A 57,671-nucleotide genomic window follows, 5' to 3' on the forward strand; every position below is an offset into this window, starting at 1 on the left:
ATGTGATGCGATGTAGGTAGATAAAGATTGTAATTGATGCGGTAGTCACCCCCCTCCCTTGATGGGAGGGGCTGGGGTAGGGTGATGTATAACTGCATAACGCATTCGGTGATCTGTTCACCCCCCTCCCCCCACCCATTCTCCCCCGTCGAGGGGGAGGGAGTACTGCATGGAGAAATTAAACTGCAAACGGGAGGTGTCACTATGGCAGCACCGTTATCGCATAATACCAAAAGAAAGCTTACTCCGGGCAGGTTCTATCCCCTGGGCGCCACCCTTCAGGAATATGGCGTCAATTTCGCGCTTTTTTCACAGGACGCGCAGGAGGTCTTCCTGCTCCTCTTCGACAGGCCTGACGGTGACCCCACCGACGTTGTCAGGATCGAAAACAGGGACCGCTTTATCTGGCACGTTTTTGTCCACGACATTAAAGAGGGCCAGCTCTACGGATACAAGGTAAGGGGAGAATTCAATCCCGCCTGGGGGTTACGCTTTAACGAGAGCAAACTCCTCCTTGATCCCTACGCGAAAGCCGTCAGCGGCAAATGCCGCAACGACGACAATCTTCTCCTCGCCTATAATATCAACGCCCGGGAGAAAGATCTTTCCATGGACACGCGGGACAGCACACGGGTCATGCCGAAGGGCGTTGTCGTTGGCGATGTCTTTGACTGGCAGGGTGACAGGCCACCGGACCTGGTGTTGAACGACCTGGTCATATACGAGGTCCACGCCAAGGGCTTCACGGCCCACGCGAGCTCCGGGGTGAAGAATCCCGGCACCTACCTTGGTTTCATCGAAAAAATTCCATACCTGAAGGAGCTCGGCGTCAACGCGGTGGAGCTCCTGCCCGTTCACGAGTATTACGTGGAGGACTTCCTCATAAAGAAGGGCCTTACCAATTACTGGGGATACAACACCATCGGTTTCTTCGCGCCGGAGTCCTCCTACGGGACAGGCGTGTCCTCTGGCTGCCAGGTGCGCGAATTCAAGACCATGGTGCGGGAGCTGCACCGGGCCGGCATCGAGGTGATCCTTGACGTGGTCTACAACCATACGGCCGAGGGAAACGAGCTGGGGCCCACCATCAGCTTCAAGGGCATCGATAACAGGAATTACTATATCCTGACCGGGGTGCACGGCGCCCCCGGCCGGTATTACATGAACTACACCGGGTGCGGCAACAGCATGAACCTGTCCAGCACGCCGGTCATACGCTTCGTCCTCGACTCGCTGCGCTACTGGGTGGAGGTGATGCACGTGGACGGGTTCCGCTTCGACCTGGCGTCGGTGCTGGGGCGCGAGGAGGGGTACTTCCGGGCCGGCGCGTCCTTCTTCGACGCGGTTTCCCAGGACCCGGTGCTGAACAGGATCAAGCTCATCGCGGAACCGTGGGATATCGGCACCTACCAGGTGGGGAACTTCCCCGTGGATTGGTCCGAATGGAACGGGAGGTACCGGGACACGGTGCGGAAGTTCGTCAAGGGCGACGCCGGGCAGCTCCGCGAGCTGGGATGGCGCATCACCGGGTCGGCCGACATGTACGCGGACGACGGCAGGACCGCGTACAACTCGGTGAACTTCATCACCTGCCATGACGGCTTCACCCTGTGCGACCTGGTCTCCTATGACGGCAAGCACAACGAGGCAAACCTGGAGAACAACAGCGACGGGTCCAACGACAACAATTCCTGGAACTGCGGCTGGGAGGGCGAGACGGATAATCCCGATATCATGGCCCTGCGCAGGCGGCAGGTGAAGAACTTTTTCTGCCACCTTCTTTTCTCTCAGGGGACGCCGATGGTGCTGGGCGGGGACGAGTTCATGCGCACCCAGAAGGGAAGCAACAACGCCTACTGCCAGGACAACGACATCAGCTGGTACGACTGGACCCTGGCGTCGAAGAATGGCGATATCCTCGGGTTCGTGAAAAAGGCCATAGCCTTCCGCCACCGCTACCCGATCCTCCGGAGCCGCAAGTACCTCTCAGGTACCGATTCCGATTCGGATGGCATGCCCGATATCTCCTGGTTCGGCCTTGGCCTGGACCGGCCCGGCTGGGACTATTCGGAAGCCCGCGTGATCTGCTACATGCTGGACGGCGGCGAGGTGAAATCAGACCTCGGCGACTACCTGCTGTTCTTCATGCTGAACGCCGACCACAATTCCCACGACGTCATGGTACCGAAGGTCTCAGGCATGAAATGGAGGAGGGTGGTGGATACCAGCCTGAAAGCCGGTGATGATTTTCTCGAGCCGGGATCAGAGGCTCCCATCGATCCTCAGGACCATTACATCGTCAATGGCCGGAGCACGGTGGTTCTTCTGGCGCGGTAACCACCTACTCGATCTTTCCGCAATTCTCCAAACACTCGTCGGTGCACCTGTCGTCGCACGGCTCGACGTGGATGACGACCTTGGCGTCGGGATAGTGCTCCTTGACCCTGGCCACGATGCGGTCTCCGATCTCGTGGGACTCCTGCACGCTCATTTCAGGCGTCACCACCAGGTGGAATTCGTAGAATCGCTGCGAACCCGATTTCCTGGTCCTGAGCTTGTGATAGCTCAGGACGCGGGGGTGCTGCTCCGTGACGTAGCGGTCGATCAGGGCCTCGTCCTCCATGGAGAGGCGCGCGTCAAGGAGGTCGCGCACAGATTCGCGGGTGAGGTCATAGGCGGCCTTGACGATGAGGAAGGCCACGAGGATGGCCGCAATGGGGTCGATCCAATGGAGGTCGACGTGTGGAAACAGGAGCCTTCCCGCCCAGTAAATGAGAAGTCCCGCCATGACCCCGAAGGAGGTCCACACGTCGGTGCGAAGGTGCCAGGCGTCGGCCTTGAGGGCGATGGAATCGGTCTCGTTGCCGACTTTGAATAGCATGTGGGAGACGAAAAAGTTCGCCGCCACCGATATCGTCATTACCAGGACACCCCATCCGGCCTGTTCCAGTTGCTGGGGATGCTTCAGCTTTTCGACCGCCTCGTAGATGATCCATCCTGCGGCGAAAAAGATCAGCAGGGCCTCGATGGTGCCCGAAATGTTCTCTATCTTGCCGTGGCCGAAGGCATGGCGGTGGTCCTCCGGCTTGCCCGATGTGCGAACGGCAAAAAAAGCAATGATGGCGGCAACAAGGTCAACGGCGGAGTGAATGGCCTCTGAAATGACGGATACGGAATTGATGAGGAGGCCGATGGTGAGTTTCATCACCACCAGCGAGCTGTTGGATGCGACGGAAAGAATGGCGACTCGTGATTTCTTTTTATTGTTATCCATATAATATAATGCCTCATCCGGGAATGCCGGGATTGATCAAACTAACAGTAGTTCAACGAGTTCGTAATATGTAATAAAAAATATTTCTTTTTCGATATCGAAATTTGCAAGCTTTTTTTAATTGAAAAATTCAAGTGGTGTTATATGAATTGTTTTATAAAGATATAAAAGATAGATCTGCATAAAAATGTTTTATATATCTATCTTCCACTGCTGTCATAAACAAACACATGGTGTACCTTATATGAGCGAACAGTTCGACGCTATAATTGTAGGCGCCGGTCCCGGCGGCTGCAGCACCGCATCCTTTCTTTCAAAAGCGGGATTAAACGTCCTCCTCATTGAAAAGGCCAGATACCCCCGCGATAAGACCTGCGGCGACGGACTCTCCGCCACCGCTGTTACCGTCCTGGATGCAATCGGGGTCCTTGATAAAATCGAAGCCATCAAACCATGGAGATGCGACGGTGTCGTTATCACGTCCTCGGATGATGTGGCCATGCGGGGTCATACCAGGCCTGTGCCTGGCAGGTATAACTACGGTTACGTGATTCCGAGGAAAATACTGGACGACATCCTTTACCAGCATGTCAAGGGGCTTCCCGGCGTTACCGTCAGGGAGGAGTGCGCCTTCAGGGATTTCATAGAAGAAGGCGGGCGCATCCGGGGAATACGGGCCCGGTGCGGCAATGATGAAATCGAGGCCCGCGGAACATTCATCGTCGGCGCCGACGGGGTGCATTCCATCGTGGCGAGAAAGCTCGGTAGCCACGAGAACCCGGCCATGACAAAAGCCTTTGCCGTGCGGGCCTATTTCGACAATGTCGACGGCCTTGAACACAGCATATCGTTGCATTACGAGAAGGCCATTCTCCCCGGATATGGATGGATCTTTCCCACCGGGGAGCGGAGCGCCAATGTGGGCGTGGGCCTCATGTGCAGCGATAAATCGGTAAAGAACATCAAAAGCCTTTTTGAGATATTCGTCAACCGGAACAGCTTCGCCAGGGAAAGGCTGAAGAACGCGGTCATGGTCGAAGGATCCTACAAGGGGGCACATCTTTCGACCGGCGCCCTGGGCGTTCGGCGCTCTTTCGGAAATGTTCTCCTGGTGGGGGACGCGGCCGGGTTCGTCGACGCCCTGACCGGCGAGGGCATATACTATGCCCTCAAGAGCGGCGAGCATGCCGCCCGGGCGATAATCCACGGCCTTTCCGGCAAGGACCGGCTGGACGGCGCCTGCAGGATGTATGATGATCTCTGGCGGAAGGAATTCCGGCGGGACATCATCTTCGGCAATATCTTCCAGAGGGTCATGACGAAAAAGACGATGATAAACTTTATCGTAAACCGGGCCAGCAGGAACCAGGACAAGGCCGATATCCTCAGCGGCGTGATCCAGCACGCCCTTCCCAAGAGCCGGCTGTTCCGCATCCTCTGATCATTCAAAATCTAAAAATTAATAATGACAAGCAAGTAGGCTGGTTCTATTGTTGTTTCTCACCATCGAACAAAGCAATAAACGGGTGGAATTCGACTAAATCGTGTAATTTGATATGGAACGTTTCTTTCATCCCCGGTCAATTGTCCTCTTCGGCGCGAGCTCCAACCCGAGCAAAGGCGGCAACCAGGTGTTGCAGAACTTCAAGCAATACATGGAAAAGCAACAATACGGGGACCTGTTCATCGTCCATCCCCGCGAGGAGACCGTTGACGGAGTCCCCTGTTACCGGAGCCTTGACAAGGTGCCTCCCAATGCCAACGGTACCGGGCGGATAGACCTCGCGGTCATTGTCCTGCCCGTGCAGGAGGTGATGCCGGCGGTCCGCGCCTGCGTCGCCCGCGATATCCGCGGCATTTTGATAGAATCGGGAAATCTCTCCAATGACGAAAAGGAGGCGGCGGCTTTCGCGAAGGAAATGCTGTCGCTGATCCGGGGTAAAGACATCCGCGTCGTGGGGCCCAACTCGATCGGCTTCAACGTCCCGGATCTGCGCTACTGCACGCCCATCAAGCACTACAGCGAGTTCCTGGAAACGCGGGAGCGCAACGTGTCCATCGTCGGCCAGTCGGGGCTTTTCGTCACCGGCTTCGTGGAGTGGTTTTTCGACACCACCGGCCATGGTCAGCCCTTCGGGGTGTCGAACATCGCCGCTATCGGCAACAAGCTGGACGTGAACGAGTGCGACCTCCTCGAGTATTACCTACATGATTCGAGGACACACGCCATCGGGATGTACCTGGAGGACATCCGCGACGGCAGCCGCTTCATATCCCTTTTAAAAGAGAACCGCGAGCGGCACCGCAAGCCCGTGGTGCTGCTGAAGGCGGGAAAGAGCGAGAAGGGGAAGCAGGCGGTGTCATCCCACACCGGGTCCCTGGCGGGAAGCTACACCGCGGTGGAGGCCGTGGCCAGGCAGTTCGGCATGATCCTGGTGGAAACCTACGACGAGCTCTTTGAGATGCTTTCCATCGTCTGCCAGTATCCTGTGATGCAATCGAACAGGGTAGGCGTGATATCCGTATCAGGTTCCGGGTGCGTGCTGTCGTCGGATTTCGCAGAGAAATTCGCCATGGAGCTGCCGGAGCTGGATGAGGCTACCCTTGCCAGGCTCAGGCCCCTGTTCCCGGACTGGGCGCCCATCCACAATCCCATCGACACCTGGGCGTCGGTCGAGAAGGTGGGGCCCCGGGAAAGCTTTAACAGAATCCTGGAGATATTCCTGGAATCCGGCCTGTACGATTCCATCGTCCTGATGACCATCAGCTCCCCCTTCACGAACTTAGACTGGCAATACCTGAGCGAGATGCAGCGGCGTTATCGGGATATTCCGCTGGTGGTTCACTTTTTTGGCGGGCAGTCCATCATCGAGCACACGGCCCTGGCCAAGGAGTACCGGATACCGGTCATAGGGAGCTTTGACCGCATTTTCAAGCTTCTCGATCTGGCCTGGGATTTTTCCAGGAGGATTTCCCGCAGGGCGGCCGCAGGGACTGCGCCGTAGTTGCCTTATGGTCGGCTCATTTCAGGGCAGGAGGCCGCCCTTCAGGAATTGCCCGAAAATATCCCTCCATGTATCCCAGTCGTGGCCCCCTTTAATCATGACGACATTTCGGCCGGGTAGAATGTCGGCTACGATGCGGTTTGAACGCTCGAAGCGATCCGATTCGCCGAAACCGCTATTTAAAACTTGACAGGGTGCTAAACGTAATGCATCAAATAGATACATTTTGGAAAAAGGAGGCCCGTCGACATGAAACCAATATCCATAACTGTAATTATTCTCGCCATGGCAATCATGACATTTCAGGGATGCAAGGGAGCCTACGAGGGAGCCCTGGCGGACGCCGCACGGGTCGGTGACGTTAAAGAAGTAGAAAAGTATATAGCCAAAGGGGCCGATGTGAACGCGCAGTGGTTCGGCAGGACACCGATCCAGGTGGCCTCGGAGGAGGGGAAAACCGAGGTTATCGATCTTCTTCTGGCCAAAGGGGCCGATATCAACGCCAAATCCAAATTTGATAAAACGGCGCTGGACTTCGCAGAAAAGAAAGGGGACAAGAAAATTATTGATCTCCTGAAGAGCAAAGGTGCCAAGCGGGCGTCGGAGCTGAAATAGCCGGCGCCGATTCAATGGCGCCGTCACGGTCATGACAAAGCGGCAGGATAAAAAATATCTCGACCGTCTCAGGGAAACCTCCCCTGGGAAATTCGCCCCGCTGGAGGATGTTTTCAATCTGATCCACCGGGGCACCAGCATCTTCATTGGCTCGTCCTGCGGGGAGCCGCAGTTTCTCATTAAATCCCTTGTCGAGCACGTGGAGTCGAAGACGCACCGAATTTACGGCTCCCGGGTGATCCATGTGTGGACCCTGGGAGTGGCCCCCTATGCGCAGAAGAAATTCGAGGAAAACTTCAGGCACAATTCCTTCTTTATTAGCGATAGCTCCCGCGAGGTGGTCAATCGCGGCCTTGGCGACTACACACCGGTCCATCTCTCGGAGATACCGAAGCTCTTCAGGCAGCGCAAGCTGCAGGTGGACGTGGCCCTGGTGCAGGTTTCCCTTCCCGATGAGAACGGCGACATGAGCCTCGGTGTCAGCGTCGATATCGTCCGGGAAGCGGTGGACCACTCGGCCATAGTGGTGGCCCAGGTCAATTCCTTCATGCCCTACGTGTCCGGCGATTCCCTGGTCGGCGCGGATGACATCGATTACCTGGTGCCCCACGACGAGCCGCTCCTTGAATACCGGCTGGACCCGCCGGATGAAACAGCCCGGGAGATCGGGCGGTACGTGGCGCGCATCATCAGGGACGGGGACACCCTGCAGGTCGGCTACGGCGCGATACCCAACGCCATACTTTCAAGCCTCAAGGGCAAGAAGGACCTGGGGATCCACACGGAGCTCCTCACCGACGGCGTCGTGGACCTCATGCGCAGCGGCACGGTGACCAACGCCAACAAGAGCCTTGACCGGGGAAAAACGGTCGCTTCCTTCTGCATGGGGACCGCCGATACCTACGGCTTCATCGACAACAATCCGGACGTTGAATTCAGGCCCATCGATTACACCAACAGCCCCTTTATCATAAGCAGGCACGACGCCATGACCGCCATCAACACCTCGCTCCAGATCGACCTGACCGGCCAGTCCACGGCCGAGTCCCTGGGGACCACCCTCTATAGCGGCGTCGGCGGCCAGGCCGATTTCATGCGCGGCGCCGCCCTGTCCGAGAGGGGGAAGACCATCCTCACCATGCGCTCCACCTCCAATGACGGGACCAGGTCGCGCATCGTCCCGATCCTGGACAGCGGGGCCAGCACGACCCTGGCGCGGGCCGATGTCCAGTACGTTGTGACGGAGCACGGTATTGCCTATTTGTACGGGAAGAATATCCGCGACCGCGCCCTCTCCCTTATAACCATCGCCCATCCGAAATTCAGGGAGTGGCTCCTGGCGGAGGCGAAAAAGCTGAACCTGGTGCAGGGTGACCATGAGTGGATCGACGGCGCCCTGGGCGAGTATCCGGCCCACCTGGAGACCTACCGGAAAACCGGGGACGGACTCCTGTTCCTCCTGCGTCCCGTCAAGGTCAGCGACGTGGAAAACCTGAGGCTCTTCTTTTACTCGCTCTCGGACCAGAGCATGTACACCAGGTTCTTTTCCACCATCGAGTTCGTGCCGCAGAAAACGATACGCAGGTTCACCGTCATCGACTATTCCAGGGAGATGACGATCCTGGCCGTGATCGAGGAAGAGGGAATGGAAACGGTCATCGGCATAGGTCAGTACGTGGTGGAAAAGGGAAAGCTCGCGGCCGAGATCTCGCTCCTGGTGAGGGATGACTACCAGAACCGCGGCATCGGCAGCATCCTGATGGATTATGTGTTCGCAGCCGCCCAGCGCGAGGGGATACTGGAGATGTCGGCCACGGTGATGAGGGAGAACGCGAAAATGCTCCACCTGTTCTACAAGACCGGGCTGCCTGTCACCGCCGTTGAGAGTACCGATGCGGTGCGCCTTACGATGCCCCTGGCATAATTAATCATTGACGGGGTTGTTCCGTCCTTTTTCATGACAAGTAAAATATCATATGAACTTTATAAAAAGCATTTTCAGGCGAAAAACAATCAATGACATGCTCGCCGGAGTGTCCCAGGACGGCCTTGGGCTGAGGCGGGTCCTCACCGCGCCGGACCTGGTCCTCCTGGGGATCGGCGGCATCATCGGCGCCGGGATATTCGCCACCGTGGGCACGGCCACGGTGGGCGACACGGTCAGGCCCGGGGCGGGTCCCGCCATCATTCTATCCTTCGTGATTACAGGCATTGCCTGCGGGTTCACGGCACTTTGCTACGCGGAGCTCTCGTCGATGGTCCCGGTATCGGGCTCCGCCTATACCTACGCCTATCTCACCATGGGGGAGTTCGTCGCCTGGATCATCGGCTGGGACCTGATGCTGGAATACGCCATAGGCAACGTGGCCATAGCGATTTCCTGGTCCGGCTATTTCAAGGAGCTCCTCCGCGGTTTCGGCATCGCCATCCCTTCATGGCTTGTCACCGACTACCGGAGCGCCCTCCATGGGGACACGATCTACAGCGCCGTGGAGCTGCTAAAGAAGGGCGTCTCCATTGATCATATCGCCGCTCTCAAGGGCGCCGGCGCCTATATCGCGGAGCAGTTGGCTGCAGGGAACACCCTTGATAAGATCGCCGCCGGTTTTCAGAACGCCCATGAAGCGATAGCCTTGGCGCCGAAGATCTTCGGCATCCCCGTCGTGTTCAACCTCCCGGCGGTGTGCATCGTGGCCCTGATCACGATCGTGCTCTACCGCGGTATCAGGGAATCGGCGCGGTTTAACACCATCATGGTTATTCTGAAGCTCCTGGTCCTCGGATTCTTTGTCGCGGTCGGCTTTTTCTACGTGAAGCCGGACAACTGGACGCCCTTCATGCCCAACGGGTGGAGCGGGGTTCAGGCCGGGGCGGCCATCGTGTTTTTCGCCTACCTTGGCTTTGACGCGGTATCGACCGTGGCGGAGGAGACCGTAAATCCCCGCCGCAACCTTCCCATCGGCATCATTGGGTCCCTTGTCATCTGCACCATCGTATACGTGGTGGTCGCGGCTATACTCACCGGGATGATCCCTCTCACGGCCTTCAACCAGTCGAACAAGGCGGAGCCCCTTACCGTGGCCATGACCTTTCACCATCTGGACTGGGCCGCAGGCTTCATAGCCCTCGGCTCGGTGGTGGCTCACACGGCCGTGCTAATCGTGCAGCAGACCGGGCAGACGCGCATCTTTTTTTCCATGGGCCGGGACGGGCTCCTGCCGCGGTCCTTCTCGAAGGTGCATCCCCGGTACCGGACACCCCATGTCAACATCGTGATCACGGGCCTCTTCGTGGGATTCTTCGCGGCCTTCACGAACATCGACGAGATGGTGGACCTGACCAACGTGGGGACCCTCTTTGCCTTCATGCTGGTGTGCCTCGGCGTCATCATACTGAGAAAGATCGAGCCGACCCGGGATCGAGGCTTCCGGGTGCCCTTTGTCCTGGGAGTGGCACTGGCCGGTATCGTCATGTGCATGTACCTGATGGCGGGTCTTCCGGCCGTCACTTTCATCAGGTTCTTCCTCTGGCTGGTCATTGGTTCGGTAATTTACTTTTCCTACGGCTACTGGCATAGCGGAAGGAGGAACGGGAAAATGGAGCGATCAGCCCCCTAAATCCCCCGGAGGGGGACATCTCTGACAATTATCAATCATAATAATAAGGATGATCAATGCGTTACGAAGGAAATATATTCAGGCCCTTCAGCGAGGCCAACAGCTACCTGCTCCAGTGCACAGTCGGCTGCTCCCATAACAAGTGCACTTTCTGCGCCATGTACAAGGACAAGAAGTTCCGCGTGCGCGGCCTGGACGAGATCAAGGAAGATATCCGCATGGCGGCCGATGCCTATGGCGACGTGGAAAAGGTCTTTCTCTGCGACGGCGACGCCATAGAGATCGAAACGGGGATCCTTCTTGAGATCCTGGCGGAGCTCAGGAAGGCTTTTCCCTCCCTGCGCCACGTCGGGTCCTACGTGGGACCGGCCAGCACCCTGCGCAAATCGATGGAGGAGCTGAAAAGCCTGAGGGACGCGGGCCTGACCAAGGCCTATCTCGGCGTTGAGACCGGCGACGAAAGGCTCCTCAAGGAAGTGAACAAGGGCGTGACCTATGACGAGATGCTCAGGGCAGGGAGAAACCTCATCGAGTCCGGCATGAACCTTTCTTCCATGATACTTCTCGGCCTTGCCGGCAGGGGGCCCCGCTCGGAGGAGCATGCCCTGGCCACGGCGAAGATCACCAACGAGATGGCGCCCCAGTACCTGGCCGCCCTGACGGTGACGCCGGTCCCCGGCACCGTGCTCTATTCAAGAATGCAGAAAGGAGAATTCCAACTCCTCGATCCCTTCGAGACCCTGGAGGAGATGAAGCTCCTTTTCGAGAACCTTACGGTGGATAACATGAAGTTCGTGGGGATCCACGCGTCGAACTACCTGCCCGTCAACGGCACGCTGCAGAGGGACAAGGCGCGCATGCTGGAGACGATCAATTCCGTGCTGGCGTCAAGGGACCGGTCAGCCATACGGTCGGATGAAAAGAGGGGATTGTGATATACGCGGGGGTTCATCGCTCGCCCGCCTCGTATAACCTCCATGTTGACTTGGAGGGACCGGCGACGTCCCTGTCGCCTCCTCGCTGATGAACCCACCGCGTTATATGCATAATCATCTTGGACAAGAACTTAAAAAAAATAATGAAACTATTGACATCACATAGCCTTTCAAGGATTTATGTTAGGATGATGATAATTGACAATTGCTTCCAATCCGGAGGGATCAGATGAAGGTGCTCGGTTCCAGGGAATTGCTGGCCGATGTTCTCGAAAAAGAGCTCTGTATCGGCTGCGGCGCCTGCGTTTCCCTCTGTCCATATTTCAAGTCCTATAACGGTAAGACAGCCATGGTCTTTCCCTGCACCCAGGAGCAGGGCCGCTGCTTCGCCTACTGCCCCAAGGTAGAGGTTGATCTCGATGCCGTGTCCCGGAGCATCTTCGGTTCTTCCTATTCCATGGAGCCCCTGGGACCGGCAATATCCGTCATGATGTCCCGGGCCGGAAAGAAGGCGGCCGGCGATAATTTCCAGTGCGGCGGAACCGTGACGGCCCTCATGATCTACGCCCTTGCCGAAAAGCTCTGCGACGCCGCTGTCCTGACCGGCAGGGAAGGACTCGACGCCGTACCGGCCATTGTCACCGATCCCGGCGACGTGAAAAACTTCGCTTCATCAAAATACACCTCGGCACCGACACTGGCCGCCTTTAACCGTGCGGTAGATGAAGGATATAAACACATAGGCGTGGTGGCCACGCCGTGCCAGGTCCTGGCCCTGGCCCAGATGCGCTCGAACCCCATGGCCAGCAAGGATTTTTCCGATCCCACTTCCCTGGTGGTGGGGCTCTTCTGCACCTGGTCCCTGGACTTCCGGGACTTCCGCCGCCTCCTTGCAGGCAGGGTAGATATCAATGACGTCAAGAAGTTTGATATACCGCCGCCGCCGGCGGAAGTAATGAAGGTCTATACTTCAAAGGGCGCCATCGAGATACCCCTGGCGGAGATCCGCGCCACGGTGCCAAATTCCTGCGACTATTGCTTTGACATGACCTCTGAATTTTCCGATATATCGGTGGGCGTTGTGGAGGGGCGGGACGCCATGAACACTCTCATCATCAGGACAGGCCGGGGCCGCGCGGCCATTGACGGCGCGGTAAAGGCGGGCTACCTCGAAATCGAGGATATGCCGGCGGAAAACCTTGAGCGCCTCACAATCGCGGCCGGCAACAAGAAGAAGCGCGCCCTTAAAAAGGGCCTCGGGGAAGGAATGATCAACACCACGGACGGCCGCTGGTCGATCATCCGTGTGGATTCCAAAACCGCTGGCGCGATATAGGGGAACCGGAGGATATCTGACATGTCATACCTGTTCGACACAACCGAAGGCGCCCGCTACTTGATGATGGGCAATGACGCCATCGTCCGCGGCGCCCTGGAGGCCAATGTCAATGTCGCCAGCGCCTACCCGGGCACGCCCTCGTCCGAAATAATCGAAAACCTCTCAAAGGCCTCGCAGAAGCGCAATATATACGTGGAGTGGTCGGTCAATGAAAAGGTCGCCCTGGAAGTAGCCTTCGCCGCCTCCATCGCCGGCCTCCGCTCCCTGTGCGCCATGAAGCAGAACGGCGTCAACGTGGCGTCCGATTTTCTTCTTCATGTGGCCCTGTCCGGCACGCGGGGCGGCACCGTGCTGCTCCACTGCGACGATCCCGGTGCCCTTTCGAGCATCAACGAGGGGGAATCGCGCCACTTTGCCCGCATGATCGAATTGCCCCTGCTGGAGCCGGGTGACTTCCAGGAGGCCAAGGAGATGACGAAGTGGGCCTTTGAGCTATCCGAAGAACTGCGCTCCATCGTCATCATGCGGAGCGTGACGCGACTCTCCCACGCCAGCGGCAACGTGACCCTGGGGAGGCTCACTGAGCCGTCGGGCACGGCTCGCTTCAAGTTCGAGTCGATCCCGGGCGATCCCGATTCCGGACCGGTCATTACCATGCCGGTGCCGCCGCACCACGCCCTGCTCCAGGAAAAGCTGAAAAAAGCCGTTGCCATCTTCGAAAATTCTCCCTTCAACACCTACACGGGCCCTGAAAAGCCTGATCTCCTCATCATAACCTGCAGCGCCTGCAATCTTTACAGCAGGGAAGCAGTGCACCTCCTCAACGCGAAGGATCGGGTGGGCATACTGAAGATCGGCACGACCTGGCCCCTGCCGCCGAAGCTGATCAAAAAGAATCTGGCCATGGCAGATAAAATCCTCTTTGTCGAAGAGGTGCTTCCGTTCCTTGAAGAGAACGTGAAGGTCATAGCGGCCGAAACCGCCGCCGAGGTGGGCATCAAGAAATTCTACGGCAAAAACGACGGCGCCATGCCCACGATCAACGAGCTGAACCCGGATATCGTGGTAGACGCGATCAGTAAAATCCTTAACATCGAATATACCGCCATGGAGGATGGATACGCGAAGCGCGCGAAGGAACGCCTGGCGGCCCTTGCGCCGGTCCGCGACCTGACCTTTTGCCCCGGGTGTCCCCACCGGGCTTCCTTCTGGAACCTCCACAACGCCCTGGCCATCGACAACCGCCGCGGCTTTGTCTGCGGAGACATAGGGTGCTACACCCTGGGGTTCCTTCCCTGCGGGTTCAGCACCATGAAGACGTCCCATTCCATGGGCTCCGGCATCGGCATCGCCAGCGGCTTCGGCAAGCTCACGCAGTTCGGCATGGACCAGCCGATTCTGGCGGTCTGCGGAGATTCCACCTTCTTCCACGCGGCCATCCCGGCCCTGGTTAACGCCATACATAATAAATCAGACGTGATATTCGTGCTCCTCGACAACAGCGGCACCGCCATGACCGGCTTCCAGCCGCACCCGGGGACGCCCCTGGATGCGACGGGGGGAGACCTCCCCATCATCGATCCGGCCGCGGTGTGCCGCTCCCTGGGGGCCACGGTGGAATACGCCGATCCCTTTGATACGGAAGAGACACAGAAGAAGCTCCTGGCCCTCATGGATGAGAAGGGCGCCCGGGTCCTCATCATGAAGCAGATGTGCGCCCTGTCGCCGGAAAAGAAGGGGAAAAAGAAATTCGAGGTCAGGGTCGACCAGGACATTTGCCGGGGCGATACCTGCGGGTGCAGCCGCCTCTGCACGCGAATATTCCGCTGTCCCGGCCTTGTGTGGGATCGGGAGCGCCAGGCCGCGTTGATCGACGAGGTCATTTGCGCCGGCTGCGGCGTCTGCTCCACCATCTGCCCGGCTGGAGCCATCAGCAAAACGGAGGCCGGCCGATGAAATCCGTAAATCTGGCTTATGATCCCTATAACGCGATAATCACCGGCGTGGGCGGCCAGGGGAACGTGATGGCCTCCCGAATCCTGGGGAACATCCTGTCCCGCAAGGGATATTACGTAACCATCGGCGAGACCTTCGGCGTTTCCCAGCGGGGCGGTTCGGTCATGAGCCACCTGCGCATCTCGAAGCAGTCCGTCTGGAGCCCCCAGATACCCCGGGGACAGGCCCATATCATCGTGGCCCTGGAGCCCACCGAGGCTATCCGGGTGATCGCGGCGTACGGCAATCCCTCCGTGAGGGTCCTCAGCAACACCAGGCCGATACACCCGGTGGGAGTCATCGCCGGTGAATTGAAGTATCCCACTACGGAAGAGATCCGGGAGGCCCTCGTAGAGCTTGCCTCCGAGGTTTCCCTCCTTGACGCCACGGACGAGGCCCTGAAGCTCGGCCAGCCGATCCTGGGCAATGTTATCATGATGGGGGCTGTCGCCGGCACCGGCGTGCTTCCCTTCGACGCCGATGATTTCAGGAGCGTCATTGCCGAAACCATGTCGCAGGACAAGGTCGATATAAACATGAAGGCCTTCAGGAAGGGAGAGGAGATGATCCGTGCGCAGCAGCAGAAATAAGCTTCGGGGCCTGCGGTAATTAACCCCTCATCCCCCGGCCCCTTCTCCCATTAAAAAATGAAAAAAGGAGAAGGGGGGTAATTTTAATCTCCTTAATTTAGAAACCCTCTCCTTTATACCAAGCTTAATGGGAGAGGGTGCCCCGGAGGGGCGGGTGAGGGTGTAAAGATATTCAAAACCGGGATGTGGTCTATTATCCTCAATTTAAAAAAAAAGCTTGCCATCATACCCCCCGCTTATAAAAAGCCCTAACTGGTAATACCCGCATGGTATGGCCTCGTAAATCAATGCCGATGGATGTCAGATGGAAAAAATACGCAATATCGCAATAATAGCCCACGTTGACCACGGGAAGACGACCCTGGTCGATGAGATGCTCAAGCAGTCAGGGACCTTCCGCTCCAATGAAAGGATCGAGGAGCGGATAATGGACTCCAACGACCTCGAGAAAGAGCGGGGCATAACCATATTCTCCAAGAACGCTTCATTCTTTTACAAGGATTACAAGATAAACATCGTCGATACCCCAGGCCACGCGGATTTCGGCGGCGAGGTCCAGCGGGTCCTTGACATGGTCGACTCGGTGCTCCTGGTCGTCGACGCCTTCGAGGGCACCATGCCCCAAACCAAGTATGTGCTCAAGAAGTCTCTCGAGTTTGGCCACCGGCCCATTGTCGTGGTGAACAAGATCGACAGACCCAACTGCCGGCCTGAGCAGGTCGTGGACATGGTCTTCGACCTCTTCATCGAGCTCAACGCCACGGACGAGCAGCTCGATTTCCCGGTCATCTTCGCCTCTGCTAAAAATGGCGATTCGCACTACAAGCTCTATGACGAGCACAACGACATGGTGCCCCTGTTCGAGACCATCATCAGGCACGTGCAGGCCCCCGGCGGGGACGCCACGCTTGATTCGCAGTTCCTCATTTCAGCCGTGGAATACGACAACTATATCGGCAAGATAGGGACCGGGAAGATCCATAACGGCGTCATCAGGGCCGGGGACGAGGTCACCCTTATCAAGCAGAAGGGCGGCGAGCCTGTAAAGGGCAAGATCACGAAGCTGTTCGAATACAGGGGCCTTAAAAAAGCTGAAATACAGGAAGCTTCGGCAGGCGACGTCGTGGCCATCGCCGGCTTCGACAAGATAGACCTCGGCGACACCATAGCCGGCGGCGACGATCCCAGGGCGCTTCCCTCGGTCAAGATCGACGAGCCCACCATCGCCATCACATTCCAGATCAACGATTCCCCCTTTCTCGGCAGGGAGGGAAAGTATGTCACCTCGCGGCATATATGGGAGCGCCTCGAGCGTGAGCTTGAAACCAACGTGAGCCTGGTCATAGAGCGGTCCGAGAACAAGGACTCCTTCACCGTGAAGGGCCGCGGCGAGCTCCAACTTTCTATCCTTATAGAAAACATGCGCAGGGAAGGGTACGAGTTCCAGGTCTCCAGGCCCCAGGTCATATACAAGGAGATCGACGGCGAGATCCATGAGCCGATGGAGCTGGCCCTCATAGACGTAGGGGACGAGTTCTCCGGCGTGGTGATCGAGAAGCTGGGCAAGCGGCGGGGCGAGCTCGTCAGCATGAACCAGGGGAGCGACGGGTACACGCGCCTCGAGCTGAAGGTGCCTTCCCGGGGCCTCATCGGATTCCGCGGCGAGTTCCTGACCGATACCCGCGGCACCGGCATCCTTAACCATATCTTTGACGGATACGCCCCCTTCAAGGGCGCTATACCGTCGCGGAACCGCGGGGTCCTGGTGGCCATGGAGGACGGCCTGTCCAACGCCTATGCCCTCGACAACCTCCAGGACCGGGGAACCCTCTTCATTGGCTCCGGCGTTCCCGTGTACGAGGGAATGATCATCGGCGAGAACAGCAGGGAAAACGACATGGAGGTGAATCCCTGCAAGACGAAAAAGCTCACCAACATGCGGGCATCCGGGTCGGACGAGGCCATCCGCATCACCCCGCCGCGCCTCTTTTCGCTGGAGCAGGCCATCGAGTTCATCGATGATGACGAGCTCCTCGAGATCACGCCGAAAAGCGTGCGCATGAGGAAGCGCCTCCTCGGGGCCCTGGACAGGAAACGGTCGGACAAGTATAAGGCATATGACGACCGGAAACGAGCCTGAATCCCGGCGCAATCCCAAATTATTTATTGACACCCGATAAAATGATCATAGACTAATCCACGTAACATGTAAACAGGTTCTTCTCCCATGACAAGGGAGAGGGATCGTCCACTTCTTTTTTCAGTGAATGAATTGTTGAAGCGATTCTAAAGCGGAGCTAAAAGCAGGTCCGCTTTATCTGCGATGGCAACGAATGGGCAAAATCAGTGAAAATTCAAAAAAATTTTCATGATATAGTCATTCTTGCAGTATATTATATAATGGTATAGAGGGCCCTATGCGTTCCCCAAGAGCGGTATCATACATCCTTGCGATCATTGCGATATCGTGCACTCTCGTTCTGTTTTCACAGCCGGCGCAGCTCGCGTGGCAGAGGATCTTCGGCGGTGAGGACTTTATGGGAGGGACCTTCGAGGATATCCCGGCAAGGGTTGTCAACGCGAAGGACGGCGGATACGTCATCTCCGGCATGAACCGCGGCCAGGACGAGGATTCTCCCCGGGGCATGTACGTCGCCAAGCTCGATAAGGCGGGGAAGGCCCTCTGGATGAAGTATCCCGCCGTCGATTCGAACTATCACGCGAATCCTACCCTGTTCACCCCCACGGCCGACGGCGGATTCCTCTTCGGCGGAAGGAAGTATTTCTCCATTGGCATGACAAAAATCGATGGAAACGGCGAAGTCGTGTGGGACAGGAAATACGAGCTTGATAACGTAAAAAACATTCTCTTCATCGTGGAAACGAAAGACGGCACCATTACCTCCATGCTGTACGGGCGCGGCGGCAATAAGCCCGTATTGATGAAGCTGGATAAGAACGGCCGCGTCCTTTCCTTCAAGAGGCTTGCCAATGACATTGACGGGTTCCAGGTCGGCAGCGTCTCATACACCAGGGAAGGCTTTTTCATCCTGGCCGGCACCAAGTATAACAACGGCTATAACACCATTAACACCTATATCCAGGATCTCCGGCTCATGAAACTGGACGCAGAGGGGACCGTCCTGTGGGACAGGGGATACGGCGGCCTGAAGCAGGATTTCGGACGGCGTGCCTCCGGTACCGCCGACGGCGGCTTTGTCGCGGCCGGCTGCTCCTCTTCGTTCAACAATCGGAATGAATGGGATTTTTATATCGTCCGCGTCGATTCCCATGGGAACAGGCAGTGGGAAAAGTATTACGGGGGCGCAGATACGAACTATATCAGCTCATGCCATGAGACCCAGGACGGCGGCTACATCTGCGGAGGCACCAGGATCAGAAAGGCCGGAAGCCAGTATATGCTGGTCAAGCTTGACGGCAGGGGGAACAGGGTCTGGGAAAAATTCTACGGCGCGGGGAAGCTGAACTTGATGATGAACGATTTCTCCATTGCCGGTGATGGCGGTTTTATCTGCATAGGCCAGCTGGAAAACGCGCCTGCCCAGCGGATCGACAATTACGCGGTCAAGACAGACGACAAGAGGAACTCCGGTTCCTTTCCATCGCGATAAACCTCAGAAATAATTTTTCAAGAAGGCGGGATTCCTTGACCCCAATCTTGCTATTAACCCAAACTTGTCCCCGCAGTAATGTATTGACAAAATATTGACAATGGGTTGTTATTGCTCAATTTTTTTCGAAACAACCTGGGGGGAAATCATGAAAATTTCGGAAGTTGCGGCCATTGTTACGGGCGGCGCGTCGGGTCTCGGCGAAGCCGTCGTTCGCGCCATAATATCCGGCGGAGGAAAGGCCGCGATCCTTGACCTGGCGGATGATAAGGGAAGCAAGCTGGCTGCCGAACTGGGCGGCGCCGCGATATACTGCAAGACGGACGTATCCAGCGAGTCGGATGTCGCCGCGGCCATTGAACGCGCGGTTGAGAAATTCGGCCGTATCAATGTTGCGGTCAACTCGGCCGGTATCCTCAATCCGGGTAGAGTCTTAAGCAAGAAGGGCCCTATTGACCTGGGGAAGTTTGAACTGCTGATCAAGGTCAACCTGGTCGGCACCTTCAATGTCATACGCCTCGCGGCCATGAAGATGTCTGAAAACGAGCCCAACAGCGAAAAGGAGCGGGGCGTTATCGTGAACACCGCCTCGGTCGCCGCCTTCGATGGTCAGATAGGACAGGCCGGATACGCGGCGTCAAAGGGCGGGATTGTGGGGATGACCCTTCCCATCGCCAGGGAGCTGGCCGCGTACGGTATCAGGAACATGACCATTGCCCCGGGAATCTTCGATACGCCAATTATGGCCTCCTTATCTGACGAGGTGCGAGCGTCCTTCGGCCAGAGCATTCCCTTCCCTTCAAGGATGGGCCGGCCCGACGAGTTCGCGTCGCTGGTGCTCCATGTGATTGAGAATACCATGTTGAATGGAGAGGTCATCAGACTCGACGGCGCCCTGCGTATGGCGCCGAAATAATTACATGAGTGCTCCCCCTCCCTTGATGGGAGGGGTCAGGGGAGGGTGATAATCACTTTCGATTGGTTATCCCTCCCCATCAGTCCTCCCCCTTGATGGGGAGGATGTGTTGATATTAGTATAACGGTTTATCAGGGGGAAAGAGGTGAAAGAAGTTGTTATTGTAAGCGGATGCCGAACGGCGCAGGGGAGCTTTAACGGGTCCCTGGCCGGGGTCGGAGGGACGAAACTGGGGGCCCTGGTCATGGAAGAGGCCATAAAAAGGGCCGGCATATCCAAAGAAGTCGTGGATGAGGCCATCATGGGTATGGTGCTTCCCTGCGGATACGGCCAAAACCCGGGGAAGCAGGCGGTCATCCAGGCCGGTCTTCCCTGGCATGTGGGCGGCATCACCGTTAACAAGGTGTGCGGTTCCGGACTGAAAGCGATAATGCTGGGTGCCCAGGCCATCGCCGTTGGCGACGCGGAGATTGTCATTGCCGGCGGCATGGAAAACATGTCCATGGCGCCCTATTACCTGGAAAAGGCGCGCTTCGGGTACCGGATGAACGCCGGGAAGATCGAGGACCACATGGTCCATGACGGCCTGTGGGACATCGTCAACGATTTCCACATGGGCATTTCCAATGAGCTCTGCTCTGAGAAATACAATATCACGCGAGAAGACCAGGACCGCCACGCCGCCGAATCGTACAGCCGGGCCCTTGACGCGATCAGGGCCGGCAGGTTCAAGGATGAGATCGTGCCGGTCCCTTTGCAAAAGCGCAAAGGCGAAACCGTTCTCTTCGATACGGACGAATGTCCCCGGGAAACCACCTACGAGGACCTGTCGAAGATGAAGGCGGCCTTCAAGCCGGGCGGCCTGACCACGGCCGGCAACTCCTCCGTGATAAGCGACGGGGCGGCGGCGGTGGTCCTTATGTCGCGGGAAAAGGCGAAGGAGCTGGGCTGCACGGTACGGGCCACCATTGGCGCGCAGGCGTCGATGGGAATCGACATGAAATACGTTCTCGTGGCCCCGATCTGGGCTATCCCCAAGTGTCTTAAAAAAGAAGGGATTTCGGTTGACGATGTCGACCTATTCGAGATAAACGAGGCCTTCAGCGGCGCCTACGTGGCGGTTTTGCGGGAGCTCAAGATCGATCGGGCGAAGTCAAACGTGAACGGCGGCGGCATAGCCCTGGGCCATCCCATCGGCGCCAGCGGGTGCCGCGTCCTTGTATCGCTGATGTACGAGATGGAGCGGCGCGACAAGCATGTCGGGTGCGCCTCCCTCTGCCTGGGCGGCGGCGAGGCCGTGGCCATGGTCATCAGGCGGTAGGGTCATAAGTCCCGTTCCGTTTCGCGGGCGATGACCATGCGCTGGACCTCCGAGGTCCCCTCGTATATGGTCGTCACCCGGGCGTCCCGGTAGAGCCTCTCGATCTTGTTGTCGCGGATGTATCCGTATCCCCCGAAGACCTGGAGGGCCTTGTAGGCGCAGCGGTTGAGACTCTCCGTCGCGTAGAGCTTGGCGATGGAGGCTTCCCGCGAGAAAGGCCCTTTCTTGTCCTTGAGTGATGCGGCGCTCCAGGTGAGCAGCGCCGAGGCCTCGTGGGCTACGGCGATATCAGATATCATGTTCTGGATCGCCTGGTGCTTGATGATGGCCTTGCCGAACTGCTTCCTGTCCCGCGCGTAGGTCACGGCCTCGTGGAGGCAGGCGGCGGTCATGCCCGTGGCCTGTGACGCAATGCCGATCCTCCCGCTGTCCAGGGCATTCAGGGCGATCTCCAGTCCCATGTCCGGCTTCCCCAGGAGGTTCTTCTCCGGGACCTCGCAATCCTCGAGGAAAACGCTAACCGTGTTGGACGCGCTGAGGCCCATCTTCTTTTCATCCTTGCCGATGACGAGCCCCTTTGATCCAGCCGGCACCAGGAAGGCCGAAAGACCGCTTCTGACCTGGGACGTCCTCGCTATGAGAATGAATAACCCCGCATACCTGCCGTTGGTGATGAACTGCTTGGCACCGTTCAGTATGTATGATTTTCCTTTTTTCACCGCCATTGTCTTGAGCGAGGAAGGGTCGGACCCCGCCTCCGGCTCGGTAAGGGCGAAGGCGCCCACGTGCTCTCCCGACGCCATCGGAATGAGGAAGGATCTCTTCTGCTCGTCCGAACCGAATTTGAGGATAGGCTCGGCGGCAAGATTGGTCACGCTCAGGGTCACGGCCACGGAGGCACAGGAGAAGGCGATCTCCTGGAGGGCCAGGCTGTAGCTGACGGCGCCGGCGGCGGAGCCTCTATAGCGCTCCGGCACCATCATGCCGAAAAGGCCGAGCTCTCCCAGTTTCTTGATGATCCCCTCCGGATATTCGCCGCGGTTATTGTACTCTTGGGCGTAGGGCTCGATCTCGCTCTTGGCGAATTCGCGCATCATGTCCCGGATCATTATTTGTTCATCGGTCAACTGGAGATTCATTAATCCTCCTACGGTGTATAGATGGTGACTATGAGAACGGTAACGGTGCTGCCGGGATTTTTCAACGTGTGTCGTATGCCTGAATTGAAATGAAGGGACTGGTCTTTTTTGAGGCGGTGTTTTTTTTGCCCCACCTGTATGATCACCTCTCCCTTCAGGACGTAGACGAATTCCTCGCCTTCATGCTGGTACCTGACGCCCGGGTGCTCGGACCGCGGCGCGATGCCGACCCTGAAGGCGCGGAGATGGTCCTTCGTGGCCTGGGGGGTGAGGACCTCGTATTGGTAGGCTTCCTCCCTTTTCTTGAAATCCTGGATCCTCCGCTTTTCCAGCTCCTTCTCGCTGGACTTGCTTTTCAGGAGCAATTCTCCAGGGTTTATTGTCAGGGCCCGGGCGATCTTCAGTAAGTCGCCCACCGGCGCGAAGCCGGTCCCTTCCTCAATTTCCCCCAGGTGAGGCACCGTGAGCCCCGTGATCTCCGAAAGCTCATCGATGGTAACTTTCTTTTTCATTCGCATGGCGCGAATTTTTTGTCCTGTTGGATTGCCGCCCTTTGGTATGCGCTTTTTATCCATAGATGCCTCGTCGTCAGATGGCGCCGAAGATAAAGCCGGCATTTGCGTATCCCTCATAATTAAAGCCGCCATTCCTGATAAAATAAAAACCGCACCGGAACCCGCCTTCAACCGTAATGGCCGCGTTTTCGGAAAGGCGGATGTTAACGCCCATGGCGATGCCGACCGGGATAAAAATGCCGTATTTGCGTTTCCATAGATTTTCGTAATACATATAATAGAGCCCATAGAGCAGGTAGACCGGCGGCGCATACGACAATAACGACAAATGATTGCTGCGCTTGTAGAAGGACCATTCACTATCGCGCGTGGTGCGGACATGTCCGGTAAGAAGCTGGATTCCGATGAGGGGCCCTAACCAGAAGCGCACCTGCTCATTCCCTGCAACGCGGAAGGCGAAGATGTTGTCGATTTTGGCCCGCATGAAGCGGCGGAACTGGTACCGTCCGCCCATGGGATAGGACCCTTCCACTCCGGCATTGAGGCGGTTATGATAGTTTTTCGAATCATCTCCCGATTCCAGTATGAGACCTGCTCCGTACACTGAGTTTTTAATTGAATACATGACGCGATAGTCGTTTCCGTTATCAATAAATCTCATCATGTCGACTTTGCCGTACCCGCCGGTCCCGTAAAATCCGAATCCTATGGGGAAGGCTGGCGCGGAAATCAATAACAGCCCGAAAAATACAATGACGCAATATTTTTTCATAACATACCTCGCGATTAAAGCGTTAATAAGTATATCGGTAAAAACAATTATTTTCAGTCCAGATATACAGCGTGAAACTTCATTTTTGCTTAATATCTTGATTTAGATGATATTTTCGATATACTATGAGCGAATTTGATAATGAAAAATTGCCTGGCGCAAATTAATAAATGAATGATTGGCATGAAAAATATTATATATAGCCTAAAAAAACAATGTCAAGTCTTGTTTCTATTTTTTGTCTCTTCCATTGTTTCTCTGTACATTACACTATCATATTACATTCTTTATAACAACATATGAATCGCCAGGTAAATGTCGTGAAGCCGGGCGGATCATCGGTTGAGGAGGTGTGTCATGTCAGCTCAGGAAATATGGGAAGGAATGGTGCGGGTCGGATCGAATATGACGGAGAAGCAGCCCATGCCGTATCATCTTGATGACCCCGACGAGATGGTGGAATTTCTGGACGAGGACTCCAAAGCCATGGCCATGGGCAGGGATGCCGTGAGCCGCGAGAATGATGCCGATATGATGGGAACCTATCTGCATTGATCGGCGCGACGGCGGAATTCTCGCGCCGCTGTTCCGCCGGAAACGAGTTCAGGCGCGTTTTTCCTTACGGAGGCGGTCGATGAGGCGCCCGAGAAAGGCTGCGGCGTCTTCGGGAATCACGTAATCGGACATTTCGATGATGGGAGCCGCGTCGCTGGTATTGATCGACACGATTATTTCGGAATCCACGATGGAGGCGGTGTGCTGTATCTGTCCCGAAATGCCGAAGCCGAGATAGAGGCGGGGCCTGATGGTCTTCCCCGTCTGGCCGATCATCCGCTCCTCGCCGCACCAGTTGTTGAACACCGGCACTCGCGTCGCTCCGACTTCGCCGCCGAGTATATCCGCTATCTCGAAGAGCCTGTCGAAGTTCTTCTTTGAACCGAGGCCGCGTCCGCCGGCCACCACCACTGAAGCCTGTTCCAGGGGGACCCGGGGCTTATCCCAGCGCACCGGAGCCTCGAGGCTCCTGATGCGGAGCTGAGACATATCGTAATCAAAGGGAAGCCGGATGATTTCAGGTTTGACGCCGGCGATCTCTTTTTTGTCGAATACGCCCTGCTGCACCGTGGCCATCTGGGGTCGGGCATGGGGGCATATGACCGTGGCTATGGCATTGCCGCTGTAGGCCGGCCGCTTCATAACCAGGAGACCTTTTCCGTATAGTTCGGAATCCATGATGGAAAGGCCGGTGCAGTGGGAGGTGAGGCCGGTGGAAAAACGCTGGGCCAGGCGCGGCGCCAGGTCCGCCCCGGCTTCGGTCGATGGAAAGAGCACGATGGAAGGCCGGTGGCGCTCGATGAGGCCGGTGTACAGGTCGGGAAATATCTGGCTGTCATAGTGCTTCAGGGAGCGGTCGCTGCAGTAGAGAATGACATCAGTGCCGTATTTCTCTATGACGGAAAGATACTGCTCCGCGTCAAGAGCGAAGACCACGGCGCAGAGCCGTGAGCCCACGGCGTCGGCTATTTCGCGTCCCTTGGAGAGAAGCTCCAGGGCGCCGTCAAGGACACGCTCGTGGTCCTGTATCTCCGTAAAGACCCATACATCGCCAGGTTTTCCCGTTGTCTTTTTCGCACTTGTCGTCATAAATCAATATCTCAGAATATTCTGTTTTTTAAGCCGGTGAATGAGATTGTCCACCTTTTCGTCGATAGCGCCGGTGAGGACCTCGCGCTCACGCCTGTGGGTAAAGATCTCTGTTTCGATGACCACCGTCGGCGATCCGGCCGTACCGTATTCGGCCTCGTCCCCGCCTATGTCATCCATGGTCATTACCGTGACATCCCTGTCCGCGCAGGTCCTGATGTCGGCCAGGCGGGGTGTCCGGACCCGGTTCGCGGTTTTTCCGACTGCTATCAGGATTGGAAGATCCACCCGTATCTTCTGGTATTCGTGACCGTAGAGACGCTCTATCGTTGCAGTATTTGATGAGATCTGGAACTTGTGTATCTGCGTCATCAGCGGTATACCCAGAAATTCCGACAACTGGAAGCCGACGTGGCCCGTGTTGCCGTCGATGGCCTCGCACCCGGTCATGATGAGATCAAAGCGGCCGAGCCTTTCGATGGCCCGGGAGAGTATTTTGCCGGTGACAAGGGAATCGGAGCCGGCGAAGCGCGGGTCCGACAGGAGGACGCACCGGTCGACGCCCAGGGCGTAGGCTTCGGCGAGGACATCGGAGGCCTGGGGCGGTCCCATGGTCAGGGCGGTGATCGAAGCGCCGCAGTCGTCCCTGACGGCGAGGGCCATCTCGATGGCGTGGAGGTCGTCGGGGTTCATGATGTTGTCCGCGCCGCTTCGGTCGATGGTCCCGGTCCGGGGATCGAAGAGGGCCTTCTGCGTGTCCGGCACCTGCTTTATGCATACGATGATCGATAGCATGGGACTAGAACCTGCTGAATTCGTTAATAATGTCGTTACCGATGATGATCTTCATCACCTCGGATGTTCCTTCGTAGATCTCGGTGATCTTGGCGTCGCGAAAAAAGCGCTCCACCGGGAGGTCCTTGACGTAGCCGTAGCCGCCGAAGACTTGGAGGGCCCGCGTGCACGCCTCCATGGCCGCCGACGAGGCGTAGTATTTGCACATGGCCGATTCGGTCGAGAAGGGAAGGCCCCTGTCTTTAAGATCGGCCGCGCGGTAGATCAGGAGGCGCGCCGCTTCGAGGCTGGTCCGCATGTCGGCCAGCATGAAGGAGATGGCCTGGAACGTGCCGATGGGCCGGTCAAACTGCTTCCTCTCCATTGCGTAGGTCGCTGCCGCCGTATAGGCCGCGGTCCCGATGCCGAGGGCCTGGGCCGCGATGCCGATCCGGCCCATGTCGAGGGTCTGCATCGATATCTTGAACCCGTCCTCGACCCGGCCCAGAACGTTTTCCCGGGGAACGCGCACGTTGTTGAAAAAGAGCTCGGAAACCATATTGCCGCGCATGCCCATCATGTCCTCGATCTTGCCCACTTCGAAGCCTTTCATCGATTTTTCCACGATGAATATGGCGATGCCCCTGGTTTTCTTCGCGCGGTCCACCGACGCGGCCACGAGGAAAAGATCGCCGACGCCTCCGTTGGTCACGAAGGCCTTCTGGCCGTTAAGGATGTAGTGATCCCCGTCAGGGACCGCCGTGGTCTGGATCGACGCCGCGTCGGAGCCTGACTGGGGCTCCGTTACGGTGAAGCCGCCGATCTTTCCGCCTGTGGCGAGGTCCGGGGCGTAGCGCTCTATCTGCTCCTTTGTACCGAACTTGAGGAGCGGCGCCAGGCACACGGAATTGTGCACGGTGACGCCGAGGCCCACGGCCGCGCTCACCCGGGAGATCTCTTCGATCACAAGGCAATAGCTCACCGAGTCGAGTTCGGCGCCGCCGCAGGAGGCCGGGGCCTGGATGCCCCAGATGTTGAGCCTTCCCATTTCACGGACTATGTCGGGAGGGAGCGGTTTTGATTCCCGGTCGAGGTAATTCGACCATTCATCGAGAACCTCGGTGGCGAATTTCCTCATGCTTTTCCGGATCATCAGCTGAGATTTTGACAGGGAAAAATTCATGATTATAGAATGAGAAGTAATACAGCGCTTATATGTCAAGCAAATTCAAGAAAGATGATTGACACGGGGTATTTATGGATAATTGTATACAGGTTGTATCGAATTGTAATGAGGAATAAAAAGGTACGATATGGCGGAGGAGGGAACATGAAAAAGGCACTGCTCGTTATCGGCTTGTTGATTCTCGTCGTTGCCGCGGTCGCTGGCATATTTATCTGGAAAGATTTCCAGAAATTTATGGCCATGGAGGTCGTAAAGGTCGATCCGCAGCTCACCGTGTTCATAGGCGGAAGCGGCAATTCCCTTGTCCTCACCTCTGATGACGGCAGGCAGGCCCTGGTCGTTGACACCAAGATGAGGGGCGCGGCCCAGGAGATGAGGGACACTGTTAAAGCGGAAGATATTATCGTCGTTAATACCCATTCCCATTCAGACCACACCGCCGGTAATACTATCTACCCGAAGGCGAAAATTATCGCCGGCGCCTATGATAAAAATGAATGGGACGTGGCTTCCGATAAAAGCAGGTACCCGGACATAACCCTGAAGCCGGGCGAGGAAAAGGAGCTGAAGATAGGCAAGGAAACGGTCATCCTGCGCAACATGGGAAGGGCCCATACCACCAATGACGTTGTGGTGTATATAAAGAACAGGAAGTTCCTCGTCACCGGCGATCTCATATTCCTCGACATGCATCCGGCCGTTATTGCCAAAAGCGGCGCCAACGTTTCCCTCTGGATAAAGGCCCTGGAGGATCTCAAGGATCGCTATGACATAGAGAAACTGGTCCCGGGGCATGGTAAGCTCTCCGATAGGAACGCCCTCGTGGTCATGAAAGAGTATTTTACTTCGATCGGCGACGGAATCGGGAATAAAGAAAGACTGGCCGAGCTCAAGAAGAAGTATGAAGGATACTTTTCATTGCCCGGTATGACCGGTTTTGACCGAACCGTGAAATTCATTGAGAATGAGAAGAAAAGCTCTGGGAAGTAACATTCCTCTATGGGCGGATGTATAATCATCCGGATGGAATAGCGCAAATAAAACATGTAAGGCATGGAACAATGGCACAGGTGACTGCAAAAGGGGAATTCTCCAAAAGTAAATCAGCGTTAATATGCCTTGGGGCATACGGCGCCGCTCTCACAGTCGCGGTGCTAATTGTCCTTTTTCTGCATGATTTCAATGACATCGCTGCGGCCTTCTTCGCCGATGTGGCTGCAACCGTGGTGATTTTCCTGTTCAGCGTGGGAATGAATAATTCCAGCATGTACGATCCCTACTGGAGCGTGGCCCCCCTGCCCATCGCCCTCTATTGGGCCCTGGGGCGTGAGTATGGACCGGTCTCCTACAGAGGGGTCATTGTGATCTTACTCGTGCTGCTGTGGGGAGCCAGGCTCACCTATAACTGGTACCGTCAGTGGAAGGGCCTTGTCCACGAAGACTGGCGCTATGCCGATTTCAGGAATAAAACGGGCCGTCTATACTGGCCCATCAGCTTTCTCGGCATTCATTTGTTCCCGACGGTGATGGTATTCCTCGGATGCCTTTCGATGTACCCGGTCATGAGCGCCGGCAATACTGAGCTTGGATTCCTTGACGGCGTGGCTCTTTTTATCACTGTCAGCGCTATCATTATAGAAACGATGGCGGATAAACAGCTCAACCGGTTCGTGACAGGCAAACCGCCGAAAGATGCCATTCTTTCCTCCGGTCTCTGGGCATACTCGCGCCATCCCAATTACTTCGGCGAGATCTCTTTCTGGTGGGGGCTCTTCCTCTTTTCGCTGGCGGCAGACGGTTTTCGTTGGTGGATCATCGTGGGTCCCCTTGCCATCACTATCATGTTCCTTACCGTCAGCATCCCGATGATGGAAAAGCGGATGCTGAGCAGCAGGCCCCATTATGCGGAGCGGCAGAGGTCGGTTTCAAGACTGGTGCCGTGGTTTCGTAAAAAGTAGAATTTACCGCACATGAACCGATAAAAATCTGTCTCCCCATCGAATTCATCGCAGGTATTTCAACCGATAACTATCGTTCCCCAGCCAATGAAGATAGGGGGTCAGAGCCGATAACTATCCTTCCCCCGCCGCCTTCGGCGGCGGGGGAAGGAATCCACCCGCCATCATTTTTTTATAAATTTACTTGACACATAAACACTGTTTGTAATGGTAAACATTGTTTACATGTCGATTGATATACAACCTCTATATATCATTGACAGTATTTGGACAGAAACTTAAGGTGTTATTATTGAACAAATTCAAGATGAGTGTATAGCTATGATAGATGTAATGGAAAAAGAATCAATCAGCAGAAAATCAACCAATGATCTTGGTAAATTCTTTTATCCTGAAAGCCTTGTTGTGATCGGGGTATCGATCAAGAGGCTGAACCTTGGACAGATCATTGTGTCAAACAATCAGCGCATCGGGTGCAAGGCCCGTGTATACGGCGTAGGCAGGGATGCCGGGGATCTCAATGGTATTCCTGTCTTTAACAGCGTCAAGGATCTTCCGGAAGTCCCCGATGTCGCCATCATCATAACACCGGCTAAAACCGTACCCGATATCATGCGCGCCTGCGCGGAAAAGGGGATAAAACATATAGTCATCGAATCAGGGGGGTTCAGCGAATTTTCCGCAAGCAACCGCTCCCTGGAAAAGGAAGTTTTATCAATCGCCCGTGAGAACGGCATACGCCTCATCGGTCCAAATTGCATTGGCACCATATGCCTGGAGCACCGCCTGATGATGCCCTTTGTCTTTTCGCAGAGCAGCGGCGTCCAGATCGGCTCAGTGTCCATCGTCACGCAGAGCGGCGGCGTCGGCGACACGCTCCTCAAGATCGTCGTGGAGAACCAGGTCTTTTTCAATAAATTCATCGCCACCGGGAACAAGCTGGACCTCGACGAGGTGGATTTTCTCGAATACCTGATACAGGATGAGTCCACGAAGGCCATCATCATGTACCTTGAGGGCTTTTCCCGGGGGAGGGCCTTTTTCGAGGCGGCCATGAAGTCGCCCAAGCCGATCATAGTGTTCAAGTCGAACCGCTATCCCCTGAGCGCGAAAATCGCCCAGTCCCACACCGCGGCCCTTTCCGCGAGCGACGAAGTGGTAAGCGCCGCGCTGCAGCAGGCGGCGGTGATCAGGGTGAACGGCGAGGACGAGCTCATGGTAGCGGCGAAGTCCCTGAAGATGCCGCCGATCAGGGGGAAGCGCCTGGCCGTACTCTCGCGGTCGGGAGGGCACGCCGTCGTGACGGTGGATGCCTGCGCACAGTATGGCTTGGACCTGGTCGAGTTCCCCGCCGAATTTTTAAAGAAGATAGGGACCCTTTACAATACCAACGTCATCGCCCACCAGAATCCCCTTGACCTGGGCGAAATATTCGATTACACGATCTTCACAAGGATACTCGAGGAAACCATCAGTCTTGAAGGCATTGATGGCCTCATTTTCAACCATAACTATCAATCAAATTATGAGGCGCAGATGTCCAGGACCTTCCTGGACGGCGTGAAGGAGCTCGTCGAAAAGCACCAGCGCCCGGTGGCAATAACCCTCATATCCGACGCGAAAGAAGTGCTCGATGTCACCATGAACCATCCCTATCCGACATTTTCAGTCACCCACCATGCGGTCCAGGCCCTCTGGAACACCCTCGATTACATTCAGCGGAAAGAAAAGCGCGATAACCGCGGCGTTCCGGAATCGTTCCCGGTGCGGTGGGAAGAGATCGAGAAGATAAGAAACAAGTGCAGAAACGACGGGCGAATACCCCTTACCGATGAGGCACTCGCAATATGCGCGGCAACGTCAATGGAGCCGACACGCTACGCTGTCGTTAAGAATGCGAAGGAATTACAGGGAATCGACCTGCGCTATCCCGTGGCGGTGAAGCTCCTTTCGCGGGACGCGTCGCACAAGACCGACGTGGGCGGCGTTAAGCTGAACCTGTCGTCGCCGCAGGAAGCAATGGCGGCCGTTGAGGAAATGTCCAGGTCGGTGCGGGAAATGAATAAAAGCATCTCCATTGACGGATTTATCCTTCAAGAAATGGCCCCGAAGGGAGAGGAATTTTTCATCGGGGCGCGCCATGACGGCTCCTTCGGCCCCATCATCATGGTCGGCATGGGGGGCGTTTTCATCGAGCTTTTCAAGGACCGTTCGATCAGGCTGGCACCGGTCACCAGGAACGAGGCTGAAGACATGGTCAGGCAGCTCAAGGCTTTCCCGCTCCTGAACGGATACCGGGGACGGCCGGCCCTGGATGTGAGGGCCCTGGTCGACTGCATCTGCAAGGTTTCGAACCTGATTTCCGGCGCCCTTTACATCGACGAGATCGACCTCAACCCGGTCATTCTCCATCCTGCGGGACAGGGCGTATCCATCGTCGATTCGCGGGTCTTTTTCAGATAGCGGCATCGGCCCGGTCATCGCAGAGAAGACTCCATAGACCGCAGCAACATAGGGACGATAAAATACCCCGCAGCAAAATGCGGGGTATTTTGTGGCATACTGTTTTGCGCGGAGTGTTAAAAATGATTCGACCCGTAAAAATTTATTGACGTACTTCTCCGAACGTGTAAGATATTTTTTTACGATAAGGCCGCATTGATCTTGAATCAAGAGGTGCCGCAATGAAGACAAAATCGCCTGCCAGGATTCTGCTTGCCTCGCTCATAATTCTTGCAACAGCGCTCTATTTCGTTCTCATTACAACAGACGCTTTTTCAAGGGCCGGTAGGGGCGGCAGCTACCGTTCCAGCTCAAGCTCCCGGTCGTCCAGCTCATCAAGGTCTTATTCCGGCAGTTCCAGCAGGAGTACCTCATCGAGATCATGGAGCAGTTCTTCGGGTAGAACCCATACCTATATTCCGCCCTACAGCTCCACGCACACCAGTTCGGGATCAGGCACGAGCGGCACTACCGGAACAACCGACACATCCACGTCCTCGGACGAACCAGGCTGGATTTGGGTCATCATCGCCTTGATAATCATTTTTGGCGGCATCGGCCTGGTCATATATTTCATCGTGAAAGTGATCAAAAAAATTCTGGGCATTGCCGGCGCCGGGGCGAAGGCCGGCTTTGACGATTCAGCGCCCACACAATATGAATTCCCGCAGGCCATTGCGGAGCGCCTGAAGGCCGATGACCCGGAATTCTCTCCGGAAAAGTTCATGGAGAAGGGTAAGACCATTGCGGAACGGCTCCAGCAGGCCTGGTCCGACGGCGACATGATCCCGGTCCGCAACTATGTCTCACAGGGGATCTTCAACCGCTTCAGGCTCCAGCTCGAGCTGATGGTGGAGGATGAGGGGGTCAGGAACCTGGTGTCCGATTACAAGGTCATGAAGGTTTCGGTCCTTGCCCTGAGCGCGTCGAAGAGCTACCAGACCCTCCACGTGGGCCTCTTTGCCTCGGCCCGTGACGTGACGGTCGCCGCCGGAGCCTCGGAGGAACAAAAGCAGAAGGCCCTGGCGGCGACGCCCAAGGAGGCCTTCACCGAGGTCTATTCCTTCACCAGGAAACTGGGCGTTAAGACCAACACCAGTAAGGACTGGCTGAAGGGGGAATGCCCCAACTGCGGCTATGTCCCGGATAATTTCAGCGAAAACAACAAGTGTAAAAGCTGCGGTTCGATATACAACTCCGGCGAATTCGACTGGGTTCTCTCCGAGATAACCCAGCGGGAAGAATGGAAGGAGGATTCGTCGCGCGACATCGAGGGCCTGGCTGAGCTGGAAGGGAGCAATCTTTCCATAAACAGGGAAGTCATCGAGGACCGCGCGTCATATCTCTTCTGGCGCTGGATATATGCCCGCATAAAGGGAACCTCGGCGCCCCTCGCCAGGGACGCTTCGCCCGGATTCATCAAGGGATTCGATCCGAAGCCTCACAAAATGTACGATATAGCCGTGGGCGCCGTTGACCTCATGGCGGTGGCGCTCCAGGGCGAGGAGGCGGTGGCTAGCGTCAAGGTCCTCTGGAGCAGGGCCGCCCAGAAGGGCGCTGAACCGTACCACCAGGAGCACCTGTTCACGCTTACAATGCCGGTGGCCCTCAAGAACCCCTACGGCCTGGCCGATCACAGCTGCGATAACTGCGGGGCGCCTCTGCCCGAGACGGACGCGTTGAAATGCTCCTACTGCGGAAGCGATCTGCCGGCCGCGGTAAGCGACTGGCTTCTGGCGAAGATCGAAACAATTAACTGGGAAGAGGGAGAAGGGGCCTAGCAACCGTCATGGATACAGCGACACAAGTTATCATATTCATCGTTGCGTTGTTGTTCTCGGCCGGATTCCTCGCGCTGGTGATCGTGCTGGTCCCGGCGATCCGCGAGCTGAAAACGCTCTTCATCGACTTGCAAAAGACTTCCACCGAGGCCAGGGAGCTCGTGGAGGAAATGAAGAAAATAAGCGCCAACGTGGAGGGGAAGCTGGAAGGGATCGACGGCATGATCGCCAATTCCCAGAAAATAGCGGCCAATGTCGGCAGGGCCTATTCGATGCTGAATAATTCCGTGCTGAAGGATACGGTGCTTAAAAATATCGAATGGCTGGCCATGATCCCGGCCGTACTCCTGGGATGGAAAGCGGTCAGCAAGATCAAAAGGAGGAAGGATGAGCGACAACAATGACGGCCTCAAGACTCTCATGACCTTTATCGTCGGAGCTGCGGTGGGAGCGGTTTTCGGCGCCCTCTTCGCGCCTAAGCCGGGCAGGGAGCTCCGGGAAGATGTGCGCGAGTTCGCGGATAAACTCGCCGAAGACGCGAAATCGGAATACGTGAAAATGAGCGCCAGGGCGAAGGATGTCGGCGAAAAGGCGAAGCATTTCGCAGAGGAGACGAAAAGCCGGTTCCGCAAGGGCGAGAGCGGAGAAGAGTCCGGGCCGGCGACCTAGGCCGCCGGATCAGATGAGGTAGTACTCCTTCAGTTCCCTGAAGAACGTCGAAACGATCTCCTTTGCCACGACAATGGTCGGGATGGCGAGGATGAGGCCGGCGAAGCCAAAGAGCATCGACCCGCCGATTATGCCGATGAACACCGCCAGCGGGTGCAGCTTGACAGCGCCGCCCACGACCACCGGCTGAAATACCCCGTTGTCAAGGACCATCACGATCAGCACGCAGACTGCCACGGCGATTATGAGATTGTTGGATGTGATGAAAGGAATTATCGACCCCGTGTTTTCCGCGATAATCGCATAGGAGGATCCCAGCCCGAGAGCAATGGCCGGCCCGAGTATCGGTATGGCGTTCGCCATGCCGGCCAGAAGGCCGATGACGACGGCCATCTTGAATTCAAATCCGATAATGGTCAGCAGCACCACGTAGGTGATTCCCACAAGCAAACACTCGATGAGTATTCCACGGAGATAGTTCCCAATGGCCTTGTCAACCTTGTCGAAAACGGCGAGGGAGACCTCAAAATAGCGGTTCGGAACGAGGCCGACGAAAAACCGCTTGATCTCACCATTATCGATCAGGAGAAACAGGAACACGAAGGGCATGATGATCCAGAGCTTGACCGTGCCCATAACCGTTGAGAAATGCGATTCCTGTACCCTGGGCGCTTCATCGCCTTTTTTCTTGTCTTTTTGTTCCCCGGCGATCTCCTCTTCTTCCTTGTCGGATTTTTCGAAGTTCTTGTGATAGTACTCGTAGTACTTGATCGGTATGGGAGGCTGATTGTTGTATCCTTCAAGGTACTTCATGAACTTCTCCCTCTCCTCTGTATCGAGGCGGATGAAGGAATTCACGTTTTCGAGGAAGCCGTCGAAGTCGCTGCTGAAGTATCTGTACACCATGTTCCCCGTCGTCTCGGGGCCTTCGAGGCCCATGATGCTTCTGTAGCGCTCGTTAAGCTTGTACTGGAAACGGGTCTTGAGGATCAGCTGCTCCCGTTCATCGGGGATCAAGGCGCCGATCTGTTTCCCCAGCATGAAGATGGCGATGAAAAAAGACCCGAAGAGAAGGAGTATCCCGGCGCCGCGGGGAAGCCCCGTCCTGGTGAAAAGCTTCAGCAGGGGGAAGCATATATACGCAGCCAGCGTGCCGATTATGATGGGGAGGATGATCGGTCTCAGCGACCAGATGAGGAACCCTCCTGCAAGGACCGCTATCACGGCGGTCAGGGTGAAGACGATCCTCCGTGTCTGCTTGCGGATGTTCATCCGGAGAACTATTGTCGAGTGCGACGCGCGACGATCGGGAGCGTTTGCCATGTTATTTCCCCGCGCCGTATAGCTGTTCGTTGCAGGCCTTGAGGCGCTGTCCGATAATGATGGCGAGGTCCCTCATTATCTTGCTGCCTATGGCGGGATGGGTCTCCAGCAATTCGTTCAGGTCTTCGCGGAAAAAGGCCAGGGCCTCGGTTTTTTCAACCGCCTTTGCGGAGGCCGAGCGCGGGGTATCGTCAAGGAGGGCAAGCTCCCCGAGAAAATCTTCAGGATTTATCACGGCCAGCACGGATTCCTCGTCGGTGCGTCCGGGCAGGACAATTTGCACCAGTCCGGTCTTAACGATGAACATGGCCGTCCCGGGCTGCTCCTTCTCGAAGAGAAATTCACCAATCTGGTACCGGCGTTCGTATATGAGGGCGGATACTTTTTTCAGCTCGCGGTTCGTCAGGTTCCGGAAAATGGGGCACAGCTTCAGGACATCGGCATTGGGGATGGCCGCGCCTCTCCTGAATCGGGAAAATATGTTGCCCCAGAACGGGTTCGCGGGTTTTTCCATTGTTCCGTTGTTATGTTCCATTGATCACCGTCAGCAAGGGAAAGTTGTAATAATGATAGGAAAAGCCATACAAGAGAAATTATTACATGTCAATATCTTTTTGTCCGGGGATATGCAGGTCAGCCGGGTAGCTGTATAATTTTAGGGATGGCCCATGCCCCCCAATTTTCGACTGCTACCGGTCAGCCGTCAATAACAGTGAACATGTCCACCTTGGACTTAAGGGTGTTGGCCATTTCATAATTCTTTTTAGTATTCATGACGATATCCTCGGATCCGTTGCTTATTTTCTGGGTGAGCTCGTTGATGTCGTTTATCGAGCGCACCACGTCCCCGATGGCCACTTTCTGCTCGCTGATGGATTGCTCGATCGACTCCGAATGGATTCGCACCTTGCTCATGTTGGTGTTTATGCCTTCATTGATATCGATCTGACTTTTCATGAATTCGGACATGTCGTGGACCATGGTGTCGATCGACTCGACGCCCTTGATGATGTCGCTGATGCGGGAAACGACGTCGTTTACGATGACGAGGCCCCTATTTATTTCATCCTCGCTGGACTGTATGAGAGACCCGATCTCCTTTACGCTCGACGCGGTCGTGTCGGCCAGCTTCGACACTTCGTCTGCTACCACGGCGAAGCCGCGGCCGGAATCGCCGGCCCGGGCGGCCTCGATTGACGCGTTCAGGGAAAGGAGGTTGATCTGGTCCGAGATGTCATTGATGATGCCGATTATCCCGGTCATCTGCCGCGATCGTTCCCCGATTTTACCCATGTTTTCCTTCATCCGCCCGAGGGATTCCCCGCCGGTTTTCGCCTGATGGACGATGTCCCGGGTGAGATTGAGGGCCGTCGTTGTGTCGCTGCCCATGGTGCGGACGCTTTCCGTGAGATCGTCCATCCTGCCGATAAGGGCCCCCAGGTCGCCCATCTGGTTGCGGGCGTTGTTCGAAATGGACTCCATGCCAGCGGATATCTCCTCTATCGTGGCGGTTATCTCCTCGATGGTGGCCGCCTGGCCCTGCGTGTCCCGGGAGAAGGATTGCGTTATGTTCGAGGTGTCATTGGATGAATATTCGAGCTGTGATGTTATCTTCTTTATCTCACGGATGATATCGGCGATATTTTCCCTCATGGTGTACACATTGTGGCTTATCCTGGTAAGGTCGTCCGTTACCGCCATTACATCGCGGTTCGCCGAAAGATCGCCCGAGGCCATTCGGACCATGAAGTTTATGATCATCGTGACCTTTTCCCGAATCGAATTGGTCAGAAAGAAGACCAGGGTCGCGGCGACAAGCACGCCGAAGAGCACGATCATGCTGAACTTGACATAGGAGATGGACCACTTGACGCCGGACTGTTCGAGCTGAAGCAGAAAATACCCGGTTACGGCTATGATGGGAATGCCGATCATGACAACGAGTGACACGATCATGCGCGTGACGAAATTAACGCTCGTTGTGACGTCTTTCACGCTCCTGGTGAAAATGCCGGCGTTCAGGTATGACTGGATGAAGCGTTCGGTAAGAAAGAAATAGAGGACCATGCCGAAGGGGGGGATAACGAAAGCAGTCGTCCACACGTTGATCGTCTGGATCGGCGTAAGGTTGGAAAGAATCGTGAAGGGAATGTACGCCATGACGAGACCCAGTATCCACCGGGCGAGGGACCCGGCGGCATGAATAAGCGGAAGGGCGAAAAAGCGCTTTTGCGCCAAGGTATAATCGGCTTCGGACGGCTCCGCGACGGACAGGGTTTTTCTAAAGTAGGCCAGTACGGGCTTGATCTCGATGATGTCGGATATGAACGTCGTCAGCATCGAAACCGGGATGACCACCGCGAGTATCTGGAGAAGAAGGATCAAATTTTCAAGGCTGATATCAAGATTGACCCAGAAGTATATGAAGAGAAGGGGTATAATGATAAAATAGCTGAAGAATTCAGTATTTATGAGAAACCTGAGTGGAAACCGTTTCATCAGTGTTCTGATCGTATCGGTTTTTTCCATGTAATCCTCCTGGAGAATGGGCGAGCATTTTGAGAATCAAAACAACAGTTAATTCTATGTGACAGTCGATTAATGCTTATCCTCACAGACAAAAAAATCTAACATGGAGGTAGCTGCATTATTTCGAGGAATTATGAATTTTTTCGAGGTTCACTTATAATACTTTATCCAATTGACATAATATTAGTCAAATCAAAATTGCCCAATCGATAGCATAACTCCGGCGTTTCAGGACCGGGGATATTTTTATTGTTGATTTTTATTGCGCATAACATATCGTCTGCTCTACATAAATAAATCCCGGGGCTCGATCACATCAAATCAGCCTTGATTTTCCGAGCGTGGGACGTCGGTGGCACTATTAAAAAACTATGCATACGGCCCCATCAGCACCGGTCAAGGAAATACCCTTAAAATAACGAAAAATTGAGGCGGCGTTTTCTTCCGTCATTTTGTGGCAATCCTCCTTCAAGGGAGTTGGATATAGTGATTTCAATTTGCTGAGTTTTATTGATAAATGATATATATAATATTTAATATAAAAATAATTATGAACAAATATAACTTGAATTTTTATTTATTAAATGACATTTATTGTTGACCAAATTAGAAATGCAATAAAATTGTATACAATACGCACGGGCGGGCTTTTTTTTATTGTCAAAATCAATTTTATTGAATATTTTGTATAAGTTTATAGAATAATCGATTGGGAATATCTAAAAGAGTTATAAAATTGTCAAAGTAGAGAATCGTGTCTCAAGCGAAATGGAGAATTAGATCCTTGCAACAGCGGAATAAAATAAAATCCAATGGCAAATCAGAAAAGGCTAGAAAGGATAATACCGTCTCATCAAAGAAAATTGAGCAGTTACAGCATATGCTTAAGCTTGAAGAAGAAAAAGTTGTTAAGCTAAAAATCGCCATAGATAAAACAAAGAATAATGAGATCCTTTCCAATGCGGAACTGAAGAAGAAACAATCGGAAAACAGGATCTACAAGCAGCAGATCGCCATGCTCCAGGATCAAATAAAGGTCCTGAACGATATGCTCGAAGCCATCCAGAATAACTACCAGATTTCAGCTGAAGCGTCGGTCAATCTCCTGTCTGACCTGGAATACAATAAATACAAATCCAGATTTGTCGATATCGACATTGAAAGCTATCCAGGACTGGAAAAGCTGAAGGAATACGGTAAGAACATCAGGGATTTTTTCCTCAATGACATGCATTGCACCTATATATATATCCATTGCGACGGCATCACCGAGGATTTGAAAAATCTTCTTCATATTAACATCAAGAAGAAGCAGAAAGATTCCGCCAGTTTTGAATTTGACCGGAGCAGGGTGTATTACTTCGATCTGGAGGATATAGACCTGCCGGAAAGGAAGCTGGGCCGGATAATAATCGGCAGGTTTCCTTACAAATCAAAGGAGAAGGATCTCAGCTTTGATAAGCGGATCGAGTCTGAGATACTCATTACGAAAAGGCTCCTGGAAAAATGCATCCTCGAGATTCAGAACAAGGAGCTCGCGATCAAGGACGCCCTGACCGGCCTTCACTCGAGAAAATTCCTGACCGAGCGGCTCACGGAGGAGTTCAACAGCGTCGATCTCTTCACGAAGCTCACCGCCAATGAGGGCTCCCTTTTGAGAATAATCATGAAAGCCGGGGGAGCCGCGTCGTCGATAATCAAAAACCAATTCTTTTCGAAGCAGAAAACAAGGGACGATGATCTATTCAACAAGGCCCTGCACAAGCTGAAGTCGATGCATATCATCTCGACGGACAGCGTGAAATACGCCGGCGAGCTCCAGGACTGCTATTTTTTTGAAAATTCAAAGATCAGCTACGAGCTGTACCTGGCCCTTCTGGACCTTGATCATTTCAAGGATGTCAATGACAATTGGGGCGGACATTCGGTGGGCGACAAGATTCTCCGCGAATTCGCCGACATCATCAAGAGGAACATACGGACGACGGATATCCCGGTGCGCTACGGCGGGGAGGAGTTCATCATCGTCTTTCCGCGCTCCGTAAATTACACACGCATCCAGAACGTACTTGAATCGATACGCCTGGAATGCGAAAAAAAACTGAACGTTGCCTGGGGCGGAAAAAGCAGGAATGTGACGGTATCCATCGGGATCACGCAGATAAACAAGTTCGACATGAATGTCAATTATATCATCAACCGCGCCGATGCCGCGCTGTACAAGGCGAAAATGAAGAGAAACAGGATCGTCATGTGCGCCCAGGACCAGGATGGAGAGTTGATCTACAGGTAGCGGCCGTATCGGGCCGACGTCGCGTTCTCACTGGCCCAGGACCGATTGTATCGCTTCGCGCAATTCATCAAAATGATAGGGCTTCATGATCATTCCGTTGAAGCCGTATTCGAGGTAATTGCTCATGACGGGATCATTTGAATAGCCGCTTGAGACGATCACGCGGGCGCCTTCATGAAATTCCCTCAGCCGTTTGACCGTTTCCTTTCCCCCCATCCTTCCGGGTATGGTAAGGTCCATGATCACCAGATCGAACGGATTTCCCGATTCAACGGCCTGTCTGTACTTGTTGAGCGCTTCCTCGCCGTGGAGTGCGCAGGCGACGTCGCAGTGCAGGTATTTCAGCATCTCCGATGCCACGTGAAGGACCATTTCATCATCGTCCATCACCAGAATGTGCCCGCGCGTGAAGACATGCTCGCAGGCGACCGGTGACGCTTCCGTAACTGGCATCCTGGACGCGGGGAGATATATTTCGAAAATGGTTCCCCGGTTGACGCTTGAATCCACCATGATAAGTCCGCCGTGCTTTTTTACGATCGAATAGGAGATGGCGAGGCCGAGTCCGCTTCCGGTGTTCTTTGTCGAAAAGTAGGGATCGAAGATGTAGGGGAGCTTCTCCCGTGGAATACCGCTTCCGGAGTCGCTGATGGTGATCTTTATGTAATCCCCCTCATCCAGGGGGAGGCTGGTGTCGCCGCTCATGCGGTAATTCTGTACCGACAGTCGTATGGATCCCCCGTCGGGCATCGCCTGGCGGGCATTGATGAGGATGTTATGGATTACCTGGCTTACCTGGCCGGGATCGATATCAGCGTTCCAGATGTCGGGCGGGATTTCGTGGATGAACCTGATGTTCGAGCCGCTCATGACAAAATCGGCGGTTTCGCTTATGAGGTCGCTGATCCTGGTGATCTTTCGGATCGGATCGCCCCCGCTGGAGAAGGTGAGGAGCTGCTGTGTCAGGTCCCGCGCCCTGAGCGCCGCTTTTTCAGCCGTAACGAGCATGTCGTTGCTGTTTTCATTCTTTTTTATCTTTTCGATCGAAAAAGATATGCTCCCGATGATGGCGGTCAACAGGTTGTTGAAATCGTGGGCTATCCCCCCCGCGAAGACGCCGAGTGATTCGATTCGCGAGGCTTTGAGCAGGGTTTCCTCCATCATCCTGCGCACCGTAACGTCGCGGAGCACGAGGACCGCCCCTATTATTACGCCATAGGCGTCCCGTACAGGAGATGAGCTGGCGCTCACAAGGTGCTTGCCCTTGGGCGTTATGATCGCGTAATCGCCGTCGATTTCGATCGTACGCCCCTCCGCGAGGGATGAATAGATCGGATTTTCCACATTTTTCCCGCTGTTCGTGTCTGTCATGGGTGCTATTTCGGATATGGGCATCCCCCGCGAAGAATCCTGGATCCGGCCGGTGATCGTTTCGGCCGCTTTGTTGAGTATGTCGACATTGCCCTTGATGTCGGTCGTTATGACGCCCTCGCTGAGGGACCGGAGCGTGGTGGAAAGGCGCTCCTTTTCTTCCTCGAGACGGTCGTAGGCCTGGATCAGCTCGCCGTGTGTCCTTGACACTTCCTTGTTGATAGCTTCGAGCTCTTCATTCTGTGCGTGTATTTCCTGAATCTGTTCCTGGATCATTTGATCGGCTTTTTTCCGATCGGTGATGTCGAATCCGGAGCCCAGGACGGCCGGCTTTTTGTCGTATTCAATGATCGAGGCGGCGTAATCGAGCCATATGGGTTTGCCGCTTTTATGAAGGGCCATGAATTCATATCTCTGCAGCTCGATCTCTCCCTTTTGCCTGTTCAGCCCCCTCTGGATGGTGATCTCTTTGTAGTCAGGATGCACCATGTCCCAGAAATCCATGGTGCCGAGTTCATCCCTTGAATAACCGGAAATATCAAGAAATGCCTGATTGACATAGCGCAGCTTCGAGCCCTGGATTATAAAGATCGCCGATGGGCTTGATTCAGTAAGGGCGCGGAATTTCGATTCGCTCTCCTGGAGCGCGATTTCGGATTTTTTCTTGTCCGATATGTCCGTGATGAGGGCAAGGGCCGCGGGACTGCCGGACCAGTCAATGCGCACGGCGTTTATCTGGATCCACCTGAGTTCCTTGCTCTTTGTAATGATCCTGATATCGTACAGCTTGGGGACGTCCTTGCCCATGAGCCGCTGATTGTGATAGGTGATGATTTTATCCCTGTCGTCGGGATACACGATGTCATAGAATTTCATCCGGGTTATCTCATCGATGGAATACCCGGTGATCTCGGTGACCATGCTGTTGCTGAATGATATGTTGCCGTCAAAGATGATGAGTATGGCCTCGTTGGCGTTTTCAACGAGATGGCGGTATTTTTCCTCTGAGGACCGAAGGGCCTCCTCCGCTTTTTTTCTTTCCGATATCTCCAGCAGAAGAAGCTCATTGGCGTTTTTCAGCTTTCGGGTGCGCTCCTCCACAAGCTCTTCGAGGTTTTCCTGGTACTGCCGTATACTGTCTTCCGTGATTTTCCTTTCGGTGACATCCCTGAAAATGCCTTCAATGAACAAGGGATTTCCCGCGGTATCGCGAAAAACATGCGAGCTGGTCTCGACAAAGATCGGGGAGCCGTTTTTCTTTTTGAGCCGGACGAGGAAGCTTTTAACAAAGCCGCTCTTCAGTATCTTAAGCATGAACCGGTCGCGCTCGTCGTTGTCGTAATATCCCTCATCCGCGATATTCATTTCGGCCATTTCTTCAATGTTTTTATAACCGAGAAGGGACGCGCCCGATGGGCTCACGAGGAGGAGGCGGCCCTCCATGTCGGCGCGATAGTACACATCCTGGATGTTGTCGAATATGCTTTTATAGTTCGCCTCGCTTTCCTCGAGCCTTGTTTTTAATTTTACCAGCTCGGCCCTGGATGACCTGAGCTCGCTGATTTCCGCACGCAGCGTTGTGATTTCATCCAGGAGATCGGATTTGTTTTTCGTCGTGTCCGCCATGAGTTCTATCCATCAGGTCATGGATATGATAATCCCGGCGGCATGGGTTGAGCCGCAATGGATATCAGATGCGTTATTCCATGATTAACTATTATATCATCATTAAAACCTTGATCTTGTTAATCAAGAATTATTTAAGAGATTAAATAAATTTGAAAAATGGAAATATCCGAATTTATGCGGTTCTGCGCGTATAGTTGAGACCAGATGAAGGGATATGACGACAGGAGATTTAAGATTATCACGGCCTCTGATTTTAAAAACGTATCCGGTGTGGTGGGGTGGTCATGCAACCAGCACTACATTGATGGAATTGCCTTTTTTATTCCATCGTATCGTTCCGATATTATTCAGCAGGCACAGCCCCCTACCGTGAGGCGAGAAAAAGTCATTGGCCGCTGATTTTTCAAGCTGTGATTCAGGTTTGAATCCGGCCCCTTCATCTTCAATCGTCATGTCCACTTTATCCGAAAAACCAGTGATGGTAATGATGATTTTCTTTTCAGGATTAAATGAATTCCCGTGACTGATGGCGTTTTCTATGGCTTCGTCAAGGGCAAGCCTGAAGTTGAATTCAGATATATCGTGGGCAAGACCGGATCGTTGCAGATTCTCGAAGTACACGAGGGCTTCGGCGATCATTTTTTTTGCTTCTTTTTTATCGCTAAGAATTACCCGCCTGAAGATCGATGATTGATTTTGTTCGTTTTTCATTTTTATTCAAATTCGCTCTATCATGACCGCTCAATCAAACCACAGGACCTGTTTATGATCGCCGGCCCATGTTTGAATATACTACTTTCTAATATTAGTGGTCGGCATTTGCGGTTAAGCACTTGAATGTAATATGAACCTGCTTCGGTTCAACTGTTTCCGGGAAATTTAAGAATTATTTGTGAAAAATGGATTGACAAATATCAAAAAGTTATACTAAAAATACTATATTAGTATAAATAGTTCGTTTGGTTATGACAATGAAGGTAAATAATAGTAAAATTCACGATAATATTTATGAAAAAACGGAAAAGCTCTTTCTGCAGCATGGCATCAAGGGCTGGAACATGGATACCGTGGCCTATGAGTCCGGAATGGCGAAAAATACCCTCTATAAAATTATAGGGACCAAGGAACAGCTTCTGGGGCAGATAATAATATCTAAATTAAAGAAAAATATCGAGACGATTGTAGGTATTTTCCAAAGTGAGCCTGATTTCATGAAAGCCGTTACGATCGGCGTCAGGCAGCTGACCCAGAGCATCAGCAGGGACAATCCGCTCATGCTGGCCCAGGTGTTCCGCGAATATCCGGCGATCAAAGAGCGGTTTGACGCAATCGCGTCGAAGCTCAGCACCTCGATCCACGACTATCTGAACCAGGCGAAAAAGTCGGGAATAGTACGGGAGGATATCGATAACGATATCCTGATAAGCTCGGTGACGGCAGTCATCAATCATTATCTTAACGGGAATTTCAAGGGACGGGATTTTGAGGAAAGGGTCTATAAATCCCTTACCTACCTGTTGCACGGTATCCTGAAATAGCGCAAATCCTAAAATTTCCATTCATCTTCGCAGTGGAGGCCATGACGTCATGTCATCAATGTTTAAAGAAGAAACCGTGAAGTATCCCGAACTCAGAGCGCTGGAAAATGAGATAGCCACCTGCTTTCGATGCTCCCTGTGCAAGATGGTGCCCCTGCCGGTATTTAAAAGCAAAGAATTTTCAACGATCTGCCCGATCAATACCCATTACGCCTTTCACAGCTATTCCGCCTCCGGATTCGGCTACATGGCCCTTGCCCTTTCAGAAGGGCGCATAGAGGCAGACAGGACGCTGGCTGATATTGTTTTTTCCTGCCGAACCTGCGGGTATTGCGACATGGCTTGCAAGTTCATCATGGAATCGGAGCGTAATGAGGTGAACATGGCCCTCCGGGAAGCTCTTGTCAGGGAGGGACTGGCGCCGGCCGAATACAAGGAGATGGTTCGGCTACTGAAAGAAACGGGGAGTCCCGCCGGAGCGCCATCTGGAAGCGCCGGTGAGTGGGCATACGGCCTTGATCTCAAGAAGCTGCCGGAGCAGAAGGCGCAGGTGCTCCTCTATGGCGGCTGCATGACAAGGGGCGACAAAAAGGCCATGGTATCGGCGAGAAAACTGGCGAAGCTCCTGGTCAATGCCGGCGTTGACGTGGGGATCCTGGGCGCTGACGAGCTTTGCTGCGGCCTTCCGGCTCACTGGGCGGGTTTTAAAGATGATTTTGTACAATGCGCCGGTAAAAACGCGAGCACCTTGGACCGGTCCGGAGTGAAGACGATCGTAACCGTCTGCGGCGCCTGCCTCGGGACGGCCCGGGCCCTGTACCCACGGTATGGGATCACACCACGGACAGAGGTGGTCCATGCCACTGAGTTACTGGAGCGTCTCATACGGAAAAAGAAGATCCGCCTCCCTCGGCCCGTCAACATCAAGGCCACCTATCATGATCCCTGTTACCTGGGACGGCGATCGGAGCCCTATGAGGAATGGAAGGGCGAGGAAAAGACCGTCTTCGGCCAGATGAAATACTTCGATCCTCCCAAGAAAATACGGTATGGCACCGAGGGGGTCTTTGACGCGCCCCGGAATATTTTAAAATCGATCAAGGAGCTATCGTTCAGGGAAATGTTCCGGATCAGGGAGTATTCCCACTGTTGCGGCGGGGGCGGCGGACAGTCACCGCTCTACGACGAAATGTCTTTGCGGGCGGCCCGGGACCGCGTCGGTGAGGCCCGCGCCGTGGGCGCCGACTATTTGGTAACAGCCTGTTCCCATTGCAAGACCCACCTGGGAAAAGCGTGCGGGGATAATGATGATAAAGGCATGCGGGTGGTCGATATCATCGATATCGTGTACCAGGCAGCAGGTCTTGAATAGGAGGGCCCGTTCCATGATAACAGATAAAAACCTTCAACTGCTATCCGATCACAACTCGGTGGAAACCTCCCCGGAGGCCCTTCGAAGATATGAGCTTTACAATCCTCTCATCGAGGGGCACCGTGCGCCCCGGTGCGCCATAAAACCGAAAGACGTCGGACAGCTTCAGCGCGTCATCCGCACGGCAAAGGATGAATCCTTAGGGCTGGTGCCCGTGTCCTCGGAAGGGCCCCATCTGAAAGGAGGCACAGCCTGCGGGGCCGACCATGCTGTTGTGGACCTGTCCCACTGGAAGAGCATCCCCTGGGTCAATAAAAGGAACAGAGTCTGCATTGTCGAGCCGGGCGTCACCTACGATGAGCTGAACCGGTTCCTGGAAAAAGAAGGGATGACCCTGCCGACGCCCCTGGCGCCGCGGAGCGGCAAAAGCGTCCTGGCCTCTGTCATCGACCGGGAGCCCCACATATGGCCGAGGATGCAGTGGGACATGCAGGACCCGGTGGCGAGCACGGAATTCATCTATGGGACCGGCGAGCTCTTCCGGAGCGGCGCGGCAGGCGGCCCCGGAACGCTGGAGGAGCAGAGACGGTCGAAGGGCGCCCAGAAAATGCCGATGGGCCCCGGACAGTCCGATTTCCAGAGGATACTCATCGGCGCCCAAGGCTCCATGGGGATCATGACCTGGATAAGCCTTCGGACCGAGCTGCTTCCCTCCGTGGAGCGGCCCATGGTCATCGCCTCGGACCGTCTCGACAGGATCGTGGAATACGTGTACGAGGCCCAGCGCCCCTGGCTGGGGGAACAGACCTTCATCCTTAACCGCACCGCTGCAGCGATGCTTATGACCTGGGCCGGGCCAGAGAACTATGGCCGGGTCAGGGGTTCCATTCCGGAATATATCTGCATGCAGAACATCGCCGGGTTCGAGCGGCTTCCGAAGGAGAGACTGCAATACCAGTTCGAGGAATTGAATGACATGGCCGGCGGCAACGGCCTCAGGTTCGCCGAATCGGCCGGGGAGGTGGACGCCGCGGAGCTGTTGAAAGCGGCCCGGACACCCTGCGGCATTTCGGACTGGCGCCACGCCATCATGGGCCACTGCCTTTCTGTCTTCTTCCTTTCCCTGCTCAATAAATCAGCAGAATATATCCGAATTGTCCAGGAAGCTGCCGCGGCAGCAGGCATAGACCGCGAGCGGATAGGCGCGTATCTCCAGCCCGTGGTGCAGAACCATGCCTGCCACATGGAATTCATGATACCATTCAATCCCCAATCGGCCGGCGAGATTGAGACAATGAAAAGGCTGGAGGCCGATTTGACAGAGCGGCTCATGAAGGAAAAGGCCTTTTTCAGCAGGCCCTACGGTTCGGCCTCCCGCAGGGTCTTTGACAATAACCCGGGCAATACGGAGCTCCTGAAGATAATCAAGGAAATGTTCGATCCGGGGAACGTTCTCAATCCCGGAAAATTCGGGCTCACGGTGTAAGGTTAAATACCAGCGCAGAATGAGTATATTGTAATACGATACTTTCATTACCAGGATAGGGCCATGTTAACATCTGATGAACTGGAAGAGCTGCGGCAGATCGTCGGTCCCCAATGGGTGAGGGATGATCCCGCCACCAGGGACGCGTACGCCATCTATTATAACTCGTCGTCCCTGAACAGGGAGGACAAGCTCTGGACCAGCCGCCCCGCGGCGGTCATCATGCCCCGGACGGCGCAGGAGATATCGGCGCTGACGAAGTTCTGCAACAGGAAGGATTTCATGCTCAAGCCCTTTTCCACGGGCTGGATCACCTCCTCGGCGCCAGGGAGCCGCAAGACCATCATCCTCGACCTGAAGCGCATGGACAGCATAATCGACATAGATGTGAAGAACCAGATCGCCATCGTGGAGCCCTACGTGAGGGCTATAGACCTGCAGACGGAGCTCTGGAAGGTGGGACTCAACGTCCATGCCGTTTCGTGCGGCGGCAATCATTCCATCCTTGCGTCTGCGGCCGCCGCCTGGGGATACGGCATCACCGGGGCGTCCATGGGATTCCAGGCGCGGAACATGCTCGGCGTCGAATGGGTCATGCCCTCCGGGGAGGTCGTCACCCTGGGGAGCGCCGGGGACGGCGCCGAATGGTTCAGCATAGACGGGCCGGGCCCGGGGGTGAGGGGCCTCATCCGCGGGTTCCAGGGCACCTTCGGCGGCCTCGGCACCTTCACCAAGGCCGCCATCAAGCTCTACCGCTGGAACTCGGACGCCGAGTACGAAGTGCACGGCGGGTCTCCCAAGTACGTGCTCAACCGCGACCTGCCCAACATCGGCATCTTCCTCTGCACGTTTTCATCGAAGCAGCAGATAACGGACGCGGGGTACAAGCTGGGCGAGGCCGAGTGCAACTACGCTGATTTCAGGATGCCCGCCTTTTTCGTGGCCCTGGGGTTCACCGACAATAATCTTGAATTGAAGAAGCTCTGGTCCACGGGGATATTCCAGAACCTGGCCCGGTACATGATCACGGTGTGCGTTCACGGTCATTCCAAAAAGGAATTCGAATGGAAGGTGAAGGCCCTCAAGGAAATAATAAAAGAGACCGGTGGCATCACGTTCCCCATGGTGCAGATCCCCATCCCGGTCTTCTCCCTGATGAAGCCCCTGTTCAAGATGATGAAGGACCCGGTGAAGGTCATGAGGCGCATACCCTTCATGCAGAAGATAATGGATTCTATCGTGCTCAGCGAGGAGCAGCGCCTGAAGCTCCTCACCACGGCCTTCTTTATCCTGCTGCGCCACGCCAACAACACCCAGGGCGGTTTCAGGGCGTCGTCGGGCATGTTCACGTCCGTGGGCGCCTTCGATACCTGGGACATGGGCTTTGAGCAGGCCGAGTATATCGCCGGGGTCAAAAAGTCTGCCATCGAAAAGGGGCTGATCGTGGACGACGGCGGCGATCTCGGCTGCGGCGGTACCTTCGATTCCGGTCACCTCGGCTACATTGAGGGCATCGGGGAATACTCCACCAACAATCCCGATTCGAGGAAGGCCACCAAGGAGATCGTGGCCGAGTCGCTCCGGGGGACCATCGAGAAAGCACTGGGGGTGCCCATCGCCGCCTTCGGCGGGCCCATGAACAGGATGTTCGGCCCCCATTGCTACAATTATCATGAAATGATCATGAAGATCAAGGAAAAGCTCGATCCTAATTCATCATACGACTCGTGGACCTACAGCGGTCCGTCGGAAAAGGCTTTTCCTGATGAAAAAGAGGATTATACGTTTTTTTAAGTGAATTATGTAGGCAACCTCCGCCTTCTGATTACATTTGTAAATCAATATTTGCATATGACTTATAACGCAGGTGAATGCTATGAGCGAATATGTGAGTCCGAAAGTGAAAGAGGGTTGGACCGGCCCCGGCAGGAGCGATGGCGATATACGCCCCCTGGAACCGGCGGATGACGCCCTCCATATAGAAATCGGCAAGAGGGGCCTGTACGAGTGGTGGTACTTTGACGCCCACCTTGACGGAGGACACACCATCGTGGCGTTCTTCTACGCGGCAAATCCCAACCCGGGCATGTCAGGCAAAAGCGGAGTGGAAATCGTACTCCTCAGGCCGGACGGTAAGAAAACCCAGGTCTTCATACCATACGGTGCCCGTGATTTTGCCGCATCGAGGGAAAAGCCGGAAGTAACGATCGGCGCCAACTACATGAAGGTCCGCAAAGGCAAAAACGGGCTGCCGGAATATGAGATATTCATCAAGGAGAAGGACCTCGGCTGCCATCTCATTTATAATGCAGAGGTCAACGGTTGGAAGCCGGGGAGCGGCTACTCCCATTTCGGGGACATGGGCTACTTCGCCTGGGTCATTCCTTTCGCGAGGGCGTCGGTGAAAGGGACCGTGACCGACGTCGATTCAGTCATGAAGGTGAGAGGGATCGGTTACCATGACCACAACTGGCTCAACTTCCAGTTCGCGCGTATAATCAACTACTGGATGTGGGGACGTATCTATTCGAAGCGCTACACCGTTTCCTACGCCTACATCCAGTGCAACAAAAAAATGGATAATCACACGGTTAAGGTCCTGATGGTGGCTGACGGAAAGAACGTCATCGCCAGCACCGGCGATTTTCATTTCCAACAGGACGAGCATGTTTATAACCAGAAGGCAGGGCACCGCTATCCAAAGAACGTTACCATAGCAATGACGGGTAAGCTCAAGGTAACGCTTTCCGTTGAAAAGGTGCTGGAGGCGGTGGACATGCTTGAACAATTCAACCCGCTCCTCAGGATTCTGGCGAAGATGATCGGCGGGATCAAGCCCGGGTATTTCAGGCTTCTTTCCAGTTTCACCGTCGCCGTGACCGGTAAGGGAAAGACCATACAGGAGAAGGGAACAACGCTGCACGAGATCGTGCTGTTGAAGCCGTCAGAATAAGCATATCAGCGTACATGAAAGATAGAGGCAGGTGCCGGTAGGAAGAATATGAAAATTGTCTGTTAAAGCGGGATTTGATTATTTCTTTATCTATTATAGGGGGGTCTTTCATGAAGAAGATACATGTTCTGTCCATGGTTTGCGCTTTTGTCGTGGCCGCTTCCGCCGCTCTCTTCGCCGGGAGCGCCGAGGAGAACACCAACCAGAGCGCCGAGTACATGAAAACGCTTAACCGCGGCGCGTCGACCGATGCCGACGCATCATTTTATAATCCCGCCGGCACGGCCCTCATGGAGGAGGGGGCATACATCTATCTCAGCGCCCAGTATATTTTACTGCCTATCGAAATCCGCGGACACAGCCTTTCGCGTAGCGTCTACCGCGGGGAAAAAACCTCCTACTGCATGCCGAACATCCATGTTGTCTACAACAAGCACAACGCCGGCGGCGGATCAGGCGATCTTGCCTGGTCCTTCAGCGGGATGGCCCTCGGCGGCGGCGGGTTTGGGAAGTATAACCAGGGCCTATCCTATATCGACAATACCCTTTTTCTTCTAAAAGATGTATTTAATTCATTCTTCACATCCGCCGGCATTCCCTATTCCATAGGGCCACTTATCACCTCGAAGTTCGAGGGCTCCTCGGTCTATTATTCGGCCATGACCAACCTTGCCTACACGGTCCTTGATGACAGGCTGGCTTTTTCCCTGGGATACCGCTTCATCCTCGGATCGGGAACCTACGACGCGAAGCTTTACAGCAACGGATTCCTCATTCCGCTGGGGGGGGATTTCCATGCGACCCAGAGCGGCCTGGCCCACGGCGTCATAGTCGGCCTGAGCGCAAAGCCGGTCGATGACCTCACCATCGGTTTCAAGTACGAATATAATTCACCGCTCAAGATGAAGACAAACGCTAGCGGTTACTACATAGTCGGCCTTGTCGATTCCAGCCTGATGGATGGCGGGGAGGCCCACCGCCAGATTCCGATGAACCTGAACCTGGGCCTTGCCTACCGGGTCAAGGGGTTACAGTTCTCCTGGACCTATTCACATTACCTGTGCCATATTGCCCAGTGGAAGGGTAAAGAGAAAAGTTACTATGACGGATACGAGGTCGGGATGGGCCTTGATTACACCTTCTCCACGGCGCCGCTGAATATCGGCTGCGGCTATGTATTCACCAATGGCGGCGCCAGGCCGTCGGGCCAGAGCCAGATAGCTGAATTGCCCAACGGCCATACCTTTGGAGTAGGCCTTTCATACACATACGCTAAGATCGTTAAACTAACAGTAGCCCTCGGATACATATATTTCGAAACTGTTGATATCAACAAGGGGACCATGCTGAAGTTCTTGCCTGCCCGTTTTTATAAAAAGGGTTATGATGCGGCAATCGGCGCTGAGTTCAAGGTCATTTAGCACCTCGGGACCACATCCGGGTACGGGGATCGTCTGGGATACGATTTAATTCAGGGTTCATCCCAATTTTGGGATGCGCTCTGAATATCACCGCGGAAGTGATGAATTATTGTATGATCTCTCCATGAATGGGGATAACCGGACCATCGATGGTTATCCCCTTTCCGATGATGTTCACCTAACTGACATAATAATCCTCATGAAAGCGATTCCTTATACACAATTCATCGCTCGAGCCAGTGATGACTCTTTTTTTAAGGCATAATAATTTCAGGCTTACAGCTCCGGAACATAACTCCTGAGGTTTTCGCGCAATTCAATAAAAATTACTGGCAAGTAATATTTTTAGTATTGTATTATTAATAGATAGTGCTATATTGTATAGAGAATGCCATAAGTAAGGATTGCTGACATATCTATAAAAAGCGAATGATTGTCATATGATGGCCCATTGTAATCGCCGTGCTGTTGTGTATTCCTGGCCTGCCCGCATTGGTCTTACGATTGCATTGTTGATAATGGGCGCCTGCGCTCCTTCCCGCGGCTCTGACCCCGCACATCCCCGCGCCATCCGTGGGATAATCGACCTTCGTGGGTATGATTTTACCGGGAACGGCGCCGCCATACTCTCCGGCGAATGGGAATTTCACTGGAAGAAACTGCACACTGAAGTATCTCCCGATACCGGGCCGTCTTTCATAAAGGTTCCTGACCGATGGAGAGACAGCATTGTCAACGGCATGGCGCTTTCCGGCCATGGCTACGGAACGTATCGCCTGAAAATTAAACTGCCGGCGTCAGTCTCAAATCTCGCGATTCGGTTTCCCGATGTTGAAACGGCCTACAGTCTCTATGCCAATGGACGAAGGATCGGCGGTGTCGGGACAGTGACCACGGACGGACGGTCCGATGACTGGCGCTTTGAACCGCGCGTCTATTCCCTTCCTGAAGCCGGGGATACGCTGGATCTGGTCGTTGAGGTTTCCAACTATGTGTACAAGGGAGGAGGCCTGACGAGGGATATCCAGCTGGGACCCGAGCCGGCCCTTCACAAAGCCTGGGAACGCGAGGCCTTTCTTGAATATTTTATGCTCGGCGGCATGATTCTTATCGGTTTGTACCATCTCGGTTTTTTCATGATACGGCGCCGCGACTATTCAGCCCTTTATTTCAGCCTGTTCTGCATTATTCTCGGCGTGCGGGGGATGCTCGTCGGGGAAAGGCTGCTCAGTACGGCCTATCCTGCCGTACCTTTTGAGTATTTTTTAAAAATGGATGTTCTCACTATCTTTCTGCCCGTGCCGCTGTTCCTCCTGTACCTGTTCGAGATATTCCCCGCTGAAAGTCCCCGGAAGCTGAGAGCTCTATTCATCTTACCGGGATTCCTGTTTTCCCTGTTCGCGCTGGTCACTCCGGCCCGGATCTTCCACCATGCCATAGACTGGTATAACGGCGTATTTGCGATCTCAGTCCTTTTAACGGTATTGATCACCGCCAGGGCCGTGAAACAGGGCAGGGACGGCTCGGTGGTTTTCATCCTCGGCATCGCAATCCCCATCGCCGCCCTGGTAAACGATATTCTCCGCACACTGTATATCATACAGTCGCCGAACATCGTCTCCTTCGGATTCCTTGCCTTTACCATGTGCCAGGCATACATAATCGCCCTTCGTTTTTCACGTTCCCGCGATCAAATGGAAATAATGTCCCATCAGCTGGAGGCTTTCAGCAAAAGCCTTGAGATCAGGGTCGATGAGCGGACGGAAGAGCTTGCCGAGGAAAAGACACGGCTTGCCCTTCGAAACGAGGAGATCGAGCGGAGTGAAAAGAGGTTCCGCGACCTGGTGGACCTGCTCCCCGTCGGCGTCTATGAATCCGACGGCTCGTACAAAATAACCTACGCGAATCGCGCCGCCGCCGAAATATTCGGATATGATCTGGATGAATTGAAGAGCGGCAACATCACGACCTTTGACATGCTATCTCCAGATTCTCGGGATGATGCAGTAGAAATAAGGAAGAGCATCAAGCCGGCATCACCGATCTTGCGACTTGAGCACATGGCCAGGCGCAAGGACGGCTCGATTTTTCCGATGGTTGTCAGCGCATGCCTGATCGATCCGGCCGAACCGGCGAAGGGCACACGAGGCGTCATCATCGATGTCAGCTCTACAAAGCGCGCGGAGATGATAATGCGCGCCAGGGTCGACCTGATGGAATATGCAGTTGAACATAACCTTGATGAACTGCTGCAGAAAACGCTGGATATCGTGGAAACGCTGACCGACAGCCTTGTGAGTTTCTATCATTTCGTGGAGCCGGACCAGAAGACTCTCTCTCTCCAGGCATGGTCCACCAGAACGGTCAGGGAGTTCTGCCGGGCCGAGGGGAAGGGCCTCCATTATGGCATTGACCAGGCCGGCGTTTGGGTAGACTGCGTCCACGAGCGGCGGCCGGTGATCCATAACGATTACGCCGCTCTTGCCAACCGGAAGGGGCTGCCGGAGGGCCATGCGCCTGTGGTGCGTGAGCTGGTCGTACCCATCCTCAGGGGAAACATCATCGTGGCCATACTGGGCGTGGGCAACAAGGCCGTTGATTACACGAAAGAGGACGTGGAGGTCACGGAATACCTTGCAGATATCGCCTGGGAGATCGTCGAGCGGAAGCGCGCTGACGACAGGCTCAGGGAGAGCGAGGAAAAGTACCGCCTTATCACGGAAAATATGGACGACACCATATGGCTCATGGATATGAATCTCCAGACAACCTTCATAAGCCCGTCAGTAAGCCGCAAGCGAGGCTTTACTCTTGAAGAGCTACAGTCGTTAACCATAGATAAGCACCTGACGCCGGCATCCCTGGAAGCCGCGCTGGCTGTGATTGCCAGGGAAATGACGCCGGAGATGCTGGGGGATCCCAATTATACTATCACGGTCGCCATGGAGCTCGAATTCTACTGTAAGGACGGAAGCACGTTCTGGAGCGACAACACCATGTCCGTGATTCGTGATGAGGCGGGAAAGCCCATCGGCATCATGGGGGTCGGACGCGATATCACGGAGCGCAAGAAGGCCGAGGAAGCCCTGGCCGTATCCCAGAAGAATTTTGCCACGTTCTTCAATACCATCGAGGACCTCCTATTCATACTCGATATGGAAGGGAAGATCCTCCACGTGAACGATACCGTCATTAAACGGCTCGGCTATTCTCCCGAGGAGCTCCAGGGCCAGAGTGTTCTCCTGGTGCACCCGCCTGACCGCCATGAAGAGGCCATGACCATCATAACAGCGATGCTGAACGGAAAGGCCGACCTGTGTCCCGTTCCGGTCATGACAAAAACGGGGATGCAGATACCTGTTGAAACCCGGGTGGTGGTGGGCGAATGGAACGGCAGACCGGCCCTCTTCGGCGTCACCAAGGATATATCAAAGCTCAAGCTTTCCGAGGAGAAGTTTTCCCACGCCTTCCACACCAATTCGACTCTTATGGGTATTTCGCGTATCTCTGACGGAATATACCTGGATGTCAACGAGTCTTTCCTCAAAAACTTTGGATTTACCAGGGAGGAGGTGATCGGCAGGACCTCCCAGGAGCTTGGCATCTTCGCGGATTATGAAGACCGGGAGCGGGTACGCCGGGAGTTCGAAACAAACGGTAACATCCGAAACGTGGAGATGAGGATCCGCCGCAAGGATGGCACGCTTCGCATCGGCCTGTTATCGGCCGATCCGATCATGGTTGGCGCGGACAGGTGCTGGCTCACAACCATGGCGGATATCACTGAGCGGAAAGAGGCCGAGGAGGCGTTGAAGGAAAGCGAATCGTACAACAAGGTGCTCTTTTCCGATTCGCGTATAGCCCTGATTGTTCTGGACCCTGAAACCGGACGGTTCCTTGACTGCAATGACGCGGCGGTTCGCATCTATCGAATGAATAGTAAGGATGAAGTGATCGGGAAAGTCCCTCTTGACATGTCTACAACAACCCAGTATGATGGAAGCGATTCGAGACTTGCCGCTCAATGGAATGTCAAGCGGGCCCTGTCTCAAGGTTCGCACCTGTTCGAATGGCGTCACCAACGTCCCGACGGCGAGGTATGGGACGGCGAGGTGCACCTCATGACGTTCCGCCACAAGGGTAAAACGATGCTGCAGTTCAGCGTTCAGGACATAACGGCGCGGAAAGTAGCGGAGCGTGAGCTGGTCAAATCGAAAGAGGAAGCCGAGGCCGCAAACCGCGCCAAGTCGGAGTTCCTGGCGAACATGAGCCACGAGATCAGGACCCCGATGAACGCCATAATTGGATTCACACACCTGATGGGGCGGACCGACCTCGCGCCGGTTCAGCGCGATTACTGCTCCAAAATTCAGGGCGCGGCGCGCATGCTCATGGGCATCATCAACGATATCCTTGATTTTTCAAAAATTGAGGCAGGGAAGCTGGCGATCGAGTCCATTGATTTTGACCTGAATGACATCCTGGTGACCATCGCCAATACCCTCTCCTATGCAGCGGAGGAGAAGGGACTGGAATTGCTCTTTTACATCGCACCGGACGTGCCGTTCAGCCTGAAGGGAGATCCCCTCAGGATGCAGCAGGTGCTTTTTAATCTTATTCATAACGCGATCAAGTTCACCCAGAAGGGAACGGTAACCCTGAAAATTGAAATGCAGAACAGGATTTTCGACCCTGATATTGCAAAGTTAAAATTCCGGATCATTGATACCGGGATCGGTCTTACGGAGGATCAGCAGGCGACCATATTCAAGTCCTTTACCCAGGCCGACACCTCCATTACGCGCCGCTATGGCGGGACCGGACTCGGTCTTGCCATCTGCAAGCGCCTGGTTGAGCTTATGGGCGGGGATATCGGCTTGATAAGCAGGGCGGGCGAAGGCAGCGAATTTTACTTTAACCTGTCACTGCATGTCAGCCGCATGACGGTGCCTGACAAGGAGCCATTCACGGGTGAAAAGCCGGAAGTGGTGGTGGCGGATGATAATCTCGGCTCCCTGGAGATACTCAGGGGATATCTTAGCACAATGGGCTTCCCGGTAATAACGATGCAATCCGGAGAGGAGACGATAAGGTATCTCAAGGAAAGGGGATCGGCGACCCCCCTTGTCCTTATCATTGACTGGAGGATGCCGGTAATGGACGGCATTGAGACCATACAGCGGATTCGGCATGATCCCGCCATTGGCGGCATATCCTCAATTATAATGATATCCGCCTATAATCTTGATGAAGTGAAGGAACAGACGACGCTGCTGGGGGTTGACGCGCTGCTAGCAAAGCCGGTGAGCCCTTCCACATTGCTTGACGCGCTTTCCCAAGTCATGAATTTTAGATCGAAGCCGCGAATCTCCGCCGTGCGGTCTTCCGCCGCGTTCCCTCTGCCCTCGTTCCAGGGGAGGCGCATTCTCCTGGTGGAGGACAACGCCATAAACCGCGAAGTGGCTATCAGAATGCTGGAAGATACCGGCATGTCCGTCGACATAGCGGAGAACGGTGTCGAGGCCATCCAGAAGGTCGCATCGGAGATATACGATCTCGTCTTTATGGATGTGCAGA

41 protein-coding genes (1 of these 41 running past the window's edge) are annotated in these 57,671 nt (G+C 54.7%); 29 read left to right on the forward strand and 12 right to left on the reverse strand.

All coding sequences use genetic code 11. The annotated features are described in order from the left end of the window. The first annotated feature begins 204 nt into the window (after positions 1-204). Positions 205-2,337, forward strand: coding sequence for a glycogen debranching protein GlgX (gene glgX / locus KA369_20975; protein ID MBP7738460.1), 2,133 nt, complete (start codon positions 205-207; stop codon positions 2,335-2,337). A 4-nt stretch (positions 2,338-2,341) separates the two neighbouring features. On the opposite strand, the gene KA369_20980 is transcribed toward glgX, so the two are convergent. Then, positions 2,342-3,274, reverse strand: a complete 933-nt coding sequence (locus tag KA369_20980; GenBank protein ID MBP7738461.1) for a cation transporter — start codon at positions 3,272-3,274, stop codon at positions 2,342-2,344. Between the two features lie 244 nt (positions 3,275-3,518). On the opposite strand from KA369_20980, the gene KA369_20985 reads away from it, so the two are divergent. The 13 genes from KA369_20985 to KA369_21045 all read left to right on the forward strand — a co-directional run bounded on the left by KA369_20985 (position 3,519) and on the right by KA369_21045 (position 21,239). Continuing rightward, entirely contained in the window at positions 3,519-4,715 is a 1,197-nt protein-coding gene (locus KA369_20985; GenBank protein ID MBP7738462.1) for a geranylgeranyl reductase family protein, read from the forward strand. A 115-nt stretch (positions 4,716-4,830) separates the two neighbouring features. Next, a complete protein-coding gene (locus KA369_20990) occupies positions 4,831-6,279 on the forward strand; it encodes a CoA-binding protein (protein ID MBP7738463.1) in 1,449 nt (482 codons plus the stop codon). A 249-nt stretch (positions 6,280-6,528) separates the two neighbouring features. Continuing rightward, positions 6,529-6,894: an ankyrin repeat domain-containing protein gene (locus KA369_20995; protein MBP7738464.1), complete on the forward strand. Its 366-nt coding sequence runs from the start codon at positions 6,529-6,531 to the stop codon at positions 6,892-6,894. Between the two features lie 31 nt (positions 6,895-6,925). Next, positions 6,926-8,818: a GNAT family N-acetyltransferase gene (locus KA369_21000; protein ID MBP7738465.1), complete on the forward strand. Its 1,893-nt coding sequence runs from the start codon at positions 6,926-6,928 to the stop codon at positions 8,816-8,818. 52 nt (positions 8,819-8,870) lie between these two features. Next, positions 8,871-10,511 (forward strand): amino acid permease, encoded by a 1,641-nt coding sequence (locus KA369_21005; protein ID MBP7738466.1) that lies wholly within the window; start codon positions 8,871-8,873, stop codon positions 10,509-10,511. Between the two features lie 56 nt (positions 10,512-10,567). Then, positions 10,568-11,446, forward strand: a complete 879-nt coding sequence (locus tag KA369_21010) for a radical SAM protein (GenBank protein MBP7738467.1) — start codon at positions 10,568-10,570, stop codon at positions 11,444-11,446. 229 nt (positions 11,447-11,675) lie between these two features. Continuing rightward, positions 11,676-12,782: a Coenzyme F420 hydrogenase/dehydrogenase, beta subunit C-terminal domain gene (locus KA369_21015; protein MBP7738468.1), complete on the forward strand. Its 1,107-nt coding sequence runs from the start codon at positions 11,676-11,678 to the stop codon at positions 12,780-12,782. A gap of 21 nt (positions 12,783-12,803) precedes the next feature. Next, positions 12,804-14,741, forward strand: coding sequence for an indolepyruvate ferredoxin oxidoreductase (locus KA369_21020; protein MBP7738469.1), 1,938 nt, complete (start codon positions 12,804-12,806; stop codon positions 14,739-14,741). After that, a complete protein-coding gene (locus KA369_21025) occupies positions 14,738-15,370 on the forward strand; it encodes an indolepyruvate oxidoreductase subunit beta (GenBank protein ID MBP7738470.1) in 633 nt (210 codons plus the stop codon). The genes KA369_21020 and KA369_21025 overlap by 4 nt, the downstream gene beginning before the upstream one ends. 304 nt (positions 15,371-15,674) lie before the next feature. Continuing rightward, on the forward strand, positions 15,675-17,510 hold the full coding sequence (gene typA / locus KA369_21030; GenBank protein MBP7738471.1) for a translational GTPase TypA: 1,836 nt from the start codon (positions 15,675-15,677) through the stop codon (positions 17,508-17,510). 277 nt (positions 17,511-17,787) lie between these two features. Further along, entirely contained in the window at positions 17,788-19,002 is a 1,215-nt protein-coding gene (locus KA369_21035) for a hypothetical protein (GenBank protein ID MBP7738472.1), read from the forward strand. Between the two features lie 148 nt (positions 19,003-19,150). Then, positions 19,151-19,918 carry a 3-hydroxyacyl-CoA dehydrogenase gene (locus KA369_21040; protein MBP7738473.1) on the forward strand — a complete coding sequence of 256 codons (768 nt, stop codon included), beginning with the start codon at positions 19,151-19,153 and terminating at the stop codon, positions 19,916-19,918. 145 nt (positions 19,919-20,063) lie between these two features. Beyond that, positions 20,064-21,239: an acetyl-CoA C-acetyltransferase gene (locus tag KA369_21045; protein ID MBP7738474.1), complete on the forward strand. Its 1,176-nt coding sequence runs from the start codon at positions 20,064-20,066 to the stop codon at positions 21,237-21,239. A 2-nt stretch (positions 21,240-21,241) separates the two neighbouring features. Here KA369_21045 and KA369_21050 read toward each other — a convergent pair whose 3' ends face one another. Genes KA369_21050 through KA369_21060 form a run of 3 tightly spaced genes read right to left on the reverse strand, consistent with a single transcriptional unit; the run spans position 21,242 to position 23,665 of the window. Then, positions 21,242-22,378, reverse strand: a complete 1,137-nt coding sequence (locus tag KA369_21050; GenBank protein MBP7738475.1) for an acyl-CoA dehydrogenase family protein — start codon at positions 22,376-22,378, stop codon at positions 21,242-21,244. Between the two features lie 8 nt (positions 22,379-22,386). After that, positions 22,387-22,953 carry a cupin domain-containing protein gene (locus KA369_21055; protein MBP7738476.1) on the reverse strand — a complete coding sequence of 189 codons (567 nt, stop codon included), beginning with the start codon at positions 22,951-22,953 and terminating at the stop codon, positions 22,387-22,389. A 13-nt stretch (positions 22,954-22,966) separates the two neighbouring features. Beyond that, positions 22,967-23,665 (reverse strand): hypothetical protein, encoded by a 699-nt coding sequence (locus KA369_21060; protein ID MBP7738477.1) that lies wholly within the window; start codon positions 23,663-23,665, stop codon positions 22,967-22,969. A 357-nt stretch (positions 23,666-24,022) separates the two neighbouring features. On the opposite strand from KA369_21060, the gene KA369_21065 reads away from it, so the two are divergent. After that, on the forward strand, positions 24,023-24,220 hold the full coding sequence (locus KA369_21065) for a hypothetical protein (protein ID MBP7738478.1): 198 nt from the start codon (positions 24,023-24,025) through the stop codon (positions 24,218-24,220). Between the two features lie 48 nt (positions 24,221-24,268). Here the strand turns inward: KA369_21065 and KA369_21070 are convergent, their stop codons facing one another. Genes KA369_21070 through KA369_21080 form a run of 3 tightly spaced genes read right to left on the reverse strand, consistent with a single transcriptional unit; the run spans position 24,269 to position 27,266 of the window. Beyond that, positions 24,269-25,309 (reverse strand): electron transfer flavoprotein subunit alpha/FixB family protein, encoded by a 1,041-nt coding sequence (locus tag KA369_21070; GenBank protein MBP7738479.1) that lies wholly within the window; start codon positions 25,307-25,309, stop codon positions 24,269-24,271. A gap of 3 nt (positions 25,310-25,312) precedes the next feature. Beyond that, positions 25,313-26,104, reverse strand: a complete 792-nt coding sequence (locus KA369_21075; protein MBP7738480.1) for an electron transfer flavoprotein subunit beta/FixA family protein — start codon at positions 26,102-26,104, stop codon at positions 25,313-25,315. Between the two features lie 4 nt (positions 26,105-26,108). After that, positions 26,109-27,266, reverse strand: a complete 1,158-nt coding sequence (locus tag KA369_21080) for an acyl-CoA dehydrogenase family protein (GenBank protein ID MBP7738481.1) — start codon at positions 27,264-27,266, stop codon at positions 26,109-26,111. Between the two features lie 147 nt (positions 27,267-27,413). Between KA369_21080 and KA369_21085 the strand changes: the two genes are divergently transcribed. From KA369_21085 to KA369_21110, 6 genes are all read left to right on the forward strand, one after another. Further along, entirely contained in the window at positions 27,414-28,259 is an 846-nt protein-coding gene (locus KA369_21085) for an MBL fold metallo-hydrolase (GenBank protein ID MBP7738482.1), read from the forward strand. A 71-nt stretch (positions 28,260-28,330) separates the two neighbouring features. After that, entirely contained in the window at positions 28,331-29,227 is an 897-nt protein-coding gene (locus KA369_21090) for a DUF1295 domain-containing protein (GenBank protein ID MBP7738483.1), read from the forward strand. Between the two features lie 333 nt (positions 29,228-29,560). After that, on the forward strand, positions 29,561-31,690 hold the full coding sequence (locus KA369_21095) for an acetate--CoA ligase family protein (GenBank protein ID MBP7738484.1): 2,130 nt from the start codon (positions 29,561-29,563) through the stop codon (positions 31,688-31,690). Between the two features lie 221 nt (positions 31,691-31,911). Further along, positions 31,912-33,510, forward strand: a complete 1,599-nt coding sequence (locus KA369_21100) for a zinc-ribbon domain-containing transport protein (GenBank protein MBP7738485.1) — start codon at positions 31,912-31,914, stop codon at positions 33,508-33,510. A gap of 8 nt (positions 33,511-33,518) precedes the next feature. Then, entirely contained in the window at positions 33,519-33,914 is a 396-nt protein-coding gene (locus KA369_21105) for a hypothetical protein (protein MBP7738486.1), read from the forward strand. Further along, entirely contained in the window at positions 33,898-34,179 is a 282-nt protein-coding gene (locus KA369_21110) for a YtxH domain-containing protein (GenBank protein ID MBP7738487.1), read from the forward strand. The genes KA369_21105 and KA369_21110 overlap by 17 nt, the downstream gene beginning before the upstream one ends. Before the next feature lie 9 nt (positions 34,180-34,188). Here the strand turns inward: KA369_21110 and KA369_21115 are convergent, their stop codons facing one another. From KA369_21115 to KA369_21125, 3 genes are all read right to left on the reverse strand, one after another. Next, positions 34,189-35,502: an AI-2E family transporter gene (locus tag KA369_21115; GenBank protein MBP7738488.1), complete on the reverse strand. Its 1,314-nt coding sequence runs from the start codon at positions 35,500-35,502 to the stop codon at positions 34,189-34,191. A gap of 1 nt (position 35,503) precedes the next feature. Next, entirely contained in the window at positions 35,504-36,037 is a 534-nt protein-coding gene (locus tag KA369_21120; protein MBP7738489.1) for a cyclic nucleotide-binding domain-containing protein, read from the reverse strand. A gap of 161 nt (positions 36,038-36,198) precedes the next feature. After that, on the reverse strand, positions 36,199-38,031 hold the full coding sequence (locus tag KA369_21125) for a methyl-accepting chemotaxis protein (protein ID MBP7738490.1): 1,833 nt from the start codon (positions 38,029-38,031) through the stop codon (positions 36,199-36,201). Positions 38,032-38,911: 880 nt separating this feature from the next. On the opposite strand from KA369_21125, the gene KA369_21130 reads away from it, so the two are divergent. Then, entirely contained in the window at positions 38,912-40,324 is a 1,413-nt protein-coding gene (locus KA369_21130) for a GGDEF domain-containing protein (protein ID MBP7738491.1), read from the forward strand. 27 nt (positions 40,325-40,351) lie between these two features. Here the strand turns inward: KA369_21130 and KA369_21135 are convergent, their stop codons facing one another. Then, a complete protein-coding gene (locus KA369_21135; protein ID MBP7738492.1) occupies positions 40,352-43,321 on the reverse strand; it encodes a PAS domain S-box protein in 2,970 nt (989 codons plus the stop codon). Between the two features lie 285 nt (positions 43,322-43,606). Further along, entirely contained in the window at positions 43,607-44,035 is a 429-nt protein-coding gene (locus tag KA369_21140) for an ATP-binding protein (GenBank protein MBP7738493.1), read from the reverse strand. A 260-nt stretch (positions 44,036-44,295) separates the two neighbouring features. Here KA369_21140 and KA369_21145 point away from each other — a divergent pair, with 260 nt between their 5' ends. The 7 genes from KA369_21145 to KA369_21175 all read left to right on the forward strand — a co-directional run. Further along, positions 44,296-44,862: a TetR/AcrR family transcriptional regulator gene (locus KA369_21145; protein ID MBP7738494.1), complete on the forward strand. Its 567-nt coding sequence runs from the start codon at positions 44,296-44,298 to the stop codon at positions 44,860-44,862. Between the two features lie 49 nt (positions 44,863-44,911). Continuing rightward, complete coding sequence (locus KA369_21150; GenBank protein MBP7738495.1) at positions 44,912-46,234, forward strand: (Fe-S)-binding protein; 1,323 nt, start codon at positions 44,912-44,914, stop codon at positions 46,232-46,234. 13 nt (positions 46,235-46,247) lie between these two features. Further along, positions 46,248-47,720 carry an FAD-binding oxidoreductase gene (locus KA369_21155; protein MBP7738496.1) on the forward strand — a complete coding sequence of 491 codons (1,473 nt, stop codon included), beginning with the start codon at positions 46,248-46,250 and terminating at the stop codon, positions 47,718-47,720. A gap of 63 nt (positions 47,721-47,783) precedes the next feature. After that, positions 47,784-49,514 (forward strand): FAD-binding oxidoreductase, encoded by a 1,731-nt coding sequence (locus KA369_21160; protein ID MBP7738497.1) that lies wholly within the window; start codon positions 47,784-47,786, stop codon positions 49,512-49,514. 82 nt (positions 49,515-49,596) lie between these two features. Continuing rightward, the gene (locus KA369_21165) at positions 49,597-50,673 is read left to right on the forward strand and encodes a hypothetical protein (GenBank protein MBP7738498.1); all 1,077 of its coding nucleotides are present in this window, start codon (positions 49,597-49,599) and stop codon (positions 50,671-50,673) included. A 110-nt stretch (positions 50,674-50,783) separates the two neighbouring features. Then, positions 50,784-52,094 (forward strand): hypothetical protein, encoded by a 1,311-nt coding sequence (locus KA369_21170; protein ID MBP7738499.1) that lies wholly within the window; start codon positions 50,784-50,786, stop codon positions 52,092-52,094. A 518-nt stretch (positions 52,095-52,612) separates the two neighbouring features. Further along, positions 52,613-57,671, forward strand: partial view of a PAS domain S-box protein gene (locus KA369_21175; GenBank protein ID MBP7738500.1) — the 5' portion only. The gene runs 881 nt beyond the window's last position; only the first 5,059 of its 5,940 coding nucleotides appear in the window; its start codon is at positions 52,613-52,615; its stop codon lies off the right edge, out of view.

The organism is Spirochaetota bacterium, assembly GCA_017999915.1.
GTDB lineage: Bacteria > Spirochaetota > UBA4802 > UBA4802 > UBA5550 > RBG-16-49-21.

Coding starts and splice junctions, on each gene's coding strand:
- glgX (MBP7738460.1), top strand. CDS start 205: ATGGCAGCACCGTTATCGCATAATACCAAAAGAAAGCTTACTCCGGGC.
- KA369_20980 (MBP7738461.1), bottom strand. CDS start 3,274: ATGGATAACAATAAAAAGAAATCACGAGTCGCCATTCTTTCCGTCGCA.
- KA369_20985 (MBP7738462.1), top strand. CDS start 3,519: ATGAGCGAACAGTTCGACGCTATAATTGTAGGCGCCGGTCCCGGCGGC.
- KA369_20990 (MBP7738463.1), top strand. CDS start 4,831: ATGGAACGTTTCTTTCATCCCCGGTCAATTGTCCTCTTCGGCGCGAGC.
- KA369_20995 (MBP7738464.1), top strand. CDS start 6,529: ATGAAACCAATATCCATAACTGTAATTATTCTCGCCATGGCAATCATG.
- KA369_21000 (MBP7738465.1), top strand. CDS start 6,926: ATGACAAAGCGGCAGGATAAAAAATATCTCGACCGTCTCAGGGAAACC.
- KA369_21005 (MBP7738466.1), top strand. CDS start 8,871: ATGAACTTTATAAAAAGCATTTTCAGGCGAAAAACAATCAATGACATG.
- KA369_21010 (MBP7738467.1), top strand. CDS start 10,568: ATGCGTTACGAAGGAAATATATTCAGGCCCTTCAGCGAGGCCAACAGC.
- KA369_21015 (MBP7738468.1), top strand. CDS start 11,676: ATGAAGGTGCTCGGTTCCAGGGAATTGCTGGCCGATGTTCTCGAAAAA.
- KA369_21020 (MBP7738469.1), top strand. CDS start 12,804: ATGTCATACCTGTTCGACACAACCGAAGGCGCCCGCTACTTGATGATG.
- KA369_21025 (MBP7738470.1), top strand. CDS start 14,738: ATGAAATCCGTAAATCTGGCTTATGATCCCTATAACGCGATAATCACC.
- typA (MBP7738471.1), top strand. CDS start 15,675: ATGGAAAAAATACGCAATATCGCAATAATAGCCCACGTTGACCACGGG.
- KA369_21035 (MBP7738472.1), top strand. CDS start 17,788: ATGCGTTCCCCAAGAGCGGTATCATACATCCTTGCGATCATTGCGATA.
- KA369_21040 (MBP7738473.1), top strand. CDS start 19,151: ATGAAAATTTCGGAAGTTGCGGCCATTGTTACGGGCGGCGCGTCGGGT.
- KA369_21050 (MBP7738475.1), bottom strand. CDS start 22,378: ATGAATCTCCAGTTGACCGATGAACAAATAATGATCCGGGACATGATG.
- KA369_21055 (MBP7738476.1), bottom strand. CDS start 22,953: ATGGATAAAAAGCGCATACCAAAGGGCGGCAATCCAACAGGACAAAAA.
- KA369_21060 (MBP7738477.1), bottom strand. CDS start 23,665: ATGAAAAAATATTGCGTCATTGTATTTTTCGGGCTGTTATTGATTTCC.
- KA369_21065 (MBP7738478.1), top strand. CDS start 24,023: ATGTCAGCTCAGGAAATATGGGAAGGAATGGTGCGGGTCGGATCGAAT.
- KA369_21070 (MBP7738479.1), bottom strand. CDS start 25,309: ATGACGACAAGTGCGAAAAAGACAACGGGAAAACCTGGCGATGTATGG.
- KA369_21075 (MBP7738480.1), bottom strand. CDS start 26,104: ATGCTATCGATCATCGTATGCATAAAGCAGGTGCCGGACACGCAGAAG.
- KA369_21080 (MBP7738481.1), bottom strand. CDS start 27,266: ATGAATTTTTCCCTGTCAAAATCTCAGCTGATGATCCGGAAAAGCATG.
- KA369_21085 (MBP7738482.1), top strand. CDS start 27,414: ATGAAAAAGGCACTGCTCGTTATCGGCTTGTTGATTCTCGTCGTTGCC.
- KA369_21090 (MBP7738483.1), top strand. CDS start 28,331: ATGGCACAGGTGACTGCAAAAGGGGAATTCTCCAAAAGTAAATCAGCG.
- KA369_21095 (MBP7738484.1), top strand. CDS start 29,561: ATGGAAAAAGAATCAATCAGCAGAAAATCAACCAATGATCTTGGTAAA.
- KA369_21100 (MBP7738485.1), top strand. CDS start 31,912: ATGAAGACAAAATCGCCTGCCAGGATTCTGCTTGCCTCGCTCATAATT.
- KA369_21105 (MBP7738486.1), top strand. CDS start 33,519: ATGGATACAGCGACACAAGTTATCATATTCATCGTTGCGTTGTTGTTC.
- KA369_21110 (MBP7738487.1), top strand. CDS start 33,898: ATGAGCGACAACAATGACGGCCTCAAGACTCTCATGACCTTTATCGTC.
- KA369_21115 (MBP7738488.1), bottom strand. CDS start 35,502: ATGGCAAACGCTCCCGATCGTCGCGCGTCGCACTCGACAATAGTTCTC.
- KA369_21120 (MBP7738489.1), bottom strand. CDS start 36,037: ATGGAACATAACAACGGAACAATGGAAAAACCCGCGAACCCGTTCTGG.
- KA369_21125 (MBP7738490.1), bottom strand. CDS start 38,031: ATGGAAAAAACCGATACGATCAGAACACTGATGAAACGGTTTCCACTC.
- KA369_21130 (MBP7738491.1), top strand. CDS start 38,912: ATGCTTAAGCTTGAAGAAGAAAAAGTTGTTAAGCTAAAAATCGCCATA.
- KA369_21135 (MBP7738492.1), bottom strand. CDS start 43,321: ATGGCGGACACGACGAAAAACAAATCCGATCTCCTGGATGAAATCACA.
- KA369_21140 (MBP7738493.1), bottom strand. CDS start 44,035: ATGAAAAACGAACAAAATCAATCATCGATCTTCAGGCGGGTAATTCTT.
- KA369_21145 (MBP7738494.1), top strand. CDS start 44,296: ATGAAGGTAAATAATAGTAAAATTCACGATAATATTTATGAAAAAACG.
- KA369_21150 (MBP7738495.1), top strand. CDS start 44,912: ATGTCATCAATGTTTAAAGAAGAAACCGTGAAGTATCCCGAACTCAGA.
- KA369_21155 (MBP7738496.1), top strand. CDS start 46,248: ATGATAACAGATAAAAACCTTCAACTGCTATCCGATCACAACTCGGTG.
- KA369_21160 (MBP7738497.1), top strand. CDS start 47,784: ATGTTAACATCTGATGAACTGGAAGAGCTGCGGCAGATCGTCGGTCCC.
- KA369_21165 (MBP7738498.1), top strand. CDS start 49,597: ATGAGCGAATATGTGAGTCCGAAAGTGAAAGAGGGTTGGACCGGCCCC.
- KA369_21170 (MBP7738499.1), top strand. CDS start 50,784: ATGAAGAAGATACATGTTCTGTCCATGGTTTGCGCTTTTGTCGTGGCC.